General features: G+C 34.8%; 48 protein-coding genes (2 of these 48 only partly in view). 25 read left to right on the top strand and 23 right to left on the bottom strand.

All coding sequences use genetic code 11. The features are described 5' to 3' along the window. Both E0F89_RS04370 and E0F89_RS04365 read left to right on the top strand, forming a co-directional pair. Window positions 1-138, top strand: partial view of an HAD family hydrolase gene (locus tag E0F89_RS04370; protein WP_131908610.1) — the 3' portion only. The gene continues 471 nt to the left of window position 1, outside the view; 138 of the gene's 609 nt are visible here — the last part of the coding sequence; its start codon lies off the left edge, out of view; the stop codon is at window positions 136-138. Window positions 139-155: 17 nt separating this feature from the next. Next, on the top strand, window positions 156-785 hold the full coding sequence (locus E0F89_RS04365; protein WP_131908609.1) for an IMPACT family protein: 630 nt from the start codon (window positions 156-158) through the stop codon (window positions 783-785). 30 nt (window positions 786-815) lie between these two features. Here E0F89_RS04365 and E0F89_RS04360 read toward each other — a convergent pair whose 3' ends face one another. Beyond that, a complete protein-coding gene (locus E0F89_RS04360) occupies window positions 816-1220 on the bottom strand; it encodes an acyl-CoA thioesterase (protein WP_131908608.1) in 405 nt (134 codons plus the stop codon). A gap of 185 nt (window positions 1221-1405) precedes the next feature. On the opposite strand from E0F89_RS04360, the gene dnaA reads away from it, so the two are divergent. The 6 genes from dnaA (at window position 1406) to E0F89_RS04330 (ending at window position 7310) form a co-directional block, all read left to right on the top strand. Next, complete coding sequence (dnaA, locus tag E0F89_RS04355; protein WP_131908607.1) at window positions 1406-2833, top strand: chromosomal replication initiator protein DnaA; 1428 nt, start codon at window positions 1406-1408, stop codon at window positions 2831-2833. 7 nt (window positions 2834-2840) lie between these two features. Continuing rightward, entirely contained in the window at window positions 2841-3308 is a 468-nt protein-coding gene (locus E0F89_RS04350; RefSeq protein ID WP_131908606.1) for a low molecular weight protein-tyrosine-phosphatase, read from the top strand. A gap of 69 nt (window positions 3309-3377) precedes the next feature. Next, entirely contained in the window at window positions 3378-4103 is a 726-nt protein-coding gene (locus E0F89_RS04345; protein WP_131908605.1) for an SAM-dependent methyltransferase, read from the top strand. A 479-nt stretch (window positions 4104-4582) separates the two neighbouring features. After that, window positions 4583-5116 carry a hypothetical protein gene (locus tag E0F89_RS04340; RefSeq protein WP_131908604.1) on the top strand — a complete coding sequence of 178 codons (534 nt, stop codon included), beginning with the start codon at window positions 4583-4585 and terminating at the stop codon, window positions 5114-5116. Window positions 5117-5220: 104 nt separating this feature from the next. Beyond that, window positions 5221-6348 (top strand): methionine aminotransferase, encoded by a 1128-nt coding sequence (locus E0F89_RS04335; RefSeq protein ID WP_131908603.1) that lies wholly within the window; start codon window positions 5221-5223, stop codon window positions 6346-6348. Window positions 6349-6428: 80 nt separating this feature from the next. Continuing rightward, a complete protein-coding gene (locus E0F89_RS04330; protein ID WP_165151789.1) occupies window positions 6429-7310 on the top strand; it encodes an SDR family oxidoreductase in 882 nt (293 codons plus the stop codon). 172 nt (window positions 7311-7482) lie between these two features. Here E0F89_RS04330 and E0F89_RS04325 read toward each other — a convergent pair whose 3' ends face one another. The 4 genes from E0F89_RS04325 to E0F89_RS04310 form a co-directional block, all read right to left on the bottom strand. Then, window positions 7483-7797 carry a hypothetical protein gene (locus tag E0F89_RS04325; protein WP_131908602.1) on the bottom strand — a complete coding sequence of 105 codons (315 nt, stop codon included), beginning with the start codon at window positions 7795-7797 and terminating at the stop codon, window positions 7483-7485. Window positions 7798-7865: 68 nt separating this feature from the next. Further along, window positions 7866-8396, bottom strand: coding sequence for a YceI family protein (locus E0F89_RS04320; protein ID WP_131908601.1), 531 nt, complete (start codon window positions 8394-8396; stop codon window positions 7866-7868). A 50-nt stretch (window positions 8397-8446) separates the two neighbouring features. Next, window positions 8447-9199: a pirin family protein gene (locus E0F89_RS04315; RefSeq protein WP_131908600.1), complete on the bottom strand. Its 753-nt coding sequence runs from the start codon at window positions 9197-9199 to the stop codon at window positions 8447-8449. A 90-nt stretch (window positions 9200-9289) separates the two neighbouring features. After that, window positions 9290-9871: a Crp/Fnr family transcriptional regulator gene (locus tag E0F89_RS04310; RefSeq protein ID WP_131908599.1), complete on the bottom strand. Its 582-nt coding sequence runs from the start codon at window positions 9869-9871 to the stop codon at window positions 9290-9292. A 150-nt stretch (window positions 9872-10021) separates the two neighbouring features. Here E0F89_RS04310 and udk point away from each other — a divergent pair, with 150 nt between their 5' ends. From udk to E0F89_RS04285, 5 genes are all read left to right on the top strand, one after another. Further along, entirely contained in the window at window positions 10022-10630 is a 609-nt protein-coding gene (udk, locus tag E0F89_RS04305; protein ID WP_131908598.1) for a uridine kinase, read from the top strand. 138 nt (window positions 10631-10768) lie between these two features. Next, window positions 10769-11092: an FtsB family cell division protein gene (locus E0F89_RS04300; RefSeq protein WP_131908597.1), complete on the top strand. Its 324-nt coding sequence runs from the start codon at window positions 10769-10771 to the stop codon at window positions 11090-11092. Between the two features lie 48 nt (window positions 11093-11140). Then, window positions 11141-12505 carry a methylmalonyl-CoA mutase subunit beta gene (locus tag E0F89_RS04295; RefSeq protein ID WP_131908596.1) on the top strand — a complete coding sequence of 455 codons (1365 nt, stop codon included), beginning with the start codon at window positions 11141-11143 and terminating at the stop codon, window positions 12503-12505. Between the two features lie 67 nt (window positions 12506-12572). Next, entirely contained in the window at window positions 12573-14711 is a 2139-nt protein-coding gene (gene scpA / locus E0F89_RS04290; RefSeq protein ID WP_131908595.1) for a methylmalonyl-CoA mutase, read from the top strand. A gap of 331 nt (window positions 14712-15042) precedes the next feature. Continuing rightward, window positions 15043-15561 carry a hypothetical protein gene (locus tag E0F89_RS04285; protein ID WP_131908594.1) on the top strand — a complete coding sequence of 173 codons (519 nt, stop codon included), beginning with the start codon at window positions 15043-15045 and terminating at the stop codon, window positions 15559-15561. Between the two features lie 70 nt (window positions 15562-15631). Here the strand turns inward: E0F89_RS04285 and E0F89_RS04280 are convergent, their stop codons facing one another. From E0F89_RS04280 to dapF, 6 genes are all read right to left on the bottom strand, one after another. Continuing rightward, window positions 15632-16273 (bottom strand): peptidoglycan-binding protein LysM, encoded by a 642-nt coding sequence (locus tag E0F89_RS04280; RefSeq protein ID WP_131908593.1) that lies wholly within the window; start codon window positions 16271-16273, stop codon window positions 15632-15634. 97 nt (window positions 16274-16370) lie between these two features. Beyond that, window positions 16371-17285 (bottom strand): DUF2279 domain-containing protein, encoded by a 915-nt coding sequence (locus tag E0F89_RS04275; RefSeq protein ID WP_131908592.1) that lies wholly within the window; start codon window positions 17283-17285, stop codon window positions 16371-16373. A 2-nt stretch (window positions 17286-17287) separates the two neighbouring features. Continuing rightward, a complete protein-coding gene (gene mltG, locus E0F89_RS04270) occupies window positions 17288-18328 on the bottom strand; it encodes an endolytic transglycosylase MltG (RefSeq protein ID WP_131908591.1) in 1041 nt (346 codons plus the stop codon). 82 nt (window positions 18329-18410) lie between these two features. Continuing rightward, window positions 18411-18944 (bottom strand): GNAT family N-acetyltransferase, encoded by a 534-nt coding sequence (locus tag E0F89_RS04265; protein ID WP_131908590.1) that lies wholly within the window; start codon window positions 18942-18944, stop codon window positions 18411-18413. A gap of 19 nt (window positions 18945-18963) precedes the next feature. After that, window positions 18964-19320 carry an ORF6N domain-containing protein gene (locus E0F89_RS04260; protein ID WP_243699468.1) on the bottom strand — a complete coding sequence of 119 codons (357 nt, stop codon included), beginning with the start codon at window positions 19318-19320 and terminating at the stop codon, window positions 18964-18966. A 233-nt stretch (window positions 19321-19553) separates the two neighbouring features. Then, window positions 19554-20336, bottom strand: coding sequence for a diaminopimelate epimerase (gene dapF, locus E0F89_RS04255; protein ID WP_131908589.1), 783 nt, complete (start codon window positions 20334-20336; stop codon window positions 19554-19556). A gap of 138 nt (window positions 20337-20474) precedes the next feature. Here dapF and E0F89_RS04250 point away from each other — a divergent pair, with 138 nt between their 5' ends. Next, the gene (locus E0F89_RS04250) at window positions 20475-21872 is read left to right on the top strand and encodes a trypsin-like peptidase domain-containing protein (RefSeq protein WP_131908588.1); all 1398 of its coding nucleotides are present in this window, start codon (window positions 20475-20477) and stop codon (window positions 21870-21872) included. A gap of 157 nt (window positions 21873-22029) precedes the next feature. Continuing rightward, window positions 22030-23478, top strand: coding sequence for a glyceraldehyde-3-phosphate dehydrogenase (locus tag E0F89_RS04245; protein WP_131908587.1), 1449 nt, complete (start codon window positions 22030-22032; stop codon window positions 23476-23478). A gap of 503 nt (window positions 23479-23981) precedes the next feature. On the opposite strand, the gene E0F89_RS04240 is transcribed toward E0F89_RS04245, so the two are convergent. Then, entirely contained in the window at window positions 23982-25388 is a 1407-nt protein-coding gene (locus E0F89_RS04240) for an APC family permease (RefSeq protein WP_131908586.1), read from the bottom strand. A 579-nt stretch (window positions 25389-25967) separates the two neighbouring features. Between E0F89_RS04240 and E0F89_RS17230 the strand changes: the two genes are divergently transcribed. The 5 genes from E0F89_RS17230 to E0F89_RS04215 all read left to right on the top strand — a co-directional run bounded on the left by E0F89_RS17230 (window position 25968) and on the right by E0F89_RS04215 (window position 31025). Beyond that, the gene (locus E0F89_RS17230; protein ID WP_207915773.1) at window positions 25968-26570 is read left to right on the top strand and encodes a hypothetical protein; all 603 of its coding nucleotides are present in this window, start codon (window positions 25968-25970) and stop codon (window positions 26568-26570) included. Between the two features lie 12 nt (window positions 26571-26582). After that, window positions 26583-27698 (top strand): T9SS type A sorting domain-containing protein, encoded by a 1116-nt coding sequence (locus tag E0F89_RS04230; RefSeq protein ID WP_317126081.1) that lies wholly within the window; start codon window positions 26583-26585, stop codon window positions 27696-27698. Window positions 27699-27892: 194 nt separating this feature from the next. Continuing rightward, a complete protein-coding gene (locus E0F89_RS04225) occupies window positions 27893-28234 on the top strand; it encodes a hypothetical protein (RefSeq protein WP_131908584.1) in 342 nt (113 codons plus the stop codon). Between the two features lie 151 nt (window positions 28235-28385). Then, window positions 28386-29297 carry an NAD(P)-dependent oxidoreductase gene (locus E0F89_RS04220; RefSeq protein WP_317126080.1) on the top strand — a complete coding sequence of 304 codons (912 nt, stop codon included), beginning with the start codon at window positions 28386-28388 and terminating at the stop codon, window positions 29295-29297. A 99-nt stretch (window positions 29298-29396) separates the two neighbouring features. Continuing rightward, entirely contained in the window at window positions 29397-31025 is a 1629-nt protein-coding gene (locus E0F89_RS04215) for a S41 family peptidase (RefSeq protein ID WP_131908582.1), read from the top strand. Window positions 31026-31296: 271 nt separating this feature from the next. Here the strand turns inward: E0F89_RS04215 and E0F89_RS04210 are convergent, their stop codons facing one another. Both E0F89_RS04210 and E0F89_RS04205 read right to left on the bottom strand, forming a co-directional pair. Then, window positions 31297-31842, bottom strand: a complete 546-nt coding sequence (locus E0F89_RS04210) for a hypothetical protein (protein WP_131908581.1) — start codon at window positions 31840-31842, stop codon at window positions 31297-31299. 205 nt (window positions 31843-32047) lie between these two features. Next, entirely contained in the window at window positions 32048-32275 is a 228-nt protein-coding gene (locus tag E0F89_RS04205) for a CDGSH iron-sulfur domain-containing protein (RefSeq protein WP_131908580.1), read from the bottom strand. A gap of 685 nt (window positions 32276-32960) precedes the next feature. On the opposite strand from E0F89_RS04205, the gene E0F89_RS04200 reads away from it, so the two are divergent. From E0F89_RS04200 to E0F89_RS04190, 3 genes are all read left to right on the top strand, one after another. After that, window positions 32961-33482 (top strand): DUF6134 family protein, encoded by a 522-nt coding sequence (locus E0F89_RS04200; RefSeq protein WP_131908579.1) that lies wholly within the window; start codon window positions 32961-32963, stop codon window positions 33480-33482. Between the two features lie 434 nt (window positions 33483-33916). Further along, entirely contained in the window at window positions 33917-34969 is a 1053-nt protein-coding gene (locus E0F89_RS04195; protein WP_131908578.1) for a glycosyltransferase family 9 protein, read from the top strand. A 315-nt stretch (window positions 34970-35284) separates the two neighbouring features. Beyond that, window positions 35285-35794 (top strand): pyridoxamine 5'-phosphate oxidase family protein, encoded by a 510-nt coding sequence (locus E0F89_RS04190; RefSeq protein WP_131908577.1) that lies wholly within the window; start codon window positions 35285-35287, stop codon window positions 35792-35794. 67 nt (window positions 35795-35861) lie between these two features. Here E0F89_RS04190 and E0F89_RS04185 read toward each other — a convergent pair whose 3' ends face one another. From E0F89_RS04185 to E0F89_RS04165, 5 genes are all read right to left on the bottom strand, one after another. Next, on the bottom strand, window positions 35862-37373 hold the full coding sequence (locus E0F89_RS04185) for a LysM peptidoglycan-binding domain-containing protein (RefSeq protein ID WP_131908576.1): 1512 nt from the start codon (window positions 37371-37373) through the stop codon (window positions 35862-35864). A 622-nt stretch (window positions 37374-37995) separates the two neighbouring features. Then, complete coding sequence (locus tag E0F89_RS04180) at window positions 37996-40263, bottom strand: aconitate hydratase (protein ID WP_131908575.1); 2268 nt, start codon at window positions 40261-40263, stop codon at window positions 37996-37998. 128 nt (window positions 40264-40391) lie between these two features. Then, complete coding sequence (locus E0F89_RS04175) at window positions 40392-43163, bottom strand: bifunctional aconitate hydratase 2/2-methylisocitrate dehydratase (RefSeq protein ID WP_131908574.1); 2772 nt, start codon at window positions 43161-43163, stop codon at window positions 40392-40394. A 330-nt stretch (window positions 43164-43493) separates the two neighbouring features. Then, window positions 43494-44447, bottom strand: coding sequence for an AAA family ATPase (locus tag E0F89_RS04170; protein ID WP_131908573.1), 954 nt, complete (start codon window positions 44445-44447; stop codon window positions 43494-43496). A 77-nt stretch (window positions 44448-44524) separates the two neighbouring features. Beyond that, window positions 44525-45952 (bottom strand): peptidylprolyl isomerase, encoded by a 1428-nt coding sequence (locus tag E0F89_RS04165; protein WP_131908572.1) that lies wholly within the window; start codon window positions 45950-45952, stop codon window positions 44525-44527. Window positions 45953-46739: 787 nt separating this feature from the next. On the opposite strand from E0F89_RS04165, the gene E0F89_RS04160 reads away from it, so the two are divergent. Together E0F89_RS04160 and E0F89_RS04155 are read left to right on the top strand one after the other, a co-directional pair. Further along, window positions 46740-48179 carry an alpha-amylase gene (locus E0F89_RS04160; protein ID WP_131908571.1) on the top strand — a complete coding sequence of 480 codons (1440 nt, stop codon included), beginning with the start codon at window positions 46740-46742 and terminating at the stop codon, window positions 48177-48179. Between the two features lie 186 nt (window positions 48180-48365). Further along, window positions 48366-49955 (top strand): peptide chain release factor 3, encoded by a 1590-nt coding sequence (locus E0F89_RS04155; protein ID WP_131908667.1) that lies wholly within the window; start codon window positions 48366-48368, stop codon window positions 49953-49955. Between the two features lie 84 nt (window positions 49956-50039). Here E0F89_RS04155 and E0F89_RS04150 read toward each other — a convergent pair whose 3' ends face one another. The 4 genes from E0F89_RS04150 to rpoB form a co-directional block, all read right to left on the bottom strand. Then, on the bottom strand, window positions 50040-50399 hold the full coding sequence (locus E0F89_RS04150; RefSeq protein ID WP_131908570.1) for a hypothetical protein: 360 nt from the start codon (window positions 50397-50399) through the stop codon (window positions 50040-50042). A 406-nt stretch (window positions 50400-50805) separates the two neighbouring features. Continuing rightward, on the bottom strand, window positions 50806-51117 hold the full coding sequence (locus tag E0F89_RS04145) for a DUF3467 domain-containing protein (protein WP_073354716.1): 312 nt from the start codon (window positions 51115-51117) through the stop codon (window positions 50806-50808). Between the two features lie 3 nt (window positions 51118-51120). Further along, on the bottom strand, window positions 51121-55434 hold the full coding sequence (gene rpoC, locus E0F89_RS04140; RefSeq protein WP_131908569.1) for a DNA-directed RNA polymerase subunit beta': 4314 nt from the start codon (window positions 55432-55434) through the stop codon (window positions 51121-51123). A 323-nt stretch (window positions 55435-55757) separates the two neighbouring features. Then, window positions 55758-57671 carry the 3' portion of a DNA-directed RNA polymerase subunit beta gene (rpoB, locus tag E0F89_RS04135; RefSeq protein ID WP_131908568.1) on the bottom strand. The gene runs 1899 nt beyond the window's last position, so only the last 1914 of its 3813 coding nucleotides appear in the window; its start codon lies beyond the right edge, outside the window; the stop codon is at window positions 55758-55760.

Raw genomic sequence — 57671 nt, 5'->3', positions numbered from 1 at the left:
TTAGCACCAAAGCGAACTTTGTTTGTTGATGATAAAAAAGAAAACACTGATGCCGCTAAAGCCGCAGGCCTGAAGGTTTGGAATTTACAAGTTGGGCAAGAAGATGTGGTAAACTTGTTTGAAAAAATAATACTTTAATCCCAACACCTTTACCCTTGGAATTAAAAGACACCTACAAAACTATTGAATTCGCACCCTCATCAGTATTATTCAAAGAAAAAAACAGCAAATTCTTTGGCTATGCTTTCCCGATAGAATCCGAAGACCAACTAAAACCTATTCTTGAACGGTTGCGAAAAGAACATCCGCAGGCAGGCCATTTTTGTTACGCTTTCCAGATTGGCACTGAAACACTGACTTATAGGGCAAATGATGATGGAGAACCAAGCAACAGCGCCGGAATGCCAATTTACGGTCAAATTCAGTCCTTTTCAGTAACCAATATTTTGATTGTAGTGGTTCGCGTTTTCGGAGGAGTCAAATTAGGAGTTGGCGGATTGATCTCTGCCTACAAAAATACTGCGCAAGTGCTTCTTAAAACTTGCGAAATAGTCGAAAAAACAATTGACATTCACTATTCTCTTTCCTTTGATTATGCATTTATGAATAAAGTGATGCGAGTTATCAAAGAAAAAAAACTCGTAATTGTAAATCAGGAAATTGAAATTCAAGAAAATTCAGCAAATGCAATTGGTAAAATCGAAATAAAAACGCGAAAAAAAAATGCCGAACTAGTATTCGGCATCTTTAACTCAATTTTTGAAATCAATATAAAACAACTCTAATCTCGATTTAAAATTGCTTTTTTTATTACTTTATTCCATCATTTTAAATAAGTCCAAAATATAATCTGGCGGAGCAGTTGGGCGACCTGTTTTTAAGGATACAAAAACCAAAATAAATTGAGCAGTTGTTAATAACTCATCCGATTCATTATAAATTTCACAGTCAAATTCTATCTTCACCGAGCTCTGACTTTTAAAACGAGTATGCACTGTAAGCAACTCATCATATTTGGCTGGTTTTTTATAATTTATATTCATAGAAACAATAGGCAGCGCAATACCGCTTTCCTCCATGCTTTTATAAGAGATCCCTTTGTCTCTAAGCCATTCCACCCTTCCAATTTCAAAATAAGGGATGTAATTCCCGTGATATACAACTCCCATTTGATCCGTTTCTGAGTACCGGACCCTAACATTTATTTGATGATCTTTCATTAATTATTTATTAAAAATTTAAAATTTAAAGAGCTCCTTACAACATTAATTTATAAAATTATTACCTAATATATTTTTTTTTACAGAAAATTGTTCACATATTTGTTTCCCTGAAAAAATATAAAAACACAGCCTTTTTATTATAGGATAATAGATCCCCAAATAAAAATAATTTAACCAAATATATGAACAAAACTGCTCAATCAGTGTGGGAAAACTGTTTGTCTTTCATTAAAGACAACATTCAGGATCAAGCGTACAAAACTTGGTTCGAACCAATCAAATCAGTTGAACTTACCGATAACGCATTATATATTCAGGTTCCAAGCAAATTCTTCTACGAATGGCTGGAAGAACATTATGTGAAATTATTAAAAGTAGCGCTGACCAAAGAACTTGGAAAAAACGCAAAGTTACTCTATAAAATCAGAATGGAAAACACTTACGGCAACAAACAACCGTTTACGGAACAATTGCCAAGTGCTAACCGTGTTCCTATGAAGCCTCAGGAAGTAGATGCTCCATTCAAAAATTTAAATCCAGAATTAAAAAATCCTTTCGTAATCCCTGGAATTCGCAATTTAAAAATCGAATCACAGTTGAATGCCAATTACAGTTTTGATAATTTCCTGGAAGGAGATTCCAATAGATTAGCGCGTTCGGCCGGTATGGCCGTTGCCAATAAACCAGGCGGAACATCGTTTAATCCGTTATTGATTTTTGGTGGCGTTGGATTAGGAAAAACCCATTTAGCGCACGCTATTGGAGTGGAGATTAAAGACAAATATCCTGAAAAAACAGTATTATACATTTCTGCAGAGATTTTTACACAGCAATATATCGACTCTGTAAAGAAAAATAATCGAAATGATTTTATTCATTTTTATCAATTAATTGATGTATTAATTATCGATGATGTTCAATTCCTTTCCGGTAAATCAGGAACTCAGGATGTATTTTTCCATATTTTTAATTATTTGCATCAAAATGGCAAACAGGTAATTCTAACTTCGGACAAAGCGCCTGTAGATATGCAGGATATCGAACAGCGGTTATTGTCTCGTTTCAAATGGGGCTTGTCTGCTGAACTGCACCAACCCGATTATGAAACACGAATTTCTATCCTAAAAAATATATTGTATCGTGATGGTGTTGAAATCCCGGAGGAGATTATTGAATATGTTGCCCGCAATATTAAATCCAATGTAAGAGAACTGGAAGGGGCTATAATCTCCTTGATTGCCCAATCTTCGTTTAATAAAAAAGAAGTTACTTTAGAACTTGCTAAAAGCGTTGTTGAAAAATTTGTTAAAAATGTTAAACGTGAAATTTCTATAGATTACATTCAAAAAACGGTATCTGATTATTTCCAGTTAGATTTGGAAACCCTTCAATCAAAAACGAGAAAAAGGCACGTAGTACAAGCCAGACAATTGGCAATGTTTTTTGCAAAGAAATTCACAAAAGCATCATTAGCAAATATCGGTTCTCAAATAGGTGATCGCGATCACGCCACCGTTTTACATGCTTGCAAAACAGTTGACAATTTAGTTGCTACCGACAAACAATTCAAAAAGTATGTCGAGGACATCAATAAAAAATTAACGCTTTAAACATATCATGCCCGTAAAAATTTTAATGGTTTGTTTAGGAAATATCTGCAGATCACCACTTGCCGAAGGGATATTAGCGTCTAAGCTTCCAAAAAACAAATTTACCGTTGATTCAGCAGGAACAGGCTCGTGGCACATTGGTCACTCGCCAGATGATCGCTCTATTGCTGTTGCAAAAAAAAATAAAATCAATATCTCCCATCAAAAAGGACGACAATTCAGTACCGCTGATTTCGATGAATACGATTATATCTACGTGATGGACAATTCTAATTATGATGATGTTATTGAACTCGCCGAAAATCAAGAACAAAAACAAAAGGTCCAATTGATCTTAAATGAATTGTTTCCGAACGAAAAGGTAGATGTACCCGATCCGTATTTTGGCTTACCCAATGGATTTGAAATCATCTACAACATGCTCAATGACGTTTGCGAGATTATTGCAAAAAAATTAATAGAAAAACATAAATAGCCTGAATTTCTAGTGTTTTATTAAATATTATAGACAAAAAAATTACTTCAGGAACGCAATTATATCCCAATGAATACAACTACTCTTTTAGGAAAACTCTATTTAATCCCTACCACTTTAGGCGACTGTGATCCAATGGATGTCTTACCACAAACGATAAAAAGAAGTATTGATTTTATTGATTATTATATTGTTGAAAATGAAAAAACAGCACGAAAGTCAATTAAAAGCGTAAATCCTGAAAAAAAACAATCTGAATTAAACCTTTTTGTTTTAAATAAACACACCGAAACTAAGGAACATTTAGACTTCATAAAACCTTTGTTGGAAGGCAAAAATGTAGGGTTAATGAGTGAAGCGGGTTGTCCTGGCGTGGCTGATCCTGGTGCTGTTATTGTAAAATTGGCACACGAAAAAGGAATTCAAGTTGTTCCGTTGGTGGGTCCTTCATCAATTCTTTTGGCAATGATGGCTTCGGGAATGAACGGACAAAGTTTCACTTTTAATGGCTACTTACCTATTGAAAAAGGCGAAAAGAAAATAGCACTTAAAAATCTTGAAAAAATGTCTCAAGACAAAAATCAGTCTCAAATTTTTATAGAAACTCCTTACAGAAACAATAAAATGCTGGAGGATATCTTACAGGCTCTTAACCCTACTACGCATCTGTGTATTGCAACTGATATTACTTTACCATCAGAATACATTAAAACGATGCGAGCTTCGGATTGGAAAAAAGTAAAAGTGGATTTACACAACCGCCCTACTATTTTTATTATTCATAAAATACAGTAGCCTGTTTAAGGATTAAAGACGTTTATTCAAAAATATTCTTCCTCTATTTATCGCCACAAAAATAATACCGAAAGACCTGATTTTTATTTCTAAAAAAGTGGTTATTTTTCTTATTTTTAAATTAGATTGCTGATTAGCAGGCTATTATTTTACCTCTTATTTAAATAATAGTTACAAACCACAGCGCATAATGGCTATTGAAATGGATTTTCCTGCTAAAAAATATGTTCGAAATCCATGCTACCGTTAACAATATTTACAAAAATATTAACCCTTCAAAATCTCAAAAGGCTTTAATTTTACTAATGCCTAAAATCATTTTTTGAATATTAATTCAAATACCAAAAGCCGCTAATGTTTTTAAATTTTAATGATCTATAGTACTAAAAAATAAAAGGGGAAGAAATAAATAAGCCTTATTACCTAGCTTTTATCATTAAAATGGATGTGTGTTAGATTATAATTTAAAAGTAAACATCATGAAAGCATTTAGTTTTTTATTAGTTTTTTTAAGTTTTACAACTGTCTCTTTTTCACAAAATAATCCAAGTAGATCTGGACAAGGGAGTATGAAAATGGAAGATTTACCGGGAGTTGTAATCAAAAGTGCAGGGAAGGATTTTTCTGTCTACATACCCGATCGAAATCCTGATGTAAACGTCAGAGCACTCGAAGATAAATTTATAGCCTATGATTTGGGAAGAGATTATGAAGGTTTTGAAAATTATTTAGTCATTATGGAAACCCCCAAAGGTTCATTAACTGCAACTTATAACGAAAATGGAAAATTAATGAGTGTGGTGGAAAATTACAAAAACGTAAAACTTCCCACTGACTTAATATATTCCATATACAAAACGTTCCCAGGTTGGCAAATTGTAAATGACAAGTATTTATACTCTCAAAAAGAAGGAGACATCATAAAAAAAGAATACAACCTAAAAATAAAAAAAGACAATGAAGTTCGTAGATTAGTTGTCAAACCTAGCGGTGAAATCATCAAAGGAATGTAATATTAATTGTTTAGCAAGAAGAAGCTGCCATTTAGGTAGCTTTTTTTTTCTTCTAATTTATCTGGATAAAAATGGTACTTTTATAAAGCAATTAATTTGATTTTATGAGTAAACTTCCAAATATCAGCACGAGTATTTTTACAGTTATGTCAAAAATGGCTGCTGAATATAATGCCATCAATCTTTCTCAAGGTTTTCCAAATTTTCCTGTCGATGAACGCTTAACAAATATTGTTGCCAAACTGGCCAAAGAAAATGTACATCAATACACGCCAATGTCCGGCTATCTACCGTTATTATCAAAAATAGCACTATTAATCGAGAACTCTTATCAAAGAACAATTCAGCCTAAAACGGAATTGCTCGTTACCGCTGGAGCGACACAAGCCATTTTTACCACCATAACAGCTTTGGTAAAAAGCAATGACGAAGTGATTATTTTAGATCCCAGTTATGATTGCTATGAAGCGCCTGTATTATTATGCAACGCAAATCCGGTTCGGGTAGCACTGAATGATGATTATACTCCAAATTGGGAAATTATTGAAAAAGCATGTACTGCAAAAACTAAAATGATTATCATCAATAATCCGCATAATCCAACCGGGAAAATCTTGGCGGAATATGATTTGGAAGCCTTGGAAATGCTGCTCGAAAAATATCCTGCTATCATACTTCTTTCTGATGAAGTGTATGAATACATCACTTTCGAGGAGAAACATATTTCAGCTCATACACGCAAGAAACTATTAAATCGTTGTGTGATGATTTCCTCTTTTGGAAAATCATTCCATGTTACGGGATGGAAAATTGGCTATTTAGTAGCGCCGGAATATTTAATGAACGAAATCAAAAAAGTACATCAATTTTTAGTTTTTAGTGTAAACAGCATTTGTCAGTTTGCGATTAGCGAGTATTTAGAGATTGTTTCTGTTGCTGAAATCGGGAAATTATATCAGGAAAAACGAGATTATTTTAGACAATTATTAAAAGTCAGCCGCTTCAAACTCATGCCGTGCGAAGGAACTTATTTTCAAGTGGTTTCGTATGCAGCTATATCAAATGAGAATGATGTTGATTTTTGCAAACGACTTATTACAGAACATGGCGTTGCTGCAATTCCTATTTCTACTTTTTATGCCGATGGAAAAGACCTGAAACTAATTCGTTTCTGTTTTGCCAAAGACAATGCTACGCTTGAAGAAGCCGCTAAAAGATTGTGTTCCATCTAAAATCGGTATTGAAATTTATTTTTATTATGCATGCATACTATTTAATTTTATTATATTTACAATAAAAAAATATCAAAAATATGAGTTATACAGATAAAATGTTACGCGACGATGCCTTAAAAGGCAAAGTGATTGTCGTAACCGGAGGCGGAAGCGGTTTAGGAAAAGCAATGACTAAATATTTCTTGGAATTGGGTGCGCAAGTGGCCATTACATCCAGAGATTTAGAAAAACTGAAAAATACTGCTGCAGAGCTGGAAACGGAAACCGGCGGAACTTGTCTACCAATTCAATGTGATGTACGTCATTATGAAGAAGTAGAAAATATGCTACAAGAAGTGTTGAAAGCTTTTGGAAAAGTTGATGTTCTACTGAATAATGCAGCCGGAAATTTCATTTCTCCAACCGAAAGATTATCTGCCAATGCCTTTGATACTGTCATTGATATCGTTTTGAAAGGTTCCAAAAACTGTACACTTGCTTTTGGAAAACATTGGATTGACACCAAACAAAAATCATCTACCATTTTGAATATTGTTACAACTTACGCTTGGACAGGTTCTGCTTACGTAGTGCCTAGCGCAACTGCAAAAGCGGGAGTTTTGGCAATGACACGAAGTCTCGCTGTAGAGTGGGCAAAATACGGAATTCGTTCGAATGCAATTGCTCCTGGACCGTTTCCGACTAAAGGTGCGTGGGACCGATTGTTACCTGGAGATTTAGCAGAAAAATTTGATATGGCTAAAAAAGTACCGTTAAAACGTGTGGGAGATCATCAGGAATTAGCCAATCTAGCGGCTTACTTAGTTTCTGATTTTTCAGCATACATCAACGGAGATGTTATTACAATTGATGGTGGTGAATGGCTCAAAGGCGCTGGACAGTTCAATTTACTTGAAGCAATTCCGGAAGAACTTTGGGATCAATTAGAAATGATGATCAAAGCAAAGAAGAACAAATAATAGTTTTTTATAAAATAAAGAAAGAGAGTCAAATGGCTCTCTTTTTTTAGTTGGCAATACTAAATATTTTATTAAACATCCTATTTTATAAATTAAACCATTAGGAAATTAAGAAAAATTAAGAACGGTGCTTAATTTTTCTTAATTTCTTAATGGTAAAAAAAAAGAGTTTTTAATTTTTATTGTTATACAAGCCATGTAGAATTTCACTTTTTAGCAAACCACTTCCACCGCCATAATGCTGAACAATACTAATATTTGGATTTTGATTTTTGAAAAAAGTGTACAATTCAGTTTCGCTTTCTTCCTGAATTCCGGAACCTAACAATACAATGGAAAAATCTTTTTTTAGAAAAATTTCCTTCGCTTCCTCATCATTCATAACGCCTAATCCATTCCAATTGTCATTTGCATTTATTAATCGGATGACAGTTTCTAGAATTTCGGGATGTCTTCCTATGTATAAAATATTTATGGTTTCCATCATTCTATTTTATTAAAAAACACAAACCCCAAAGAAGAATCCTTTGAGATTTGTGTTTATTTACTTTACAATTATTGTTGCAAAAACTGTAGTTCGATATTCAAACGAACTTCTTCACTTACTAAAACACCGCCAGTTTCAAGAGCCGAATTCCAGTTTAAACCCCAATCTTTTCTGTTGATTTTTCCTTCTAATGCAAGTGCCATTTTGGTATTTCCCCAAGGATCTTTCATTAATCCTCCATAATCCGCTGCTAATTTCACCGACTTTGTAACCCCGTGTAATGTTAAATCACCAACCAATTCATATTCGCCTTCATTAATTTTGGTAAAAGAAGTAGCACTAAATTTAATTTCTGGAAACTGAGCAGCATCAAAAAAATCAGCACTCAATAAATGAGTGTCTCTGTCTGCGTTTCCTGTTGTTATAGAATCAATTGCTCCTGTAAACTCAATTTTCGCATTTTGTAAATTGCTGTCTTCTGTTTCAATCGTTGCATCGAATTTTGAAAATTTACCTGAAACATTAGTGAACATCATGTGCTTCACTTTAAAACCAATTTCTGAGTGTGTTGGGTCAATTACCCATTTTGTTGTTGACATAGTAGTATTTTATTTTAAATTAATATTATTTATTTCTATTATTTAGCAGATTACAATTGCATCGGAACTTCCATCAATAGGATCTCTGCGTTAGTTGAATTAGCGGTAATTTTAATTGAATTTGTATCCCAAATTCCTAGTCCGTCGCGCTCATTTAAAGCAATGTTACCAATCGTGAAATCCCCTTTTAAAACAAAAGCATAAATTCCATTTCCTGGTTTTTTCAATTCATACAAAGTAGAAAAGTCGTTGTCAAACTTCCCAATATGAAACCAAGCATCTTGATGAATCCACACGCCGTCATCTTCTGGATTTGGCGACAAAATTTGCTGTAATTTATTGTGACGATCATTTAAATCTAACGTGATTTGGTCATAACGAGGCGTTACATTTTTTTTATTTGGATAAATCCAAATCTGTAAAAATTTAACCAACTGATCTTTATTCTTATTATACTCGCTATGAAAAATTCCGGTACCAGCGCTCATCGCCTGAATATCACCTTCCTTGATTACGGTAGTATTTCCCATACTGTCTTGGTGTTCTAAATCACCTTCGAGCGGAATAGAAATAATTTCCATGTTATCGTGCGGATGTTTCCCAAAACCCATTCCTTGGCTGACTCTATCATCATTAAGAACGCGCAACACACCAAAATTCATACGCTCTGGATTTTGATAATTGGCAAAACTAAACGTATGATAGGATTCTAACCAACCATGATTAGCATGACCGCGCGTATTGGCTTTGTGCAAAATATAATGTGTAATTGCACCGTCTATAATTTTATCTGTATTTTCCATTGTCCTGTTCTTTAATAGTATGATGCAAAGTTGCGTCAAAAAAAAAGCGCATGCATTGAACTAGGACAAGAAATGAAAAAAAACGAGTATTTAAATTTTAGCGATTTTTGTCCTAACTTTACTTAAAAATTCCGCTGAAATTCCCAGATAAGAAGCAATATAATGTTGGGCAACGCGCTGCGAAAGTGTAGGATACTGTTCGAGAAACTCTAAATATTTCTCGGTAGCCGATTTAGAAATAGTAGTAAATAACCGGTCTTGAGTAACAGCTAAACTGCGTTGCATCAGAATACGGAAAGCGCGTTCAAACTTTGGTGCTTTATTGAATAATTCCTCTTTCGTTTCCGGACTGAACATAAAAAATTCGCAATCTTCTAATGTTTCTATGTATACCCGACTCGGTTTATCTTCGTAAATACTAAAAGAAATATCGCTAATCCAAGCATTTTCGATGGCAAATTGCAGAATAACTTCAAAACCATTCGCGTCAATGTAATATTTTCGGACACAGCCTTTGATAACATAAGCTTCAAAATTACACATCTCTCCCTCCTGAAGCATATTCGTTTTTTTAGGTACGGCAGTGTACTCCAATAATGAATTAAAAATTTCTAATTCATTTACGTCAAAAGTGACATATCGGCTTATATTTTTATTGACTTGTGAATACAATGTTTTAAAATTTAGAAACTAAAGATAGAAAAAATGTTAAATAATAACCACTAAATAAATCTATTAAATTAGCAATATTTCTTAAAAAAAGAAAAACTGCTCCCGATTAAATTCCTATTTTTGTCCCGATAAAAACATAACAAAAAAATTATGCTCATTATAGGAATTGCAGGCGGTACTGGAAGCGGAAAAACAACCGTTGTACATCAAATTATGAATGAATTACCAGAGACCGAAGTTGGTATTATTTCTCAAGACTCATATTACAAAGAAAATCACGGGCTTTCGTTTGATGAACGCGCTTTAATTAATTTTGATCATCCGCGTGCCATTGATTTCGAATTGCTGGTTGCACATCTAAAAGAATTAAAAGCAGGGAACAACATCCATCAACCTGTTTATTCCTTTGCGACGCACAATAGAACGGACGATACCGTTTTTACACATCCGAGAAAAGTGATGATTGTCGAAGGGATTTTAATCTTGGCAAATGCAGAATTAAGAGAATTATTTGATGTAAAAATATATGTTCACGCTGATTCTGACGAGCGATTAATCCGCCGAATGAAACGTGATATCGCGGAACGTGGCCGGGACATGAATGAAGTAATCAACAGGTACCAAACCACTTTGAAACCAATGCACGAACAGTTCATCGAACCAACCAAAGCTTTTGCAGATATCATAATACCAAATGACAAATACAATACTGTCGCCATTGATGTGGTTCGCGCAGTAATAAATCAAAAAATTCTGTAATTTAGTTGTAATTTTAGTGAAATTATTATTAGGAGCTATTTCCCGCTTTCCGTTGCAATCTTTTAGTAGGTGAATCTTCCTTCGTCAGTATCACCTACTAAAAGGATTTCCACTGTAATCGGGGCTAAAAAAAATAAAATGACAAATCCTTACAAAAACAAACCTTGGTTCAAATTTTTAAGTAACAAATACATTTGGGTCTTGTTGTTTTTTATTACTTGGATGATTTTTTTAGATAACTATTCGTACTTCGGTCATCGCATTTTGGACAAACAAATTGAAGACCTGGAAGATAATGCCGCTTATTATAATCAGGAAATAAAAAAAGATAAGGAAAATATCAAGCAATTAAAAAATTCAGAACAAATAGAAAAATACGCTCGCGAAAAATATTACATGAAAAAAGATAGTGAAGATATTTATATCATCGAATTCGAAGGCGATACAGTTGAAAAAAAATAAATAATTAAAATATTAATTATTCAAAACCATAATTTAATCGACCAAAAAATGGCTACAAACCTTTTCGATGATTTCAATCCCATTTCCTCCAAACAATGGAAACAAAAAATCCAATTTGAACTCAAAGGAGCAGATTACAATGAAACTTTAGTGTGGAATTCTCCTGAAGACATTCAGGTGAAACCTTTTTACCATAAAGATGAGTTTACCAAGGCTTTTTCTGTTTCCACAAAAGCGACTGAATTCAAAATTTGCCAAAATATATTTGTCTACGATGTTGAAAAATCAATCGAAAGAGCGCGCGACAGCTTAAGTCGTGGTGCGAACAGCCTTCGTTTTACTATCGAAAACGAATCAATTGATATTACCAATCTTTTGGAGCAATTACCATTAGAAAAAGTTACCGTTTATTTTAATCTTGCATTTATTTCAATCGATTTCGTCAGAAAAATTGATGCTTTCGCAAAACAAAATAAGACTGTTATTTTTTGTAATCTGGATCCAATTGGACAATTAGCCAAAGACGGAAACTGGTTTACAACTAAAGAAAAAAGCAATTTTGACACACTGAATTTACTTTCGGCAGCAACGCCATCAGTGTCATTAATCAGTATAAATACTGCTTTGTATCAAAATGCAGGTGCCAACATGGTGCAGCAAATTGCCTATAGTTTAGGACAGGCAAATGAATATTTCAATCGAATTGAAAACATAAACCAACCAATAGTTTTTGAAGTAGCCGTTGGGACAAATTACTTTTTTGAAATTGCAAAACTGCGTGCATTACGATTACTTTTTAATCTGATTGCAAAGGAATACAACCACAACTTAGACTGCAACATCATCGTTTCGCCTACCAAACGAAACAAAACATTGTATGATTACAACGTAAATATGTTGCGTACCACAACCGAATGTATGAGTGCGATTATTGGCGGAGCAGATGCTATTGCAAATTTACCGTATGATGCGTTGTACCATAAAGACAATGAATTTGGCGACCGTATCGCCCGAAATCAATTGTTGATTCTTAAAAACGAAAGTTATTTTGACAAAGTGAATAATCCGGCTGACGGCAGTTATTATATAGAAAATCTCACCAATCAATTAGCCGAAAAAGCATTGGCTTTATTCAAAGATATAGAGGCAAATGGCGGTTTCCTGAAACAACTTAACGAAGGAATCATCAAAAGGAAAATTCAGGAAAGTGCTGATACAGCTCAGGAATTATTTGATTCTGGGAAAGAAATTCTATTAGGCACAAACAAACATCCTAATAAACAGGACAAAATGAAACATGATTTAGAATTATTTCCTTTTGTAAAAGTGAAACCGAGAAAAACCTTGATTACACCAATAATAGAAAGACGTCTGGCAGAGAAAATAGAACAGGAAAGATTAGATCTTGAATAAAATCCGGAAATTTCGGTTAATCAAAATTAAAAATTAATCAGCATTCGTGTAATTTGGTACTTAACAAATGAAAAGAAAAGATTTACAACATATAAAATTAGAAAGCACACTGTTGAAAGTGGAGAATGAAAATGCTGTGGCTGATGCTTTTCTAACCGCAGAGGGAATCGAATTAAAACCAACGTACTCGGAGCAAGATATTGAGCATCTTACTCATCTTGATTTTGGAGCTGGTTTTGCACCAAATTTACGCGGACCTTACGCCACAATGTACGTTCGCAGACCTTGGACAGTTCGCCAATATGCAGGATTTTCGACCGCTGAAGAAAGTAATGCTTTTTACAGACGAAATCTGGCTGCGGGTCAAAAAGGACTTTCCATCGCTTTTGATTTACCTACACACCGCGGCTATGATTCCGATCACGAACGCGTAGTGGGCGATGTAGGAAAAGCGGGAGTTGCAATTGATTCCGTGGAAGACATGAAAGTATTATTCGACCAAATTCCACTAGATGAAATGTCCGTTTCCATGACGATGAATGGCGCTGTTTTACCTATTATGGCTTTCTATATTGTCGCCGCCGAAGAACAAGGCGTAAAACCCGAATTACTCTCAGGTACGATACAAAATGACATTTTGAAAGAGTTCATGGTGCGTAACACATATATTTATCCGCCAACACCTTCGATGAAAATCATTGCTGATATTTTTGAATATACCAGCAAAAAAATGCCCAAATTCAATTCGATTTCAATTTCAGGATACCACATGCAAGAAGCGGGAGCCACTGCTGATATTGAATTAGCTTACACTTTGGCCGATGGTTTGGAATACATTAGAACCGGATTAGCGACCGGAATGAAAATTGATGAATTCGCTCCAAGACTGTCTTTTTTCTGGGCGATTGGAATGAACCATTTTATGGAAATTGCCAAAATGCGTGCGGGAAGAATGATATGGGCGAAATTGGTGAAGCAATTTGAACCCAAAGACGATAAATCATTAGCCTTGCGAACCCATTGCCAAACTTCAGGTTGGAGTTTAACAGAGCAAGATCCTTTCAATAATGTGGCACGAACCTGTATTGAAGCAGCTGCAGCCGCTTTTGGAGGAACACAATCTTTGCATACCAATGCATTGGACGAAGCCATCGCTTTACCAACAGATTTCTCTGCTAGAATTGCCCGAAACACACAGCTTTATCTGCAGGAAGAAACTAAAATTACCAAAACCGTTGATCCATGGGCCGGGAGTTATTATGTAGAAAGCTTGACGAATGAAATCGCCGAAAACGCTTGGAAACTAATCGAAGAAGTAGAAGAACTTGGCGGAATGACCAAAGCCATTGAATCCGGAATTCCAAAACTTAGAATCGAAGAAGCTGCGGCCAGAAAACAAGCCAGAATAGACAGCGGTCAGGATATTATCGTGGGAGTAAATCAATATAGATTAGAAAAAGAAGATCCGTTACAGATTTTGGATGTGGATAACCAAATGGTCCGCAAACAACAACTGGAACAATTAGACCGAATCAAAGCCAGTAGAGATTCTGAAAAAGTGCAGAATTCTCTTAAAAAATTAATCCTTTGTGCCCAAACCGGTGAAGGGAATTTACTGGAAATAGCTGTCGAAGCGGCCCGAAACCGAACTACATTAGGAGAAATCAGCGATGCGCTTGAAACGGTTTTTGGAAGATACAAAGCACAAATTAAATCCTTTAGCGGTGTGTATAGTAAAGAAATAAAAGACGACAAAAGTTTTGAAAAAGCAAAACAACTGGCAGATGAATTCGCTAAAAAAGAAGGACGACGTCCACGAATCATGATTGCCAAAATGGGTCAGGACGGACATGATCGTGGTGCAAAAGTGGTCGCCACCGGATATGCTGATGTCGGTTTTGATGTTGATATTGGTCCACTTTTTCAAACGCCGGCTGAAGCAGCTAAACAAGCGGTTGAAAATGATGTTCATATTCTTGGTGTTTCATCATTGGCGGCAGGTCACAAAACACTGGTCCCACAAGTGATTGAAGAGCTAAAAAATTACGGTCGGGAAGATATTATGGTAGTTGTAGGCGGAGTAATTCCGGCACAAGATTATCAGTTTTTATTTGATGCCGGTGCAGTTGCTGTTTTTGGTCCTGGTACAAAAATTAGCGAGGCGGCTATTAAAATATTAGAAATTTTAATGGGCAGTTTCGAGTAAAAGCTACTCACACGAATTTCATTACTTACAAAGCATCAATCGAAAGATTGGTGCTTTTTTTTTTAATTTGGAAAATAAATTAAATCACTAATTCTTGTTAAAAAAAGTGGAACTTAAACAGTTTTATTAACATTTCTTATGGAAATAATTAACAGTAAAGCCTTAATAAAAAAGCTAAATTTACATAGGTTTACCATTAAATAAAATCGTAAATATCTTAAAAACAGTTGTTTATATAATCAAAAAAAAAGGGGGAGTAAAACATCAAGCCTTGAAATGAATCCGTTTATTACACTTTTGAAACTTATTTATTAATTTAAAACTTTATGTCATGAAATCACTTATTATACTATTTTTCTTCAGCATATCATTTGCAGTAACTGCTCAAGTAACGGAGAAAGGAAAAATCAAAATAGAGGAACTGCCCGGAGTTATTATTAAAAGAGTCGGGACAGATTTTTCAATCTACATACCGGATAATAATCCTGATCAAAGAGTAAAAATGGTTGAAGAAAAATTTATCGCCTATGATTTAGGTAAAGATGCGGAAGGTTTTGAAGAGTACCTTGTAGTAATGGAGGTTAGTAACGGATCTTTGACTGCTACCTACAATGAAAATGGAAAGTTAGTACGTGTGGTGGAAAATTTTAAAAACGTAAAACTACCCAGTGATGTGATTTACTCTATTTACAGAACCTATCCCGGATATTCCATTGTAAATGATCGTTTTCTGTATACTCAGGAAGACGGAGATATTATCAAAAAACAATATAACGTGAAAATCAAAAAAGATAAGGACGTCATTAATTTAGTTGTGCGTCCCAACGGAGAAATTATTAAAGAGAGATAACCTTTTTACATAAAAAGAGGCTTTAAAAAATTTAGTTTTTCAAAGCCTCTTTTGCAATTATTACCCGTAATTAAATGTTTTTCACAGTTGCATTAATGTTTGCAATAATAAACGAAGTGTCATAACCTCCAAACATTTTCATATAACTTCTTATTGAACTTCCATAAGCGTCTCTAAAATTGCGTTTACCTTTGTGTTTAAAATATTTTTTAACGGATCCTGCTCCTCCAAGGTGCGCAGCAGCTAATATACCTGATTCTGTTATGTGAATACCATTCAGTACAGTACCCTCATATCGTTCAATTTCTTTTTTTAACTCCCATTTGTTCTTTGCCAACAGCGCTAAAAATGCTTTTTCCTGTAGTTCAGGGCTATTCAAAAAAGTAGAGCGACTGTATATTCCCACCGATTTTAACGTTTCTATACCAAACTGGTATTTACCCATATAACCTAAAGAATTGATTTTTTTATATTTACTCTGAGATTCGCGATAGCCGATGGCTTCTTTAAATCCAATAAAGAAATTTCCGGTAAAAGGGATGTTTAAATTGGTGTATTCTTCTTGTTCTTGTGATGGATATAAGTAGTGTGTTCCATCTTCTTCATTGATGAGAAACCATGGGTTGGTTTCCAAATTAAAAGGTCTAAAACCTGAGCTCAAAAAAACTGTAATTACAGTCAAACTTGTATAAAAATACCATTTCTTAATCATAAATTGTTTTTCTTCAAAACGCTGTCCCGTTATGAAATTTCTACGTGCAAAGATACGATAAAAATAATTTTACTGAAAATCAGACAGTTAAACTTTTCTAAAAATAGATGAAGTGGTATTTTATCTCGTTGAAACGCACAAATTCGATTGTTGGTGCAGGAATTTTAACGGTATTAAAAACGGAAAAAATAGTTTTTAACAAATGAGAATCGGTCTTAATTTTTGTTAAATCAACATCCAGACTGAGATAAAATTGTCTGAATCTTTGTGGATTTGAAGATAAAAAAGCAGAAGTATTATTCTTGTTTCCAGTTATCATTCCTTCGGCTCCGTACCCTACTGCTAAATTTAGCCATTTAGGAATTTTAGAACCTTTAGCAAACGAATTTAAATTAACCGAAAGCCAATAGGTTTGTCCATTATAATCCTTTAAAATTTGCTCCGAGAAGGAACTGCCGAGTACCTCTGGTCTATAATTGGCATATTTTGTAGTATGAAAAGAGAATTTCGGGATAATCCGTTGTTCATTCCAAATTAATTCCTGAGAAACATACAAAGCCGTCCCTGAAGCATTGGCAATTATATCGCCAGAGGAGGCACCCCACTCAGAGGAATAACCATCTAATACCTCAACGGCTGTTAAAAATGCAAATCCTAAACCCGCTCCGAAAAGCAATTGATTTTTTTTAGTGGCGCCGCTCCAATTCAGCATTTCAGCACCAAGCCTACCGAAATGATACGAAGAAAACACATGTCCGGCTTTATCCATCTGAAGCCAATCTGAATTGTCATTTATAAAATGAAAATCAGACTTGGGATAATCAGCATACCAAAGTTGGTTTAAGCCTACCAAAGTTCCCGTAGCCAAAACCGCTTCAGAAATGATCACTGCATTTTGCCTTTTCTTATTTAGAGTATCGGAGGGAGTAAAAAAATGTTCAGCTCGGTTTTGTGAATGGCTGATTTGACATCCCACAAACCATAAAAACAAAAGGAGTATTTTAAATTTCAAACCTACCTTTTTACCCCTTGACTGTTGATCCAATCCGAATATTTTTTGGCGTTTTTATTGTGTTCTTCTAATGTGGTGGCAAACTCGTGATATCCAAAACGTTCCACACTAGCACAGAAATAAATAAAATTATTTTTTTCGGGATCTAAAACTGCTTCTAACGCTGTGATATCAGGCATAGCAATAGGTCCTGGAGGAAGTCCTACATTCATATAGGTATTATAAGGATGCGCCATTGTCAAGTCATTATAGAAAACTCTTTTGATTACCTGATCAAAATCATTCGATTTCTTTTTCATCGCAAATATTACCGTTGGATCAGCCTGCAACGGCATTTCAGCTCGCAATCGATTCAAATACACGCCTGCTATTCTCGGTCTTTCGTCTTTTTTTACCGATTCTTTGTGTACAATTGAAGCCAAAATTGTTGCTTCAATTGGAGTAAATCCTTGCTTTTGAGCTTTGGCAACCCTTTCTTTGTTCCAAAAATTACGATATTCTTTGATCATTTTATCGCGGAACTTTTCAGCTGTTATATTCCAGTAAATCTCATAGGTATTGGGGATGAACATTGCCATAATATTTTCTTCATTAAACCCATTTTCTTTTAGAAAAATAGAGTCTTTAAAAGAAGTCAGTAATGACAAACTGTCGGCTTCTATTTGAGAACCTACTCGTCCCGCCAAATTCTCTACACGTTCCTGATTATTAAAAGCCAATTTCACGGGAGAATTAAGTCTCAACGTTTTTACCAAATCAAAACTGTTCATCCCTTTTGTCAATAAAAAACGGCCCGGAATCACATTGTCTGAATAGCCTCTTTTATTGGCAACCATTTCAAAACGATCTAAGTTTTCTATATAAGGAGCGATTATTTTTTTGACATCATCGTATTTAGAGTCTGTCGGTATAAATACATAAACTTCTTTTTCAGAAAATTTTGTGTTCGAGGAAAAAATTTGACGCAAAATAACCAACCCGTAAATCATTAAAATTGATATTAAAATAACGGATACTGTAGTAATGATTTTCTTTGAATTCATATGTGTTTTTTTTATTGGAATAATAACATGTATAATCTTCCCTTTAAATGTTGAGAATCGTGATAAATTAAAATTTTACTTCTTAAAATTTAGTATTGATTAATTGAAAAATCGCTTCGTCCTTGTATTTTCCGTTTATAAAAGTCCAATCTTTTTTCACGCCTATTCTTTCGAATCCAAATTTAGTAAAAAGAGCTGTACTAGCTTCATTTTCGGTACCAATATTTGCGTATAACTGATGTAAATTAAGATTACAAAAAGCATATTCAATTAATAAACCCAAAGCTTCAGAACCAATATTCTGTCTTCGGTTTTCATTGATTTGGATAACGATGCCAACTCCCGCCCTATTATTCTTTGGATCAAAATCAAACAAATCGATTAAACCCAAGGCCGGGAAATCGTGATCCTGACAAATAGCCAATCGCAACTGCTTGGCTTCGTAAATATCCTGATGGGCGTTTTCTAAATATTGTTTGACTAAAAAACGGCTGTAAGGGGTGTGCGTATTACTTACTTCCCAAATGCTCTGGTCGTTTTCTATGGCATAAATAAACTCCAAATCATTGGGTTCTAATGCACGAATATAAATATTGTCGCCTTTTAATGTTTTCATTCTAAAATTACGATTTTACTTAATTATTTTTATACCCTATCTTTTTTCTAGGTTCGGCATTGTCTTTTTTATCAATTAATTCATCAAGATAATTAAAAACAAGTTCTATATTTTCAGTGTGATTGGAGAGTTTCTCTTTAATTTCTTCAATTTCTAATTTCATACTCAAAGTATCCGAAAGCATCGCTCTTAATTTTGTAAAAACACGTATGATTTGAATATTGACTTTTATTGCAGTAAGGCTGTTGATTACACTTGACAACATAGCGCCGCCTTGTTCTGTAAATGCCATAGGCATATATCTTATTCCTCCCCAACTTGAGGTGCCAAATTGACTCCTCAAATTATCAAATTCTAATTGATTAATTTCAAACATAAAATCTTCCAGAAAGCGTTCTATGTTCCTACGAACCTGACGCTTAAGTTGTTTTTTTTTCCAGCATAAAGTTCCGACAAATCTTTATCTAACATAACTTTTTGATCTCTTATCAAATAAATCTTACTGCTGATAATATCATCAGGAAGTCTAATCTCTTTAGTCATATTATCTATTTTGTACGTGAAAATTATTTTTTAGCTGAATTAAAGTTACAACCTTTAGCTTCCTAATTAAATCTCAATCATTCCTTTAAATACAAATTCAGCTGGCCCTTTCAGGAAAACATTACTAAATTTCCCTTCTTTTTTATCAAAAGAAACGACTAATTTGCCGCCTTCAACATTCAAATCAATAGAAGAAGAATCTGTTTTTCCCAACACGTTCATCGCAATTGCAACAGCTGTAGCGCCTGTCCCGCAAGAAAGTGTTTCATCTTCTACCCCTCTTTCATACGTTCTTAATGAAAAGGTAGTGTCATCAATTTGTTTTACAAAATTGATGTTACTTCCAGCTTTTCCATACAAATCTCCATATCGAATTGCAGCTCCGTTTTCTTTTATATTATAATTTTCTAAATCGTCAACCAATTGCACATGATGTGGCGAACCCGTATTCATAAACACATAATCTGAACTTACTTTTACCTCATCAACATCTATCATTTGAAGTGAAACCAAACCGTCATCTCCAATTGTTGCGTGGTGCAAACCATCTGTTGCTATGAAGGTAGTTTCATTCTCGATTACGTGCAGCTTTTTGGCGAAAGCCACCAAACACCGTCCTCCGTTGCCACACATCGAACTTTGATTGCCATCAGAATTGTAATAGACCATTTTAAAATCCGTTTCGGAATCATTTTCCAATAAAATTAAGCCATCGCCACCTATTCCAAAACGTCTGTCGCATAAATGCGCAATGAGCTTTGTATTTTGTTTTGGAAAAAAACCGGAGCGGTTATCAACCATTACGAAATCATTTCCGGTCCCTTGGTATTTAAAAAATTCTAAATGCATTTTTATTTGAATTGAGTCCAACAAAAGTACGAACTATTAATGAAATGTTAATCATTGTTAAAGAGCGTTAAACTGTATTTTACGAAGCTAATTTAGTTTTATTTTTACGGGTAATTGTACTAAAAAAGTAATTTTATTATGAAAAATTTTTCAGCTCTTTTCTTGGTTTCTTTATTAAGCGGAGTCGTAACATTAGGGGCTTACAAATTATTATTTGATTCCGATGGATATTTTTCCACTAATAATTCGTTGGTAACAACCACAACTGATTCTTACGGCAGAAAAGTAGGATTATCTGCTGATGTAATTGATTTTACAGAGGCTGCGGAAAAAACAATTCATACGGTAGTGCACGTTAAAAATGTCAGCCGACGAGTGGTTACTAATCCGATGCTGGAATATTTTTATGGTTACAAAGGGGAGCAGTTGCAAGAACAAGTGGGAACGGGTTCGGGAGTAATTATCTCAGAAGACGGCTATATTGTAACTAATAATCACGTGATAAAAGGAGCTTCAGAAATTGAAATCACCTTAAATAACAAAAAATCATACGTGGCAAAACTGATTGGAACCGATTCTAAAATGGATATCGCTTTGCTGAAAATTGACGCAGAGGAAAAATTACCGTATACAGTTTTTGCCAATTCTGATTCGGTGCGAATTGGCGAATGGGTTTTGGCAGTGGGAAATCCGTATAATTTAACCTCAACGGTGACTGCTGGAATTGTATCTGCCAAAGCAAGAGACCTTGATACCAGCGGAATTCAATCATTTATACAGACAGATGCGGCGGTAAATCCTGGAAACAGCGGTGGCGCCTTAGTAAACACGAGGGGCGAATTAATCGGAATCAATACGATGATCTCTTCAATGACAGGTTCTTACGTAGGATATTCGTTTGCTGTGCCTTCGAATATTGCCCGAAAAATCATTGAAGACCTTATGGAATTTGGTAATGTACAACGCGGAATATTAGGTGTTGAAGGCGGCGAACTGAATGGAACCAGCTCTAAGGAATTAGGAATTTCCCAAACGCAGGGTTTCTATATTAATAAGGTTACAAAAAATTCCGGTGCCGAAAAGTCAGGACTTGCCAATGGCGACATAATCATCAAATTAGACGATCAAAATGTGGCTACCTTTGCTGATCTTTCGGGATACATCAATACAAAAAGACCAAATGATAAAGTCCAGGTGACTTACATCAGAGACGGCAGAACTAGAGCTGTACCTGTATATCTGAGTAAAAATGATTTCTTCAGCACGGAATTCAAAGGAATGGAATTGGAAAATATAGATGCAGTCGATAAAAAGAAATTTAAAATCGAATATGGCGTACGAATCAAATCGATTACCAGCAAAAGCTTGAAACAATATGAAGACGAGCTGATCGGGAATATTATTTTGAGTATTGACAATTTAAAAGCAACGAATGTGGAAACCGTTTCCCAGCTTTTGAATAAAAAAGAAGAAACCCAAACCGTACGTATCGAAATGATTAATAAAAATGGTGAAGTCATACGAGTAATTCTTTAAGCATTCCAATTTTAAAAATTTAAGCCATCTTGAAAAAATAAGGTGGCTTTTTTATTTTGTAAATAATTCACAAAATGCACTACGAAATCGATTGAAATGGGTATTTTTGCGCAAATTTTAAAAAATACAATCACTTATTTTTCATTAAATTTTCAACATGGCAACCACAACTTTATACGAGAAGGAAGTTTCATTACAAGCCGACAGGCGACGTGCAGGAGTAAAACTGATTAAAATTATCAGCGATTTATGGTATGATAAATCCATCGAAATGGTCTTATTCCGAAATCAATTAATTGATAGAAATGTCAGTGACATTATCAACCTGCATGAATATGCGGCCGAATTTGTAGGCAAACCCATTTCAGTATTTGATTCGGTTAAAATTGCAAAAGCTATTTTAGAACTGAATTTACCGCCTGCAAAACTCGATATTGGTAAACTGACGTACGAATATGGATTGGAAGAAGATAAATATCCTGACGCCAAGTATTTTGTCATTGACAAATTAAAAAATGCCAAAAACTCTGAGGACATTCAGCCGAAAGATGTGGTACTGTATGGTTTTGGGCGTATTGGCCGTTTATTAGCTCGAGAATTAATGTCAAAAACCGGAAAAGGAAGTCAATTGCGTTTGCGTGCTATCGTGACACGCGATAAAAATGACGCTACTTCTCTAGAAAAAAGAGCTTCGTTATTGCGATACGATTCTATACACGGTGATTTTCAAGGTTCAGTTACTGCTGATCCTGATAACAATGCATTGATTATCAACGGAACAACCGTACACATAATCACGGCAAACGGACCCGAAGAGATTGATTACACACGTTATGGAATTGATAATGCATTAGTAATTGACAACACGGGTGCTTTTACGACACATGAAGCATTAAGTCGACATTTAGTTTCGAAAGGTACTGATAAAGTATTGCTTACTGCTCCCGGAAAAGGAGTACCTAATATTGTTCATGGCGTAAACCATAACGAATACAATCCTGACGAAATCAACATTTTTTCGGCAGCATCGTGCACTACAAATGCCATTACGCCAATATTGAAAGCTGTTGAAGACACTTTAGGGGTTGTCAAAGGACATTTAGAAACCATCCATGCCTACACGAACGACCAGAATCTTGTGGATAATATGCACAAAAAATACCGTCGTGGAAGAGCAGCAGCCTTGAATATGGTAATCACCGAAACGGGTGCCGGAAGTGCTGTTGCAAAAGCATTGCCAAGCCTTGCCGGAAAATTAACTTCAAATGCGATTCGGGTGCCAGTTCCTAACGGTTCACTGGTGGTTTTGAATCTTGAAGTGTCCAGAGAAACATCGCTACTAGAAATCAACGCCATCATGAAAAAATATGCATTGGAAGGCGAATTGGTGGAACAAATCAAATATTCTTTAAATAACGAATTGGTTTCTTCGGATATTGTAGGAACATCAGCTCCTGCTATATATGACAGTAACGCCACAATCGTTTCTGCCGATGGAAAAAATATCGTATTGTACATTTGGTACGATAACGAATACGGATACAGTCACCAAGTAATCCGATTAGCAAAATATATTGCCAAAGTAAGACGTTTTACGTATTACTAGCGTGCCGTTTACAGGTTGCGGATTGTAATTGTATTTTTTTTAGTTTTAGTTTTAGTCATTAGTTTTAAATTTAAAGCAACAGCAACCCAGCCTGAATTCAATAGAAAATCCGTCACGTTATGAAAACGAGACGGATTTTTTTTATTTATTTTTTTTGTTATTTTTTTTGTTATTTTATTTGTTATTTTTCCGAATTGGAGTGCAGATGACGCGGATTAAGCCGATTTTTTTATATGTTAATTTGCCATTGTTGCACGGAATTTGGCCACAGATGACACGGATTGAACGGATTTTTTTATGTTATTCTACCGAATTTAGCCGCAGATGACACGGATTAAACGGATTTTTACTGATTTTTTTAAAAACCCCTAAAAAGGAATTAATTATGAGTATTTTTAAACATATAAGGAATATAAGTTCATTTAAGTTGGACTATTTTGAATTCATAAATGATATAATACATCTCACAACTTCATAATTCATAACTCATAATTTAAAAAAAACTACTCCTTAGCTTTTGTCAAATAATATACCGGAATACCAATCAGCATAATCAAAACACCCCAACCACTGGTACTGGTTTTAGTGTACAACAAAGCAATGCAAATTGCTGTGGCGATAATTAGGTAAAGTGCCGGTAAAAATGGATATCCAAAAGCTTTATACGGTCTTTCGGCATTTGGCATTTTCTTGCGAAGAATAAATATTCCTAAAATAGTCAAGATATAAAATATCAAAACGATGATAACCACAAAATCCAATAAATCTCCGTATTTCCCAGTCAGACACAACGCCGAAGCCCAGATACACTGCGCCCAGATAGACCAAGCCGGAACACTGGCATGATTCAATTCAGCGGCTTTCTTAAAGAAAACACCGTCTTGCGCCATTGTATAATACACTCTCGCACCCGCCATAATCAGACCGTTGTTGCAGGCAAAAGTCGAAATCATAATCATCACAGCGATAATTAGTGTTCCCACCGATCCAAAAATACTTTGCGAAGCCACAACAGCCACACGATCTGATTCTGCTGTAGCAATTTCATATAAAGGCACTACAGCCAAGTACATGATATTAGCCAAAATATAAATCACACTCACGATTAAGGTTCCCAGGAACAAACTCAATCCCACATTGCGTTTTGGATTTTTTATTTCTCCGGCGATAAAAGTTACTCCTTCCCAAGCTACACTTGAGAATATTGAACCCACCAAGGCTGCCGAAATGCCTGATATCAATGCCGTTCCGCTAATGGGCAACCAGGAACCCGTTTCCACATTCAGTGTTTGTGAAGTCCAAGCATTGGTCCAATTCGCATCCCAAACTTCCGCTTTGGCAGCCATAAAACCAAAAATAATCAAACCTGCCAGCGATACAATTTTTATAACGGTCAGAACCGTTTGTAAAATCTTCGAGTTTTTCACTCCACGACTGTTGATGTAACTCAGCAAAATAATGGTGAAAATAGAAACAATCTGAGCAGCATTGAGTTTGAAATCCCCTATTTCATATAATATATTTTTATCGCTTAAAGGCGCGTATAAATAGGCAGAAAATTTCGCAAAAGCCACACCCACGGCTGCAATAGTACCAGTTTGAATCACAGCAAAAAAGCTCCAACCGTACAAGAAACCCACCAGTTTCCCGTAGGCTTCCTTGATGTACACATATTGACCACCCGCTTTAGGAAACATCGCACTCAACTCGCCATAACTCACCGCGGCAATCACCGTAATGGTGCCCGTAAGCACCCACATGGCAATCAACCAACCGGCGGAACCCAATTGCCGAACCATATCCGAGCTTACAATAAATATCCCGGAACCTATCATAGAACCCACCACAAGCATGGTTCCGTCGAGTAATCCTAATTCTCTTTTAAAATCGTCTCGTTTTTGGTCTTCCATATTTTTTTTTGGTTTAAGGTTTTGGGGTTTTGATTTTAGTTGGCTAAAGATATACTTTTTTTGGAAATTTCATAAAATGGAAGGGAAAAGTGCGAAGTGAAAAGTGGACAATAAAGAATGAAGAATAAATAGGCAAGAGTATAGAGTATATCGTAAGAATTAGAGACCGATTATTCCTTCGGGCGTGACCCTGCAGTAGCATTGTCGTTCCTCCTCGCCACTTTGGGTCGGGCGGTACGCTGTATCTTTATTTTTTTAAAGAAAGAAAATAAAGGATGCCGCTTCCCTCCCTCATGCAAAATCCTTTCTTTCATGTTCAATCTCAAAAACGACTATATAATTCCTAAAAAAAAGTGCTTTTCTAGTGTTATAAGTACGAAAAGGTTGCGGAAAATAAATAGGTGTTTGGGGATTTCCAATACTATGATTCTTATATTTGAAAACAAATCAATTTGGTTCACATCAAACCGAGTAATTTACTATTTGGTATTCAATATCTGATTTGTCAGATGTAAAGATTGAGCTAGAAGTAATAATATCGGTGTGATAAAAAAACATATTTTATAAAAACGATGAAAAATGAATAAGTATTTACTTTTTACAGTGGTATTTTTAATGATATCTATTAACAGCAGTTCACAGATTGTTTACGTAAAACAAAATGCAACAGGCTTAAATGATGGAACTAGTTGGCAAAATGCTTATACAAATTTAAGTACAGCTATTAACTCGACTTCGGATGGACAAATTTGGGTGACAGCAGGAACATATTTCCCAACAACCGATCTAAATGGACAAATCCCTATAAATCCAAGACTAAATACTTTCAAATTAAAGGCAAACATTGCAATTTACGGTGGCTTTAGTGGTGTCGAAACTAATATAAATCAACGAAATTGGATAAATCATCCAACAATTCTGAGTGGTAATATTGGCGACGTAAATGTCATTCAAGATAATATATTACATGTTTTGTCTTGTGAATATGAGCAGTTAACCGTTAGTACAATTCTTGATGGACTAACAATAAAAAATGGCTATTCCATGAGTTTAGATGGTGGAGATATTGGAAATGGGGGTGGAATTTATGTTTTTCAAACTTCTGGGGGTAGTTTTCAAATAAAAAATTGTATAATCGAGGAAAACTACGCCGAAGGTTATGGCGGGGGACTGTATATCTAAAATAATAATCCGATAATTGAAAATTCTATTTTCCGAAATAATGCTTCTTACAGTGCTGGAGCTATGTATTTAAGATATGGTAAAGTCATAGTCAGCAATTGCCAAATTTATAATAATTATGCTACAGGTAACGCATACCATTGGGGTGAAGGTGGAGGAATTTATTTAGCTGGTTACTCAGAAATAAAAATTTTTAACTGTTCCATTTCAGACAATAATGCGGCTTATAAAGGAGGTGGTATGTATAATAATAGCAATTATAAATGTACTTTTAATAACAATATTCTGAGTGGGAATCGTTCCAGAGATGGCGGAGCTTTATTTTTAAATGGTGAATCCTATGTGTTCAATAATCTTTTTGCAGATAATTCTGCTACCTCGAATGGAGGCGCTATCTACATGGCTTATGGTGGAAATGGTCAGTTTATAAATAATACGGTGGTTCAAAATACAGCTGGTACTTCAGGTGGAGGATTATATACATTTGGCCCAGCACCTAATATTACTAACAGTATTTTTTACAGTAACTCAAGTCCACTTGGTCCGCAAATTAGAACTTATAACAATGCAGGAAATTGGGCGCCAATTTTTAGATATTGTAATATAGAAGGAGGCTTGGCCAATTTAGCAAGTTTTGGGAATCCAATTGATTACCAAAATAATTTGGATGTAAATCCTTTATTTACAAATACTACGGATAATAACTTTCGCTTACAAGCCAATTCGGCATTGATTAATGCAGGAAATTCAACGATATTCTCAGCTTCATGGCCAGGTTCTAACAGTTCAATAATATATTTCCCAAACACTGACTTAGATGGTAACCAAAGAATTGTAGGAACTATTGACATAGGAGCGTATGAAGATATCAGTACATTAGGAATTTATTCCATCGATAATTTTAGTTTTTCCATTTTTCCAAATCCTGCAAATGGGATATTTAACATCACTTCTAATACAGATTACGATTCGTTATCAGTATATAATATTCTGGGAATAAAACTCTTTGAAACTTTATCTGAGTCTGGAATAACTAATATTGATCTTACCAGCTATGCTAGCGGATTATACTTTGTTCATTTTTCTATCAATGACAAGATATACATTTATAAAATTATTAAAAAATAACTTGCTCTTTTAATAACCATAACGGACTATTAACCAAACTGGCGCTCATGCGAAACGAGTGCATAGCGTAACTATTACGTTTATTCAAAGAGTTTGAAACGCTATTAACTCACATAAAAGAATCATAAAATCAAGCAGATGCGCCAATAACAAAATTTTCTTATTAAATAGTATATTGATAAAGCTAACAGAAAATGAAAGACGATGAATTCAATATTGAAAACAATAAAATAGAATTCTTAAACTCTATCTTTGGAATTGAAAGCGTTTTACTGAATGGAAAAAGAATTTCTAAAAAGTTTTCTTTTTCTGGACTTACCCATGAAATAAAGCTACACGCCAGAGATGCAATATTGGAATCCAAATACAAACAATTCGACAAAAAAGAAATCAAACTTGAATTAAAGGAAAATGGCGTATTGCTCAAGGAACAATTTGTAAAAACAGACAAAAAGCAAAGATATGTTTGGTTTCTAATTGGAATAGGCCTAGGAATTACAATCTATGAACTTCTGACTTCACTTTTGGGATATTAACATCAATAAAGCATCCAACAACATAAAGTAAAGCGGCATAAAGTTGCTTTTAATAAAAAAATCCTTACTTAAATTTATACCGCTTTTCTTGTAGCTAATTTTTATTTCTTTTCCAGAAATAAAACGTACTTTAGTGCGGCTTTCCTGATGGATTCTAGCTTTAGAACTAAAACAGGAAACGTATCATTTAGCAATAAAAACTATGAATACATTAAAATTAGGATGGACAGGTCTTGGCAACATGGGAAACCCAATGGTTATGAACCTACTCAAATCAGGTTTTGAAGTATCGGTTTTTAATCGCACCAAAGATAAAGAAGCGCCACTACTGGCTGCTGGAGCAAAATCATCAAGCAGTTTGCAAGAACTAATGGAAACCTGTGACGTCGTTTTGACAATGTTATCCAATGACGCAGCGGTAATAGAAGTTTTTGAGGGACCAACAGGTCTATTGTCTAAAACCAGTCTTGGCAAAACTATTATCAATATGAGTACCGTTGCTCCGGAAACGTCCCGTTATTTAAATACCATTTGCAACCAACACCAAGTCCATTTTATAGATGCTCCCGTTTCTGGAAGTGTAAAACCGGCACAAGACGGAACTTTGGTCATCCTTGTGGGTGCTTCAACTGAAGATTACGAGGTAGCCAGACCGATATTTGACGTTTTGGGTAAAATTGCGATTCACGTAGGCGAACCTGGCGTGGCGAGTTCGGCCAAGTTAGCCATCAATTATTTATTAGGATTGAATCTTCAAGGCATGGCCGAAACGGTTTTATTTGCCGAGAAAAATGGCGTAAGCAAAGAGAACATGCTCAACATTATCAATCAAGGCGCTTGCGGTAACGGAATCACAAATATCAAAACACCTTCTATTTTGAACGATTCTTATCCGGCAGCATTTGCGTTGAAACATTTAGTCAAAGATTTAAGACTGGCCAAAGAAGCCGGACTCGATTCCCCTTTGATTCATCCTTTGTATGACAGTTATGCTGCAGCAGAAAAAGAAGGATTAGGCGATCAGGATGTTATGGCGATTATCAGCAGTTTGAAAAAGAAGTAATGTTGTCGAAACTGAAATAGCACTGATTTAATTCATTCAGCATTTTAAGAAAATTTGAATCTATTTGCGAAGTATAAAACGAATTAAGTTGGCTATATTATGAAAAAAATATTTCTACTTCTACTTTTAATCTGCTTCAGTTTTAATGCCTTAATTGCTCAACAAAAGATTTCGGAAACCGAAAAATTAGCTACAATTGGTAAAATGTATGGTTTTCTGAAATATTATCATCCAGAAGTTGGAAAAGGTAAATATGATTGGGACAAAGAATTTATAAAATATCTACCTCAGGTACTTGAAGCTACTGATAAAGAATCTTTATCAAAAATTTATATCAATTGGATCAACGCTTTGGGGAACATTGGAAAATGTAAAAATTGTGCTTCTGATCAACTTCTTTTTGATAAAAACTTCAATCTTTCTTGGACACAAAATTCAAAAATTTTCAACAGTGAACTTACAGCAAAGTTAAAATACATTGAAGAAAACAGATTTCAAGGAGAAAATTTTTTTGTCATTACTGAACCTGCCGGAGCTATTAAAGTTACAAATGAACCTGTTTATCAAAATTTTTCATATCCAAGTGAACAATATCGATTGTTAGGCTTATTCAAATATTGGAATATCATTGAATATTTCTATCCTTACAAATATCTTAATGACCAAAAATGGGATTGTGTATTAACAGAAATGATTCCAAAATTTCGACGCGCATCGAATCCAGAAGAATATCAGTCTATCGTTAAAGAACTCGTTGCAAAATTAGACGACACTCATGCTTGGATCATCTTTAATGATGAGCAACCCAAATATCTCCCCGTCAAAATTTCAAACATTGATAATAAAGCTGTAGTTTCCGGTTTCTACAATGATTCTTTGGCAATTATCAACAATTTAAAATTGGGCGATATACTATTGAATATTGATGATGTAGATATCCGAAAAGAAACAGAGAAAAAATCAAAATATATCGCCGGCTCCAATGCAAATATTAAAATTAGACAGACGTATTACGAAATTCTTCATGGAAAGAATAGTACTGTAACATTAACTATCGAAAGGAATAACCAAATCAAAAAAATTCCGGTCAGTCGCTACAATTTTGATGATTTTAAATACTGGGACAACCTTACAGCAGTTAAAACAAAATCAATAAACGAAAAAATTGGTTATGTAAATATGGCAAGAATTAAAGGTGAAGATGTTTCTGAACTGTTCAAATCATTTGAAAATAAAAAAACAATAATTATTGACTTGAGGAATTATCCAGCCTCTATTTACAAACTGTTATCAAAACATTTAAATTCAGAAAAAAGAGATTTTAGTACAGTTTATAGTCCAAACATGGATTATCCGGGAATGTTCCGCTATAAAGAGAATTTACAAACAGGGATAAAAAACAGCAAAAATTTTAAAGGAAAAGTTATCCTTTTAGTTAATGATGAATCAATAAGTAAAGCAGAATTTACTGCTATGGCCATTCAAACGGCTGATAATGTGATTACGATTGGAAATCAAACAGCAGGTGCAGATGGAAACGTAGTTGTTTTTGAGTATATTGGTGGGTATAGAACAGCAATTTCAGGTCTCGGCATCTTGTACCCAGATAAAACCGAAACGCAAAGAAAAGGGGTTAAAATTGATATAGAAATCAAACCAACTATTGAAGGATTGAAACAAGGTCGAGATGAAATTTTAGAAAAAGCAATTGAATTAGGCTCTGAATAAAATACTAGTATTTCAGCAATCCAGAGGCAAAAGTCAATAATTATTCACTATTGTAACTCGAAAAAAATTTTCCTGATTGACAATAAAAACATCCCAAAAACAAAAAAAAACTATAAAAATATGAAGATGTAGCCTTTTTGAATTGGTTGATTTATAAAACACAACAGAATCCGCACTTTCATAATTTATCTTTAGATAAAAAGAGAAAAAAAAAATTGAAAAAAAATACCCGCTGTGTGACAGCGGGTATTTTTCTTAAGAATTTAAAAATCTATCTGTAGATATCTTGTCCACGATTAGACTTCCAAGTGTTCTCTAAATATTCTGCATCCTCGTCGTTTCTAGGACGTACTGCCATCACTACGTTACCATTTTTGATTCCGGATTCGTAAATTTTTGCACGGTCTTCAGGAATTCCTGAACCTACAAGTGCTCCAATAAGTCCTCCAGTAATTCCTCCAACACCTGCTCCTGCAAGTCCTGCAGCTAATGGTCCTGCTATAATTAATCCCAATCCAGGAATTAATACGCTCGTTCCTATTGCAGCAATAACCCCTGCGATAGCTCCTATTGTTCCACCAATTGCTGAACCTGTACCTGCAGTTTCTGCTGCCTTAGTTCCAAGATCAGAATGGTCATTTTCATCAGAATAATGCTTTTTCTTAGTCTCGTCTGACATTACCAGATTAACATCGTCTTTGCTGTACCCGCGCTCATGAAGTGCATTATAAGCTTGTTCAGTACTTTCTCTGTCAGCGAACATTCCCGTAAGCATAGGACGTTCGTTACTTCCGCTTGTGTTTTGATTGTTTTCCATAGTAATAGTTTTTAGTTTGTGAACTTATTTTCACTAATGTAAAATTGACGATAACGCTCCACAAAATCTCTATATAATTTTTTGGAATTTTTGTATAATTTACAGATGAGTCAAAATACACTACATGAAATCACAATAAAAAGGTGCATTTTATGATCTAACACGCACTGGTACTGATGGTTAATTTTTTAAAAAACGGAATTTCTTATTTTGCTTTCATTGGTGGCAAATCAAATGCTGCTGATTCATGCTCAAAACCGTTGCGGTGGGAACCATCACAAAAAGGTTTGTTTGCTGATAATCCGCAACGGCAAAGACCCAAAGCGGTTCTTCCTTCTAATCCGTACACTTTTCCTTCGCAGTCTGTTATTTCGAAATCGCCTTCTATTTTAATAGATCCGTTGCGATTGATTGTTAGTTTCGTTTTACTCATGATATAGTTTCGTTTTTAAAATTCAAAGATTGCCAAATATACGTTAACACCTTATAAAAAAATTAATTTTTTTGACGCAACAGGTTAATTTACATTAATTCCTCTATTTTACACCGATGCGGAAGAGCAACTTCTTCTCTTTTTTTTCAACCCAAAAGTGTGTCAACATTAAATCGCTTTTTTAATCCTGTTCAAATTTTGGAATACATGGTATGCAAACTCCAGCGCGGTCTTATCTCCTCAATATTTTAATTTGACTAAACGACACCTTATAACCTTGTTTTTTTTATCGTAAAACAATGCTTTACAGCAATTTAGCCTAATTTATAAATTATTTTTATAAATATAAAGTTTATTTTTTTGTATATTAGATATATGCTAAAACGTTTTTTATGCTCTTTGTAGTGGTTTGATATCTTATCAATGAATAGAGTAAAGGTAAATCACACTGCCTTCTTAATTCGTTATTTTTACAATAGTACAATTGGTTCATCACATTAAAAAAGTAATCATGGCAATCAATCTGATTTACATTTTTATAAAAAATAGCCACAGCCAAAAATGGTTAAAGACGCCTTTATTATTACATGATTTTCAGCAACTTGATTTCTATAAAAATTTTTCAATTATTCTTTCCATTCTATTTTTCTTTTTTTCAATACTGGCAAAAGCTCAAAGTACCCAAATGAATTATAAAATTATACGAGGTGGCAATGACATTGGTCATTTACAACTTGAAAAAAAAATCATTGGCACTAAATCAAATCTAATGCTGACTTCTGAAATAAAAACCCACCTGCTATTTCTGATTACGGTTCTGGTAAAAGAATCTGCAATTTTTGAAAATGGAAAACTTATTTATTCCTCACAATTCAGAAAAACTAATGGCGCAACCAAAATGGACAAACAAACCTTATTAGTGGAAGATAAATATGTGGTAACAGAAAATGGTGAAAAGGAGAAATTAAACCTGCCCTTGATTGACTGCAACGTGTTAAGCCTCTATTTTAAGGAGCCTCTGACCGTAAAATCAGTATACTCTGATAAGCAGCAATGCTATATCAACCTTACAAAAATGAATGACGGAGGCTATAAAATTAAGTTTGCAGATGGAAACACAAATAGTTTTTACTACCAAAACGGTGTCTGCACCAAGGTAAAAATCAACAACCCATTCTATTCCATTGAAATAATCCACCAACCTTGATGCAATCTTTATGAAGGTACTTTTACTTTAATAAAATACATGATTTTAGACATTTTGGTAACTGCAAGCCAGCCTTCTATTTTCAAATCATGTTCCCTGATATATAATTAATGCTATACTACTGATCTACCCTTCGTAATCTCTGACCACAAATGAATATAAGATAATACAATTGCCGTTTGTTAAAACAAAAATCATACACAATTCAGCAGACGACAATGTAATATCATTTTTATCAAAAACAGTTGCCGCTTACACAACTTAAAACTCTTTCTTGCTTATTTAAATTTAGTAATCTGCGGGCAATTATTTCCATCTATATTGTACATTTGTCGGGCACTTAGTACGTTTTACATAGTATTTATTTTTTTATAGCGTACTATCGCAAATAATTTTAAAAACAAGAGTTACAATATCAATAATATTTTAAAAACATGAGTTTCTTAAAAAAAGTAAATGTGATCAGAAAAATCGTGACGAAGAGCCTGACCAAAAATATCGGCAGCTCTCAAACGATTCAAAATATTGATTTAACTCAAAAAGTGGAGATTAAAAAAGTTCTGATTTCGAGACCCAATCACAGACTAGGAAATCTATTACTTATTACACCTTTGGTTCAAGACGTGATCGCTACTTTTCCGGAATGTAAAATTGATTTGTTTGTAAAAGGTGGTTTAGCACCAATTGTATTCAAAAATTATTCAAATATTAATGATTTCATCGAACTCCCTAAAAAACCTTTTAAAAATTTAACGGATTATTTTCAAGTTTGGATAAAAATTAAAAAGCAAAAATATGATGTGGTTATTAATGTAGACAAAGGATCATCGTCCGGCAGATTATCAGCAAAATTTGCTGATGCAAAATATAAATTTTTTGGAGCAGCTGACGAAGATTTACAGTTACAATTTGACGATTATGGACACATTGCGAAATACCCAGTTTATGAGTTTCGGAATTTTTTAACCAAATTAGGAATCGCTGCTAACAGCAATCCAGTTCCATCATTAGATCTTAAATTAAATCTATCTGAAATTGCCGAAGGTCAAAAAATTGTGAGCGACCTTGTAAAGAATGATAAAAAGACCATTTCAATCTTTACCTACGCTACCTCGGACAAATGCTATTCCGAGTCTTGGTGGGATGAATTTTATCAGCTCCTGCAAACAACCTTCCCGAATTACAATATCATTGAAGTTTTACCCGTCGAAAATATTTCACAGATCGGATTTAAAGCCCCTACCTTTTATAGTAAAGACATTCGGGAAATTGGATCTGTAATTGCCAACACTGTTCTTTTTGTGGGAGCTGACAGCGGTATTATGCATTTAGCCAGTTCTGCACAAACGCCAACCATAGGACTATTTTCGCGTGATAATCTAAAAACATACGAACCGTACAATAATAATAGTGTCGCCATAAATACTACTATCGGCAACAAAGAGGAATGGATCAAAATAATAAATGGCGTGTTACTACATGGCTAAATATTACCAAGTGACAAATTCATCAGCTTAACTAGTATATAAAAACTATATTTTTAATTCTTTTTTTTTTCGGTTCTGCAAAACTTTCCAACAAAGTAAGCAAAAGCTGAATTCGTTTGGAAAAAAATTACTTTGGCGTTACTTTTTAAAGAATCATTCACGTTAAATAAAGCAAGGCCAAAAAAAAACTTTACATCGTGATATGTGAAAATTGAAACTTTTACGCTGAATTGTGTAATGAATTTTTCTTTTAAATTTCCCAACTTTGGTAGAATCAATATACAATGAATACTAATCGAAATAAAATTTAAGATTATGAGTGATAAAGCTAATGAACATACCGTTGAAGGGATCGATAAACTTAAAAGTTTGGTTGAAGAAATCAATACTTGTCTTTTTTGTACCAATTTAAAGGATAATGATGGAGCGACTACCAGACCAATGGGTGCAGTAAAAGTATGTGACGAAGGAAATATTTGGTTTTTCAGTGAAAAAGATAGCGTTAAAAACAAAGAAATCGAACAAGACGCTACAGTACAATTATTTTTTGCACATCCGGGAAAAGGTAGCTATATGGTTGTGAACGGTGAAGCAACAATTAGTACCGACCGTGAAAAAATAGAAGAGCTTTGGACACCAGTTGTAAATATATGGTTCAAAGAAGGTAAAAACGACCCTAACATTTCTGTCATTAAAGTTAAGCCTACAAGCGCGTACTTTTGGGATACGGACGGCAACCAGATGGTTAATTTTCTAAAAATGGCCGCCTCAGTGGTCACTGGTAACAATTTTATAAGTGGCAGTGAAGGAGAAATAAAAATCTAGAAAAATGAAAAACGCTCCATGTATTGGAGCGTTTTTCATTTAATTTAATTTATTTTTTCGATTACTATTATTGCAGGACTCTATTTATCTGCGAGAAATTTTTCTCATAGTATTTTTCTTTTGTCGAGGAAATAATAACTCCATTACTCACCGACGAGTGAATAAATTTAATTTCGCCTTCGCAAACTTCAACCACCATACCTACGTGATTAATTTGACTTCTTCCATTTGTTTTGAAGAAAATCAGATCGCCTTTTTGAGCTTCTTCTGTATTAATTTTAGTTCCAATGCTAGATTGTTCACGAGATGTTCTTGGTAGTTTAATATCAAAAGCACCAAAAGTAGTACACATCAAACCAGAACAGTCAAATCCTGATTTCGACATCCCACCTGTACGGTATCGAGAACCAATATTTTCTGACGCGTGATCAATTAGTTGATCCAAAAAATCATGGCTAAAAGTAGGCTTTAAATTTGTTTTAAATTCCCCGGAGTTATTTTCAGATATCCTATTTTGTTCATTTCTATTGGTAGAATCTTCTATTTTGAAATTGGTTTGAAAAGCAACACTTTCTGAAGGTAATTTGTTTGTGGCAATATTCAATTTGTACCCAACCGGAAGCGCCTTTTTGATCTCTGGATTTTGTCTTTCTAATTCCTGAACAGTAATTCCGTATTGCTTTGCGATGGCATATTTTGTCTCCTTTGGCAATACTTCGCGCACAGTAATAAGTGGTACACTATTTTCAGATGTGGTGGTCTGAACAAGTATTTTACTTTCAGTTCCATTTAAAACTAAATTAGATTTTGAATCTACCGCTTCTTCTGTTTTTGCTGCAATTACTGGAAGTGCAGCATCATTTTTGATTGCAACTTTAGGTAAATCAGTAGTTTTCACTGATAGCAAAGCTGTTTCTGCGTTAACTGAAAGAGTCCCTGGAATATTAATTTTCTGACCAACTCTCAGCGCTTTAACGCCTAAATTTGGATTCGCTTTATCAAATTCTTTAATTGTGATTCCGTATTTTTTCGTGATGGAATATTTCGTTTCTTGTGGCAACACTTCCCAAGTAAACGTTTCAGAAGGTGCAGGCTCGTTTACTTGTTTAACAATTCCTTTGTTTGATGAAGTCTGTTTTGCTGGTAAAACGGCTAATTTTTCAGTTGGAATTGCGTTAGCTGGAATATTTATTTTTTGGCCAATTTGTAATTCTGAAGAAGCGAGTGAAGGATTCGCCTGATTCAATTCTTCAACAGTGACGCCGTATTGTTTAGAAAGGCCATATAATGTTTCTTTAGCAAGAATCTCATGTGTTGTAGCGGGAATATTTGTTTTTGTGCGGGAAGCAGTTTTTGTACTCTTTGTTTGAATAATAGGAATTAAGAGTACCGAATTAAGTTTTAAAAGATTTTTGGCATTGGTATTTAATTTGTAGATATCCTTTATTTTAACATCGTATTTTTCAGCAATCTCTGAAATTGTTTCACCTTTGGAGACGGTGTGCTTTTTATAATTTTCCTGAGAAAAAGCAGTAATACTATTTAAAAAAACGAACACTAAAATTAATACATACCTCATAATTACATCCTTTAAATTACCAATCCCATTTTTATTGCTAACAGCGATTTCGGGATATATCTAATGAATATCGCTGCTATTGATTTCTTAAAAGTCTTTAAGAAATACTGATTGTAAAAAATATTTAATTAAAAAAAAGAGGAAGAATCACAAAATTGGAATTCAAGTTGATTCCCAATCCTTCCATACAATTGTTCAAATTCACAAAAAGCTAATTTAAACTTTATAATTAAAAAAACGACATTTTCTATCAAAACTTTTACAAATACTTATATAATAACTACCTTTTTGTTTTTAAATTGCATCTAAACCAGAAAAACAGGTAGTTAAATTTAGATTTTCGCATTAAAACCGCTGTTGCAAAAATTATTCGTTCGGATTTCAAAACCGCTATTCAGAGTCAAAACGCTAGCCCTGATGTGAGTGCAAAGCCTTTTGAAGTGGAATTGCATTTTTTCTTGGCAAAAAAGAGCGACCAGCGGAAGCTCCTTTTCTTGTCTTGGAAAAAAGCAGTTCAGCGAAAAAGCTTGAAACGGTCAGCAGGAAATAGCTCCTTATATTAATTCAAAATAAAAAACTCTCAAGTTTCCCTGAGAGTTTTAGTAGTAAATTATTTAAATGCTTATGCTTTTCCTGCAGCAGCAATCAGGTTTAATGCAGAACCGGCAACGAACCAACCAATTTGCCCTTCGTTATAAGTATGGTTTGCCAAAATAATATCTTTTGTTCCATCCGCATGAACGAATTCAAGTGTTAGTGGTTTTCCTGGAGCAAAATCAACTAAATCTGTGAAGTTGATCGTATCATCCTCCTGGATTTTATCGTAATCAGATTCAGTAGCAAATGTCAATCCTAAAAGACCTTGTTTTTTAAGGTTTGTTTCGTGGATACGAGCAAATGATTTTACCAAAACCGCTTTCACACCTAAGAAACGAGGCTCCATTGCTGCATGCTCACGAGAAGATCCTTCGCCGTAATTATGATCCCCAACAACGATTGAAGGAACACCAGCTGCTTTGTAAGCACGCGCTACAGCAGGAACTGCATCGTAAGTACCCGTCAGCTGATTTTTCACTGTATTTGGTTTTTGGTTGAAAGCATTGATAGCACCAATCAACATATTATTAGAAATATTATCTAGATGTCCACGGAATCGCAACCATGGTCCAGCCATAGAGATGTGATCTGTTGTACATTTTCCGAAAGCTTTGATCAATAATTTAGCACCTGTGATGTTTTTTCCATCCCAAGGTAAGAATGGTGCTAATAATTGCAGTCTTTCTGAAGTTTCACTAACCGCGATTTGGACACCTGAACCATCTTCTGCCGGTGCTTGAAAACCCGGGTCTTCCGCATCAAATCCGTTTTTCGGTAATTCGTCGCCTGTTGGCACTTCTAACATCACTTCTTCACCATCTTCGTTTATTAAGGTATCAGTTAAAGGATTGAAACTTAAATCTCCGGCAATTGCCAAAGCCGTTACCAATTCCGGTGAACCTACGAAAGCCAAAGTGTTTGGATTTCCATCTGCACGTTTTGAGAAGTTACGGTTGAAAGAGTGAACGATTGTGTTGCGTTCTTCTTTTTCTGCTCCTTCTCTATCCCACATTCCGATACATGGTCCGCACGCATTAGCAAATACCGTCGCACCAATCTTATCGAAAGTATCGATAAAACCGTCACGCTCGATTGTATAACGAACCACCTCAGAACCTGGAGTGATCGTGAATTTTGATTTTAATTTTAATTTTTTATCGGTAACTTGTTTGGCTATTGAAGCTGCGCGAGCAATATCCTCGTAAGAAGAGTTCGTACAAGAACCGATCAAACCTACTTCGATTCTCATAGGCCAGTTATTTTTGATCGCTTCCTCTTTCATTTTCGAAATTGGAGTCGCTAAATCTGGAGTGTAAGGTCCGTTTAAATGTGGCTCTAATTCGTCTAAGTTGATTTCTATTACTTGGTCAAAATACAATTCTGGATTAGCGTACACTTCAGCATCACCTGTTAAATATGGAGCAATTTTATCCGCTGCATCCGCAACATCAGCTCTATTTGTAGAACGCAAATAACGGCTCATAGAATCGTCATAACCAAATGTAGAAGTGGTCGCACCAATTTCGGCACCCATATTACAGATTGTTCCTTTTCCAGTACAAGACATAGAAGTTGCACCTTCACCAAAATACTCAACGATAGCTCCCGTTCCACCTTTTACGGTAAGAATTCCAGCTACTTTAAGGATAACGTCTTTTGGAGCTGTCCAACCGGAAAGTTTTCCAGTTAATTTTACTCCAATTAATTTAGGAAATTTTAATTCCCAAGCCATTCCTGACATAACATCAACCGCATCAGCACCACCAACACCAATTGCTATCATTCCTAAACCACCTGCATTTACAGTGTGAGAATCGGTACCAATCATCATTCCACCAGGGAAAGCATAGTTTTCAAGTACTACTTGGTGAATAATTCCTGCTCCTGGTTTCCAGAAACCAATTCCATATTTATTAGATACTGAAGAAAGAAATTCAAATACTTCATTGCTTTGTGTCTTTGCTCTGGCCAAATCGGTTTTTGCATCTACTTTTGCCTGGATCAAGTGATCACAGTGTACTGTTGTAGGAACTGCAACTTTCTTTTTACCGGCGTGCATGAATTGCAATAAAGCCATTTGAGCAGTTGCATCTTGACAAGCAACTCTGTCCGGGGCAAAATCTACATAATCCACACCTCGCCCAAAAGCAGTAGATGGCATTCCATCCCAAAGGTGATTATACAAAATTTTCTCTGTCAAGGTAAGAGGACGTCCAACTATTTCGCGTGCTTTATCAACACGAGTTGTCATGTTGTCATACACTTTTTTAATCATTTCAATATCAAAAGCCATATCTAATTTTTTTCTGTTATTATCTTTAAAACCACAAGGTACAAAAAACAGAAGACCTATTAAAATAAAAAAAGCCTAAGTCTGTTGAAAGACTCAAGCTTTTTGATATAATTAACAAAAATCAGTTGTTATCTAACCAATAACTTATGAGATGGTGCAAACTGCGTTAGATTTATACCTTTTACTGCAGCTTTGTATTCGTCAAGAGTTGGAGTTCTTCCTAAAATTGTAGACAATACAACAACTGGTGTTGATGAAAGTAGTGATTCTCCTTTTTTACCTTCTGTATCTTCAACAACTCTTCCTTGGAAAAGACGCGTGGATGTTGCCATTACAGTATCTCCTTTTTCTGCTTTTTCTTGGTTACCCATACATAAATTACAGCCTGGACGCTCAAGATATAGTATATTTTCATATCCTGTACGTGCTACGCCTTTAGGAGCATTATCATCAAATTCAAAACCAGAATACTTTTGTAAAACTTCCCAGTCTCCTTCAGCTTTAAGTTCATCTACAATATTATATGTAGGAGGCGCCACGACAAGCGGTGCTTTAAACTCTACTTTACCATATTGCTCATCTATGTTTTTTAGCATCTGAGAAAGAATCTTCAAATCGCCTTTGTGCACCATACAAGATCCTACAAAACCAAGATCTACTTTTTTCACACCGCCATAAAAAGAAAGCGGTCTAATAGTATCGTGCGTATAACGCTTAGAAACATCTGCGTTATTCACATCAGGATCTGCAATCATAGGTTCAGCAACGATATCTAAATCGATTACAACTTCAGCAAAATATTTTGCATTAGCATCAGGAGTCAAAGCTGGTTTTTCACCTGATTGGATTGCTGCAATTCTATTATTAGCGATAGCGATTAATCCTTTTAAGACTTGCTTCTCATTATCCATTCCTTTATCAATCATGATCTGAATTCTTCCTTTTGCGATCTCTAATGATTCAATTAAAGTATCATCCTCAGAAATACAAATAGAAGCTTTCGCTTTCATCTCTGCTGTCCAATCTGTAAAGGTAAAGGCTTGATCAGCTGTAAGTGTCCCTAAATGAACCTCAATAATTCGTCCTTGGAATACATTCTCTCCACCAAATTGCTTCAACATTTGAGATTGTGTAGCATGAACAACATCACGGAAATCCATATATTGTTTCATATCACCTTTGAAGGTAACTTTTACTGACTCCGGAATTGGCATTGAAGCCTCACCTGTAGCTAATGCTAGTGCCACCGTTCCTGAATCAGCTCCAAAAGCAACCCCTTTAGACATTCTTGTATGAGAGTCACCGCCAATAATAATCGCCCACTCATCAACAGTAATATCATTAAGAACTTTGTGGATTACATCTGTCATTGCATGGTAGCTCCCTTTAGGGTCACGAGCAGTAATCAAACCAAAATCATTCATGAACTTCATCAATCTTGGAATGTTTGCTTTAGACTTATTATCCCAAACTGATGCCGTATGACAACCTGATTGGTATGCACCATCAACAATTGGAGAAATCACAGTAGCAGCCATAGACTCTAATTCCTGAGAAGTCATCAAACCAGTCGTATCTTGTGATCCTACGATATTTACCGTAACACGCACATCGGAACCTGCGTGTAAAACTTTACCCGGAGTTGAACCAACTGCATTTTTATTAAATATTTTTTCTACAGCCGTAAGACCTTGTCCTTCAATAGAAACCTCTTTTGACGGAGCAAATACCGGTACGATATCAATTCCTAAAGTCTTTGAAGCAAAAGTTTGTAGTTTTTTTCCAAATACAATAGCGTAAGACCCACCAGCTTTAATAAATTCCATTTTCTGAGGTGTAAATGCCTTAGAAATATCAATTAATTCTTTATCGCCGTTGTAAAGTTTTTTTGTTTTTGTATTAATAGTCAGTACTGTTCCAGTTGCAACAGAATAAACTTCTTCCAGAATAGGCTCACCGTTTTCATTACGCAGAACCGCTCCATAAGCATCTGTTTTCTTTACCCAGTTTTGAAGATCAAGACCAATACCACCAGTAACGTCAACAGTAGTAAGGAAAATTGGAGAAATACCATTAGTTCCGGCAACAATTGGAGCTATGTTTATGAATGGAACATAAGGACTTGCTTTTCTACCTGTCCAAAGCGCCACATTATTCACTCCTGACATTCTTGAAGAACCTACACCCATAGTTCCTTTTTCAGCAATCAACATTACCGATTTGTCTGGGTGTTGTGCTTGCAATGCTTTAATTTCATCTTGAGCTTCAGGCGAAATCAAACATTTTCCATGTAGTTCACGATCGGAACGTGAATGCGCTTGGTTCCCCGGAGAAAGTAAATCTGTCGAAATATCTCCTTCACCAGCAACATAAGTAACAACCTTAATTTCCTCAACTACCTCTGGCAACTTCGTAAAGAATTCTGCCTTAGCGTAACTCACTAGAATATCTTTTGCAATCTCATTACCGCTTTTAAATGCCGCCTCTAAGCGATCAGTATCAGCCTCATAAAGATAGACTTGTGTTTTTAATACTTCTGCTGCTGCTTTAGCAATTGTAATATCATTCCCTAAAGCTAAGTCCAGCAAAACTTTGATTGATGGCCCACCTTTCATGTGCGACAACAACTCTAATGCAAATGCTGGTGTTATTTCATTCACAACTGACTCACCAAGAACAATCTCCTTCAAAAAAGAAGCTTTCACGCCAGCTGCTGGTGTTGTACCAGGAACAGTATTGTAAATAAAAAAAGAAATTGAATCTTCGCGATTTGCGTTATCTGAATCTTTAATTTGAGTGATGATATCGCTTAATAAATCAGCGTTATCAATTGGCTTCGGGTTAAGTCCCTGAGTTTTTCTATCTTCGATTTCCTTTAGATAATCGTTATAAATGTTCATAGTAAATTGTTTTCAATGTTAAAGGCTAATTATTTTAACTTACTCAAAATTACAAGCCATAATAGCTGTATTTTTATTCACGACGCAAATTTAGCTCTTTAAGATGATATTTGAAAAAATTTAATAGATGTGGTTTTTTGAAATGATATTATTACTATATACTGATTTTTACCCTTTAAAATTGATGAATTTTAAAAAATTTAACACTAAACTGATTAATCGATAATTAATTAATTATATTCTAACGATTATCAAATTAGAAAAACCATCAGAACTAAGAAAACGTTGTAGTTACTGCCGAAAATCAAGATCAGAGCACCAAAAAAAAAGTTATACCAATCTAGCAATAATCATTTCTTCGGTAATTCCTTCGGCATCAGCTTTATAATTTTTTATGATTCTGTGTCGTAAAATACCTGTTGCAACCGCTTTGACATCCTCGATATCCGGTGAAAATTTACCATTGAAAGCAGCGTTTGCTTTGGCAGCTAAAATTAAATTTTGAGATGCTCTTGGTCCTGCTCCCCAATCCAGATAATTTTTGACAAATTCATTTGACAATGGATTATCAGGTCTGGTTTTGCTCACCAAAGTCACGGCATATTCTATAACATTATCCGCTACAGGAATCCTGCGGATGAGTTGCTGAAAATCAATAATTTCTTGAGCAGTAAATAGAGGGTTTACAGTATTGTTCAAATCCGATGTAGTGCGTTTAACTACCTGCACTTCCTCAGCGAAAGACGGATATTCCAGCTTTATAGCAAACATAAAACGGTCTAACTGCGCTTCAGGCAACGGATAAGTACCTTCTTGCTCAATAGGATTTTGGGTTGCTAAAACAAAGTAAGGCAAATCCAATTTATAGTTCTCGCCAGCAATGGTTATGGAACGTTCCTGCATAGCTTCCAACAAAGCGGCCTGTGTTTTTGGAGGCGTTCTGTTTATCTCGTCTGCCAAAATGATATTCGAAAAAACAGGCCCTTTTATAAATTTGAAGTGACGGTTTTCATCTAATATTTCACTTCCAAGAATATCCGAAGGCATCAAATCAGGTGTAAACTGAATTCTTTTGAAATCGAGCCCTAGTGCTTGCGCGAGCGTATTTACCATCAGTGTTTTTGCAAGTCCGGGAACTCCTACCAATAATGCGTGACCGCCAGAAAAGATGCAGAGCAAGATTTGATTTACAACGTCATCCTGGCCAACAATGATTTTTGCGATTTCGGTTTTTAACTCATTCCTTTTTTGAACCAAGTTATTTATTGCTGCTACGTCAGACATTTAGAAAGGTATTTAAATTAAAAAGAGTTAGCGATATGAATTCATAAAGCTAACTCTTTTTATTTATTTTATAAAAATTATTTTTTCAACCAATTGTTTGTGAAGTTACAATCTCTGTATTCTCCGATGATTTTAATGTACGTTTCTTTGATTTTCTCATCAAACCATTTTCCAATGGCAGTAATACGTTTTTTCTCTAAAGCCAGATCTTTAATTTTAATGTAATCTTTCCCGTAATCAGCCGTGTGCTCGTTTATTCTATTGGTTACTGTAATTAATTTGTATTTTTTCTTACCTTGAACATCTTCCATTAATGGCGCGGTAATTTCTCCTTCTTTCAAATTGGAAATCTGAGCGTATAAAGTAGGATCCATTTTTGTTAATTCAAAACGAGTATCCTGTGTTTGCGGGTTTATTAAAGCTCCGCCATTTGCTCGTGTTTCTTTCTCATCCGATTGCGTTCTTGCTGCTTCCGCAAAAGTGATTTCCTTATCCTCAATCTTCTTTTTAATAATACTAATTTTTTCTCTGGCTTCAATTAGCGACTCTTCAGAAACGCCAGGAGTCAATAATATATGACGTAATTCAATTTCCTGACCTTTTATTTTCTCCACATAAATAATATGAAAACCGAAATCTGTTTCAAATGGTGCTGATATTTCTCCTTCGGCAAGACTAAAAGCAACATCTTTGAATTCTTTTACGAACGGCGTTCTGCGATTCATTTGATAATAACCGCCATTTGAACTAGATCCGGGGTCTTGCGAATACAGAACTGCTTTTGTTGAAAAACTAGATCCTTCTTCTGCTTCTTTTTTAAATTCATTTAATTTGTCTATTACCTTTTTCTTTTCAGCATCAGAAACTTTAGGAGTAATTACGATTTGAGCTACTTCCATTTCGGCACCAAAAAAAGGAAGCTCGTCAACAGCTATGGTTTTAAAAAAATTACGTACTTCTTCCGGTGTAATTTCTACACCGTCTATAATCTTCTTTTGCATCTCGGAGGCCAGTTTACCTTCTTTTAAGATGTCAGAAAAATAAGTTCTAAATTCTTCTTCAGAATCCTTTTTATAGAATTTCACCACATTTTCCATAGAGCCAATTTTCTCTATCAAAAAGCTCAAGCGCTCTTCCATCATACCTTTTATCTCGGCATCTGTTACTACAATACTGTCTTGAATAGCCTGATGTGCATATAATTTATCTTCCAATAATTTACCTAACATTTGGCAACGTGTAACATCCTTTACGGAACCACCGTCCCTGGTAATTTCAACAAAAGACTTGTCAATATCTGAATCTAAAATAATGTAGTCTCCTACAGTAGCGATTACGCCGTCAATTTTTTGTTTCCCCGTAGATTGCACTTTTTTTGCAGGAGTAATTACCGAGTCTTTAATAATTTCCTGTGCACTCGCAATAATACTTGTAAAAAGCAGTAGAAAAAAAGTAAGCGCAATTTTATTATTAATGGATCTCATTTGTATCTTATTTATTGTCATTATTCTAATTTATATTTATCGTAAAATATACTTGTTCTATTTTCATTAAACCTTTTGATAGCCGCCAGAATAATTTCGGCAAATATACACTTTAACAATCAACAACTGAATTGAAATTTTACAATACAATTCTTAAGTATTCTTTAAATTTAAAACGAACAAAAATAGCAATTCAATTAGATAATACAAGTTTCCTAACTACTATTAACAAAAAATTATAAACGCTTTTATGTATCAGTTGGTTCCGTTTGTAAACCATGAATAAACTGAACGTTAGCAAAAAAAAATACTATAAACGCGGATTGTATTCAGTGAAATCTAAAGTGACGATATTCGTCCTACTTGTTTTCTCTTATTTGTCAACTTTGATTAACTGCAAATATTTGTAATCACCGCACTTATTTCATTTCGTAAAAAAATCTGAAAATTACAAAGAGCTTCCCATTTTTACAGTTAAAAATTCCGAAACACAGCTATTAAAATTCTAGTTTTTAAAACGCTATTTAAAAAGTTGTGAACACTACAACGTTTTCGTGATTCATTAAAAAAAATCTAATGTGGATGCTGTACTAATTTGTATAAATTAGCTAAAAAGTTGCCATTTTATATAAAATATTAATTTAAAAATAAATTTATACTATTTTTTTATGCTATTAATTTTGATTTTAATAAAAAAATATTTCTGAAATAACTTTAAAATTCTTTACACACTAAAAATAGAAACTAATCATTTCAATCATAATTATTATTCCCAAAATCTAATTAATTAACCTAAAATACCACATTTATGAAAAAACAAAATTTTAAAATTTGCTTATTAACCGCTTTACTCGTTGGCTTGTACTCGTGTAACTCAAATGATGATCTTGTAACCAATTCAACAGAAGCGGCTGCACAATTTAAAGTCATAAACGTCACTAATCACGATGGACGTCCTTTCAGTACAGGAAAACAATCAAATACAACAGGCCGATATGTTGCAAATCCTGGCGGTGGCGTGATGATGCAAGCTTTTTACTGGGATGTCCCAGCGGGCGGAACTTGGTGGAATACGGTCAACGCCAAAATAACTGCTTGGTCAAATGTTGGTATTGGTTCCATTTGGCTTCCTCCGGTTTCAAAAGCTCAAAATGGACCATTTTCTATGGGTTATGATCCTACTGATTATTTCGACTTTGGAAATTACAATCAAAATGGTACAGTCGAAACCAGATTTGGTTCCCGCACAGAGTTGGAAAGTTTAATTACAAAGGTACATTCTGAGAACATGCAGGTTTACGCTGATATGGTATTAAATCACAACAGTGGCGGACAATTAGAAAGCAATCCATTTACAGGGACCCAAACGTATACTAATTTTACCGGTGTTGCTTCTGGAAAATTCAAGAGAACAAGTGCTGATTTTTATAAAAATTCTTATGGAAATAATGATGAAGGGGCTTTTGGAGGATTTCCTGATTTAGCTCATGTCGTTCCAAATGTCCAAGACTGGCTTTGGAAAAGAACAGACGGCGTAGGTAAATATTATAAAAATACGATGAAATTTGATGGCTGGAGATTTGATTACGTAAAAGGTTTTGCTCCTTGGGTGATCAAAGACTGGAATGCAAATGTTGGTGGTTTTTCGGTGGGTGAATTGTGGGATTCTAACGTCAACATACTTAATGATTGGGCGAATAATGCCAATAGTTCTGTTTTTGATTTTGCCTGTTATTACAAAATGAATGATGCCTTCGACGGAAATAATCTGAATATTTTGAACGATGACATGATGTGGAAACGAAATCCGTACAAAGCGGTTACATTCGTTGCCAACCATGACACCGATGAAATTTGGAAAAAAGAATTAGCATACGCTTACATTTTGACTCATGAAGGGTATCCAACTATTTTTTACCGTGATTATGAGGAATGGTTAAACAAAACAAAAATGAACAACCTTATTTGGATTCACAATAATAAAGCTACCGGAAACACCTCAATTTTATACACCGACACAGATGAATATATTGCTCGTAGAAACGGCTACAACGGAAATCCTGGTTTATTGGTTTACATTAACAATTCCTCAACGTGGCAAGAAAGATGGATTCAGACGAATTGGGTTAATGCTCAGATTAAAGATTTCACTGGAAATTCGACTTGGTTACCAACAACCCAAGGCGATAAATGGGTTAAAATTCAATGTCCTCCAAACGGCTATTCAATTTGGTCGATCAATATGTAACATAACAATTCCCTCAAGGCTGTCTGAAAAGACGGCCTTTTTTTATCAATTATAAATTTTCTTTATTTCTATATTAAATCAAAATCATATGAATTATAGCTTCAAAACCCACCTACTCCATTTAGACTCTACTATTTTTTTAATTGGCATTTATAAATAGTACTTTTGCAAACTATTTATACAAATATGGGCTTTTTAGAAGAAATACAACGCAGAAGAACTTTCGGGATTATCTCACATCCCGATGCCGGAAAAACAACACTTACTGAGAAACTCCTCCTTTTTGGTGGTGCGATTCAAGAAGCAGGTGCCGTAAAAAACAATAAAATCAAGAAAGGCGCAACGAGTGACTTTATGGAAATTGAACGCCAGAGAGGAATTTCGGTTTCTACTTCGGTTTTAGCGTTTAATTATAAAGATAAAAAAATAAATATTCTCGATACTCCTGGACACAAGGATTTTGCCGAAGATACTTTTAGAACCTTAACTGCTGTTGATAGTGTTATCGTTGTAATTGATGTTGCCAAAGGTGTTGAGGAACAAACGGAAAAATTAGTAGCTGTTTGTAGGTTGCGTAAAATTCCGATTATCGTATTTATCAATAAATTAGACCGAGAAGGAAAAGACGCTTTTGACTTGATGGATGAAGTAGAACAAAAACTAGGTTTAACCGTTACTCCGCTAAGTTTCCCAATTGGAATGGGTTATGATTTTCAGGGAATTTATAATCTTTGGGAACAAAACATCAACTTATTTAGTGGTGACAGCCGCAAAAATATTGAAGAGACAATTGCTTTCTCTGATGTTCAAAATCCAGAATTGGAGAAAATCATCGGTCAAAAACCTGCTGACAGATTGCGTGAAGAATTAGAACTGATAGACGAAGTCTATCCAAAATTTGATCGTCAGGATTATTTAGACGGAAAACTGCAACCTGTATTTTTTGGTTCCGCATTGAATAATTTTGGAGTTAGAGAATTACTGGATTGTTTTGTTGAAATTGCTCCATCACCAAGACCTAAAGATTCAGAAACACGATTAGTAGATCCCAAAGAGGAAAAAATGACCGGATTTGTTTTTAAAATCCATGCCAATATGGATCCAAAACACAGAGACCGTCTGGCTTTTATAAAAATTGTATCCGGAACTTTCGAAAGAAACAAACCGTATTATCACGTTCGCCAAAAGAAGAATTTAAAATTCTCCAGTCCGAATGCTTTTTTTGCTGAAAAGAAAGAAATTGTAGATATTTCCTATCCTGGTGATATTGTTGGTTTACATGACACTGGAAATTTCAAAATTGGTGATACGTTAACCGAAGGAGAAATCATGAGTTTCAAAGGAATTCCAAGTTTCTCGCCAGAACATTTCCGATACATAAATAATGCTGATCCAATGAAAGCCAAACAACTGGACAAAGGAATTGATCAGTTGATGGACGAAGGTGTAGCGCAGCTATTTACACTGGAAATGAACAACAGAAAAATCATTGGAACAGTTGGTGCGCTTCAGTATGAGGTAATCCAATATCGTTTAGAACATGAATATGGCGCAAAATGTACCTATGAAAACTTTCCCGTACACAAAGCATGTTGGGTAAAACCAAATGATCCAAAAAGCGAAGAGTTTAAAGAGTTTAGAAGGATCAAACAAAAATTCTTGGCGCATGACAAATATGGACAATTGGTGTTTCTAGCTGATTCTGACTTTACGATTCAAATGACACAAAATAAATATCCAAATGTGAAATTATTCTTTACTTCGGAATTTGAATAAAAATTTGAACTTTCAAAATATCAAAAAAAAAACGCTAATTTAAAAATTAGCGTTTTTTTTATGTCGTATAAAAGTGGATTTATATTAAGCGACCATACTTTCCAAATTCACTGCTTTTTTCAAAAAAGCTTTAATTAACAAACGATTTGGAGCTGTACCTGAAGTAATAACTTGTTTTTTGGTATTAGTTCCTTCTATAGATATCGTAGTGTTTGGATCTTGCTTAGAACCCATAAACCACAACACGAAGTTCATAGTATTTGAAGAAGAAGCTGCTGAAACATTATCTTGTTTAGTAGTAGCAGTAACTTCAATTGTATTCACATCTGCTACATTTTTTGTAGTTTGAGCAAAAGTAGAGGTACTAGACACTAAGATAAAAACAAATAACAAGAAGCTATTGAATGCGACTTTTTTATTTGCTTTTAAAGAAAAATATTTCATAACAATTCGATTTTATAACTTAAATAGAAGTTATTTTTCTATTTCAAAAACGAAAGTATATCATTTGTGAGCGAGCTAAAAATATTTCCGATGAAGCGCCATAATACTCGTTTAAAGAACAAATTTGTTGTCTACTCTGAACATTTAATGATGAGTTAATGTTTATGAGCTCCATAAACACCTAACCTTAAAGTTTTACGATATTGGTAGTATCTAAACAGTAATAAAGAAAACCTGAAAAACAAAGTATATTTTATAGACTCAAATTTGATTTGTAGAACTCTAAAAATCATTGCGAGTCACTGTAAATCTCTAATTTAAAAATTATAAAAACACTAACAACTCGTATAATTTGAAAGTTGCTTAAAAATAAAAAAGGCTCCATTTCTGGAGCCTTTTAAGAATATTATGCTTGTCCCGCAGGACCAAAATTAAGCGGAATTGGTGCTTGTTCAGTGTCTTTTATTTCGCCATGAGCGACTTCAAAACGGTGAATATTTTCTCCAATTGCTTTTAGCAATCTTTTAGCATGTTGCGGCGTCAAGACAATTCTTGATTTCACTTTGGCTTTAGGAATACCCGGCATGATGCTTACAAAATCTAAAACAAATTCTGATGAAGAGTGATTTATTATTGCCAAATTGGAATAAATTCCTTCTGCAATTTTTTCGTCTAACTCAATATTAATCTGCTCTTGTTGTTGATTAGAATTACTCATATCTTAATAAATATATTCTTCTTTGTTAGCCATCATGTCATTGTAATCTTCTTTCGAACCTACAATTGTGTTATCATATTCTCTCATACCCGTTCCGGCAGGAATTCTATGTCCAACAATTACATTTTCTTTCAATCCTTCTAAGTAATCGATTTTACCTGCAACAGCAGCTTCGTTCAATACTTTAGTAGTTTCTTGGAAAGATGCAGCAGAGATAAACGATTTCGTTTGAAGCGATGCTCTTGTAATACCTTGTAAAACTGGTGTCGCTGTTGCTGTAACAACATCACGAGCCACAACAAGATTTTTATCTGTACGTTTCAATAAAGAGTTTTCATCACGCAACTCACGAGGCGTAATAATTTGTCCTTCTTTTAAGGCACTAGAATCTCCAGCATCTTCAACTACTTTCATACCATATAATTTATCATTTTGAACGATAAAATCTTTAGTGTGAATCAATTGATCTTCTAAGAATAAAGTATCACCTGGATCTTGTACTCTTACTTTACGCATCATTTGACGTATTACTACTTCAAAGTGTTTGTCGTTAATTTTTACCCCTTGTAAACGGTATACTTCTTGAATTTCATTCACCAAATACTGTTGAACAGCCGCTGGTCCTTGGATTCTTAAAATATCATCCGGAGTAATTGCTCCATCAGATAAAGGTACACCTGCTCTAACGAAGTCATTTTCCTGAACTAGAATTTGGCTTGATAATTTAACCAAGTATTTTCTAATATCACCAAATTTAGATTCGATAACAATCTCACGGTTACCTCTTTTGATTTTTCCAAAAGAAACAACACCATCAATCTCAGAAACAACAGCTGGGTTTGAAGGATTACGAGCTTCTAACAACTCTGTAATTCTTGGTAAACCTCCAGTAATATCTCCTGATTTAGAAGAACGACGTGGAATTTTTACCAATACTTTACCCGCTTTAATTTTCTCACCGTTTTCAACCATCAAGTGGGCTCCAACTGGTAAGTTATAAGAACGAATCAATTCATTGTCTTTACCGTAAACCAATAAAGTTGGAATTAATTTTTTAGCTCTGGATTCAGAAATTACTTTTTCCTGGAAACCAGTTTGCTCATCAATTTCAACGATAAATGATTGTCCTTGCTCTAATTCTTCGTAAGCAATTTTACCGGTAAATTCAGAAACGATAACTCCATTATATGGATCCCATTTACAAATCACATCTCCTTTAACTACAGACTGTCCGTCTTTAACGAAGATACTTGAACCGTAAGGAATATTATTAGTACTTAATAAGATACCAGTTCTTTCATCAATTAATTTCAATTCAGTAGAACGAGATACTACAATATCAACTGCATTGCCTTCACTGTCTTCTCCTTTAACTGTTTTTAAATCTTCAATTTCAAGTTTACCATTAAATTTGGTAATGATACTTGATTCTTCAGAAATACCACCCGCAACCCCACCAACGTGGAATGTACGTAATGTCAACTGTGTTCCAGGCTCTCCAATAGATTGTGCTGCAATTACACCAACTGCTTCACCTCTTTGAGTCATTTTACCAGTAGCTAAATTTCTACCGTAACATTTTGCACAAATACCTTTCAACGCTTCACAAGTTAACGGAGAACGAACTTCAACTTTCTCGATAGGAGAAGCATCAATTGCTTTCATTATAACTTCTGTGATTTGCTCTCCGGAACGAATTATAATTTCACTGTTTAAAGGATTAACTAGATCTTGTAAAACTACACGTCCTAAAATTCTTTCTCCTAACGTTTCAACTATTTCCTCATTCTTTTTCAATGCTGATACTTCAACACCTCTAAGTGTACCACAATCATCGATATTAACGATAACATCTTGAGATACATCATGCAATCTTCTTGTTAAATATCCTGCATCGGCAGTTTTCAAAGCCGTATCCGCAAGACCTTTACGCGCACCGTGAGTAGAAATAAAGTACTCAAGGATCGAAAGACCTTCTTTAAAGTTAGAAAGAATCGGGTTTTCAATAATTTCACCACCACCAGCAGTCGATTTTTTAGGCTTAGCCATCAAACCACGCATACCGGTTAACTGACGAATTTGTTCTTTGGAACCCCTTGCTCCAGAATCAAGCATCATATACACTGAGTTGAAACCTTGTTGGTCTTCTCTAATGTTTTTCATTGCTAACTCTGTCAATTGAGCATTTGCTGAAGTCCATACATCAATAACTTGGTTGTAACGTTCGTTATTGGTAATAAGACCCATGTTATAATTAGCAGAAATACCATGAACTTGTTCTCTGGCGTCTGCAATTAATTTAGGTTTTTGATCTGGAATTCTAATATCCCCAAGAGAGAATGACAATCCGCCTTTGAAGGCAAATTTGTAACCCATGTCTTTCATATTATCCAAGAAAGCCGCAGTTGTAGGTACATCAGTCGCGCTTAAAACGTGTCCGATAATATCTCTAAGGTTTTTCTTAGTCAATACATCATTGATATATCCAGCTGCCTCCGGTACTACTTCATTAAATAATACACGACCAGCAGTAGTTTTAATGATTTGGTAAACCAAGTCACCTGCTTCATTAAAATGTTTTGCTCTAATCTTTACAGAAGCATTCAATTCTAATCTACCTTCATTCAAAGCAATATTCACTTCTTCAGCAGAATAAAAAGTGATTCCTTCTCCTAAAATCTTAAGCTCAGGAGTTGATAAACGTTCTTTGGTCATATAATATAGACCCAAAACCATATCCTGAGAAGGTACCGTAATTGGAGCACCATTTGCAGGATTCAGAATATTGTGAGAACCCAACATTAATAGTTGCGCTTCCAAAATAGCTTCTGGTCCTAACGGCAAGTGAACCGCCATTTGATCCCCATCAAAATCCGCATTAAATGCAGTACAAACTAAAGGGTGCAATTGGATTGCTTTTCCTTCAATTAATTTTGGTTGGAATGCTTGGATACCTAATCTGTGCAAAGTAGGAGCACGATTTAGTAATATTGGGTGACCTTTAATTACATTTTCAAGGATATCCCAAACTACAGGCTCTTTCTTATCTATTATTTTCTTAGCTGATTTTACAGTTTTTACAATTCCTCTTTCTATCAATTTACGGATAACGAAAGGTTTGTATAATTCTGCTGCCATATCCTTAGGGATACCACACTCAGATAATTTCAATTCTGGTCCAACAACAATTACCGAACGAGCAGAATAATCCACACGTTTTCCTAGTAAGTTTTGACGGAAACGTCCTTGCTTACCTTTTAGGGAATCAGATAATGATTTTAATGGTCTGTTTGATTCTGTTTTTACTGCAGATGCTTTACGAGTATTATCGAAAAGTGAATCTACAGATTCCTGCAACATACGTTTTTCGTTTCTTAAGATAACTTCTGGAGCTTTAATCTCCATTAATCTCTTCAAACGGTTGTTACGTATAATTACACGACGGTATAAATCATTTAAATCTGAAGTTGCAAAACGACCTCCATCAAGTGGCACAAGCGGACGCAATTCTGGTGGAATAACTGGTACCACTTTCATAATCATCCATTCCGGACGATTCTCACGGTTCAAGTTAGACTCACGGAAAGATTCAACAACTTGTAATCTTTTTAACGCTTCAGTTTTACGTTGTTTAGACGTTTCATTGTTAGCATTATGTCTTAATTGGTAAGACAATTGATCTAAATCAATTCTTGCCAATAAATCCATAATACATTCTGCTCCCATTTTGGCAACAAATTTATTTGGATCAAAATCATCAAGATACTGATTGTCAGCAGGAAGTGTATCTAAAATATTTAAATATTCTTCTTCTGTCAAAAAGTCTAATCTTTGTAATGATTCTCCTTCTGCATTTTTAGCAATACCAGCTTGGATTACTACGTATCTTTCGTAGTAAATAATCATATCTAATTTCTTAGATGGAAGACCAAGTATGTAACCAATTTTGTTTGGAAGAGAACGGAAATACCAGATATGAGCAATTGGCACAACAAGATTGATGTGACCTACTCTGTCTCTACGTACTTTTTTCTCAGTAACTTCAACACCACAACGGTCACAGATGATCCCTTTGTAACGTATTCTTTTATATTTACCGCAAGCACATTCAAAATCTTTTACTGGTCCGAAAATACGTTCGCAGAAAAGACCATCACGCTCTGGTTTATGCGTTCTGTAGTTGATCGTTTCAGGTTTCAAGACTTCACCTCTTGATTCTTTCAAGATAGATTCAGGAGAAGCAAGTCCGATTGAGATCTTATTAAACCTTTTTACAGGGTTTTTATCTTTATTGGTATTATTTCTATTATTCATCATAGTTTTTACTATTGATTTATTTGCAATTAAAAAATTGATTCTCATCTAAGTCGAAAGTTTGAAATTCTAAGGTCTAAAGTCATACGAGACTTTAAAACTTTAAGAGATTTGACTTACGACTAAAAGATTACCTCGGATTACTTCTCTAAACTTCAACAAACTTTTGAAGTGCTAATTATAAAATCTTTTGAGATTTTATAAAAAATCGGAACGGGTTACGGGCCTAAATCTTAAAAACTCTTTTAAAAAAAGTGTTCAGTATTCAGAATTTAGTGTTCAGCTTATCACTGATTACTAAATACTGAACACTGAATACTAAACTTCTATTCTTCTAAACGAATGTCAAGTCCAAGACCTTTCAATTCATGCATCAATACATTGAATGATTCAGGTAATCCAGGCTCTGGCATAGATTCACCTTTAACGATTGCTTCGTAAGTTTTTGCTCTACCAATAACATCATCAGACTTCACAGTCAAGATTTCTCTAAGTGTACTTGATGCTCCATAAGCTTCAAGTGCCCAAACCTCCATCTCTCCAAAACGTTGACCTCCAAATTGAGCTTTACCTCCAAGTGGTTGTTGTGTAATCAACGAATATGGACCTATAGAACGTGCGTGCATTTTATCGTCAACCATGTGTCCAAGTTTCAACATGTAGATAACTCCTACTGTTGCCGCTTGATGGAAACGCTCTCCTGTACCACCATCATATAAATGTGTATGTCCAAAACGTGGTATTCCAGCTTCGTCAGTCAATTCATTGATTTGATCCAATGTTGCTCCGTCAAAAATTGGTGTAGCAAATTTTCTACCCAAGTTCATTCCAGCCCAACCAAGTACCGTTTCATAAATTTGACCAATGTTCATACGTGAAGGTACACCTAATGGATTCAACACAATATCAACTGGCGTTCCGTCTTCAAGGAAAGGCATATCTTCATGACGAACGATACGAGCAACAATACCTTTGTTACCGTGACGTCCCGCCATTTTATCCCCAACTTTCAACTTACGCTTTTTGGCAATATATACTTTAGCTAATTTCAAGATTCCCGCTGGCAATTCATCTCCAACAGTAATAGTGAATTTCTCTCTACGTAATGCACCTTGTAAGTCGTTCAATTTAATTTTATAGTTATGAATTAAATCATTAACCATTTTATTAGCTGCATCATCAGCAACCCATTGACCTTTACTTAAGTGAGCAAAATCTTCAACAGCATAAAGCATTTTTTGTGTGTATTTTTTACCTTTTGGTAAAACTTCCTCACCCAAATCATTCATTACACCTTGAGATGTTTTTCCGTTTACGATCAAGAAAAGTTTTTCTACTAATTTGTCTTTTAATTCAACAAATTTAACTTCAAACTCCATTTCAAGAGCTCCTAAAGCATCCTTGTCCTGCGTACGTTTACGTTTATCTTTTACTGCTCTTGCGAACAATTTTTTGTCTAAAACAACACCATGTAAAGAAGGAGACGCTTTTAATGAAGCATCTTTTACATCACCTGCTTTATCCCCAAAGATTGCACGAAGCAATTTCTCTTCCGGAGTAGGATCTGATTCTCCTTTTGGAGTAATTTTTCCGATTAGAATGTCACCAGGTTTAACTTCGGCTCCAATTCTAATCATACCATTTTCATCTAAATCTTTAGTAGCTTCTTCAGAAACGTTCGGTATATCGTTCGTTAATTCTTCGTTACCTAATTTAGTATCTCTAACTTCTAATGAATAATCATCAACGTGAATAGAGGTAAAAATATCGTCACGAACTACTTTTTCAGAAATTACAATCGCATCCTCAAAGTTGTATCCTTTCCATGGCATAAATGCAACTTTTAGGTTTCTACCTAAAGCTAATTCACCATTTTGAGTTGCATATCCTTCTGATAATACTTGTCCAGGAACCACTCTATCCCCTTTTCTTACGATAGGTTTAAGGTTGATACTTGTACCTTGATTGGTTTTTCTAAATTTAATTAGATTGTATGTTTTCTCATCTGGCTCAAAACTTACCATTCTTTCTTCCTCAGAACGATCGTATTTGATAGTGATGATATTTGCATCTACGTATTCAATAACTCCATCTCCTTCAGCATTAATCAATACTCTAGAATCAGAAGCTACTTGACGCTCTAAACCAGTTCCAACAATTGGAGCTTCAGGACGAATTAATGGTACGGCCTGACGCATCATGTTAGATCCCATCAAGGCTCTATTCGCATCATCATGTTC

This window comes from Flavobacterium caseinilyticum, from assembly GCF_004349085.1.
Taxonomy (GTDB): domain Bacteria; phylum Bacteroidota; class Bacteroidia; order Flavobacteriales; family Flavobacteriaceae; genus Flavobacterium; species Flavobacterium caseinilyticum.
Note: the sequence above shows the minus strand (reverse complement) of the source record. Positions and strands in the feature narration are given on the sequence as shown.

Bases quoted from the DNA above. Each gene is read 5' to 3' on its own strand.
- E0F89_RS04360 (WP_131908608.1), bottom strand. From the start codon at position 1,220: ATGAAAGATCATCAAATAAATGTTAGGGTCCGGTACTCAGAAACGGAT.
- dnaA (WP_131908607.1), top strand. From the start codon at position 1,406: ATGAACAAAACTGCTCAATCAGTGTGGGAAAACTGTTTGTCTTTCATT.
- E0F89_RS04350 (WP_131908606.1), top strand. From the start codon at position 2,841: ATGCCCGTAAAAATTTTAATGGTTTGTTTAGGAAATATCTGCAGATCA.
- E0F89_RS04345 (WP_131908605.1), top strand. From the start codon at position 3,378: ATGAATACAACTACTCTTTTAGGAAAACTCTATTTAATCCCTACCACT.
- E0F89_RS04340 (WP_131908604.1), top strand. From the start codon at position 4,583: ATGAAAGCATTTAGTTTTTTATTAGTTTTTTTAAGTTTTACAACTGTC.
- E0F89_RS04335 (WP_131908603.1), top strand. From the start codon at position 5,221: ATGAGTAAACTTCCAAATATCAGCACGAGTATTTTTACAGTTATGTCA.
- E0F89_RS04330 (WP_165151789.1), top strand. From the start codon at position 6,429: ATGAGTTATACAGATAAAATGTTACGCGACGATGCCTTAAAAGGCAAA.
- E0F89_RS04325 (WP_131908602.1), bottom strand. From the start codon at position 7,797: ATGATGGAAACCATAAATATTTTATACATAGGAAGACATCCCGAAATT.
- E0F89_RS04320 (WP_131908601.1), bottom strand. From the start codon at position 8,396: ATGTCAACAACAAAATGGGTAATTGACCCAACACACTCAGAAATTGGT.
- E0F89_RS04315 (WP_131908600.1), bottom strand. From the start codon at position 9,199: ATGGAAAATACAGATAAAATTATAGACGGTGCAATTACACATTATATT.
- udk (WP_131908598.1), top strand. From the start codon at position 10,022: ATGCTCATTATAGGAATTGCAGGCGGTACTGGAAGCGGAAAAACAACC.
- E0F89_RS04300 (WP_131908597.1), top strand. From the start codon at position 10,769: ATGACAAATCCTTACAAAAACAAACCTTGGTTCAAATTTTTAAGTAAC.
- E0F89_RS04295 (WP_131908596.1), top strand. From the start codon at position 11,141: ATGGCTACAAACCTTTTCGATGATTTCAATCCCATTTCCTCCAAACAA.
- scpA (WP_131908595.1), top strand. From the start codon at position 12,573: ATGAAAAGAAAAGATTTACAACATATAAAATTAGAAAGCACACTGTTG.
- E0F89_RS04285 (WP_131908594.1), top strand. From the start codon at position 15,043: ATGAAATCACTTATTATACTATTTTTCTTCAGCATATCATTTGCAGTA.
- E0F89_RS04280 (WP_131908593.1), bottom strand. From the start codon at position 16,273: ATGATTAAGAAATGGTATTTTTATACAAGTTTGACTGTAATTACAGTT.
- mltG (WP_131908591.1), bottom strand. From the start codon at position 18,328: ATGAATTCAAAGAAAATCATTACTACAGTATCCGTTATTTTAATATCA.
- E0F89_RS04265 (WP_131908590.1), bottom strand. From the start codon at position 18,944: ATGAAAACATTAAAAGGCGACAATATTTATATTCGTGCATTAGAACCC.
- E0F89_RS04260 (WP_243699468.1), bottom strand. From the start codon at position 19,320: ATGTTTGAAATTAATCAATTAGAATTTGATAATTTGAGGAGTCAATTT.
- dapF (WP_131908589.1), bottom strand. From the start codon at position 20,336: ATGCATTTAGAATTTTTTAAATACCAAGGGACCGGAAATGATTTCGTA.
- E0F89_RS04250 (WP_131908588.1), top strand. From the start codon at position 20,475: ATGAAAAATTTTTCAGCTCTTTTCTTGGTTTCTTTATTAAGCGGAGTC.
- E0F89_RS04245 (WP_131908587.1), top strand. From the start codon at position 22,030: ATGGCAACCACAACTTTATACGAGAAGGAAGTTTCATTACAAGCCGAC.
- E0F89_RS04240 (WP_131908586.1), bottom strand. From the start codon at position 25,388: ATGGAAGACCAAAAACGAGACGATTTTAAAAGAGAATTAGGATTACTC.
- E0F89_RS17230 (WP_207915773.1), top strand. From the start codon at position 25,968: ATGAATAAGTATTTACTTTTTACAGTGGTATTTTTAATGATATCTATT.
- E0F89_RS04225 (WP_131908584.1), top strand. From the start codon at position 27,893: ATGAAAGACGATGAATTCAATATTGAAAACAATAAAATAGAATTCTTA.
- E0F89_RS04215 (WP_131908582.1), top strand. From the start codon at position 29,397: ATGAAAAAAATATTTCTACTTCTACTTTTAATCTGCTTCAGTTTTAAT.
- E0F89_RS04210 (WP_131908581.1), bottom strand. From the start codon at position 31,842: ATGGAAAACAATCAAAACACAAGCGGAAGTAACGAACGTCCTATGCTT.
- E0F89_RS04205 (WP_131908580.1), bottom strand. From the start codon at position 32,275: ATGAGTAAAACGAAACTAACAATCAATCGCAACGGATCTATTAAAATA.
- E0F89_RS04200 (WP_131908579.1), top strand. From the start codon at position 32,961: ATGAATTATAAAATTATACGAGGTGGCAATGACATTGGTCATTTACAA.
- E0F89_RS04195 (WP_131908578.1), top strand. From the start codon at position 33,917: ATGAGTTTCTTAAAAAAAGTAAATGTGATCAGAAAAATCGTGACGAAG.
- E0F89_RS04190 (WP_131908577.1), top strand. From the start codon at position 35,285: ATGAGTGATAAAGCTAATGAACATACCGTTGAAGGGATCGATAAACTT.
- E0F89_RS04185 (WP_131908576.1), bottom strand. From the start codon at position 37,373: ATGAGGTATGTATTAATTTTAGTGTTCGTTTTTTTAAATAGTATTACT.
- E0F89_RS04180 (WP_131908575.1), bottom strand. From the start codon at position 40,263: ATGGCTTTTGATATTGAAATGATTAAAAAAGTGTATGACAACATGACA.
- E0F89_RS04175 (WP_131908574.1), bottom strand. From the start codon at position 43,163: ATGAACATTTATAACGATTATCTAAAGGAAATCGAAGATAGAAAAACT.
- E0F89_RS04170 (WP_131908573.1), bottom strand. From the start codon at position 44,447: ATGTCTGACGTAGCAGCAATAAATAACTTGGTTCAAAAAAGGAATGAG.
- E0F89_RS04165 (WP_131908572.1), bottom strand. From the start codon at position 45,952: ATGACAATAAATAAGATACAAATGAGATCCATTAATAATAAAATTGCG.
- E0F89_RS04160 (WP_131908571.1), top strand. From the start codon at position 46,740: ATGAAAAAACAAAATTTTAAAATTTGCTTATTAACCGCTTTACTCGTT.
- E0F89_RS04155 (WP_131908667.1), top strand. From the start codon at position 48,366: ATGGGCTTTTTAGAAGAAATACAACGCAGAAGAACTTTCGGGATTATC.
- E0F89_RS04150 (WP_131908570.1), bottom strand. From the start codon at position 50,399: ATGAAATATTTTTCTTTAAAAGCAAATAAAAAAGTCGCATTCAATAGC.
- E0F89_RS04145 (WP_073354716.1), bottom strand. From the start codon at position 51,117: ATGAGTAATTCTAATCAACAACAAGAGCAGATTAATATTGAGTTAGAC.
- rpoC (WP_131908569.1), bottom strand. From the start codon at position 55,434: ATGATGAATAATAGAAATAATACCAATAAAGATAAAAACCCTGTAAAA.